Source organism: Psychrobacillus sp. FSL H8-0483, from assembly GCF_038637725.1.
GTDB lineage: Bacteria > Bacillota > Bacilli > Bacillales_A > Planococcaceae > Psychrobacillus.
Genome location: NZ_CP152052.1, coordinates 3,815,235 through 3,872,176, shown reverse-complemented (window position 1 = coordinate 3,872,176; position 56,942 = coordinate 3,815,235). Strand labels below are relative to the sequence as shown.

Below are 56,942 nucleotides of genomic sequence, written 5' to 3'. Positions count from 1 at the left end.
GTCGTATCTTTTACTTCTACTTGATTTGCTTGTACATGTCCTCGTTCATTGTGATTCAAATAGTAGGAACCTTTTTCACCTAATGTAACTACTACTGCTCCTACTCCTTTTTGAAGTAGTAGGGAACACGCTTGAAACAGATCTTCTTCGGTTTTTGTTTTTACTCCAGTTAGTACTTCTAATTCTGTTTCATTTGGTGTTAATATCGATACTTTACTCAATAATGAATCACTTATTTGTTGCGCAGGTGCTGGATTTAAAATAATATGTACATTTTTTTTCGCAGCAATATTGGCAGCAGCCTCGACTGCTGGTATTGGGATTTCTAATTGTAAAAGAAGGACATCACTTGTTTCTATCCTTTCTTTATTTGCTTCAATTTGTTCTTGAGTGACAAGAAAATTCGCACCTGGAAAAAGAACTATGGAGTTTTCACCTGAATCTGCCAATTGGATAATTGCTTGACCTGTCATACCGACTTCTTGTACTGCCGAAATTTTGACTCCTTTTTCTTGCAAATTTCGCTTTATTTTTTCGCCGTAATCATCTTTACCAACATTTCCTATGAAGAAAACATCCGCTCCTAATTGGCCTGCAGTTACAGCTTGATTTGCGCCTTTACCGCCAAAAAACAATTCATGTTTTGTACTGTGCAACGTTTCCCCTGCTTTTACAATATGCGGAACCAGGTATACAAGGTCCATATTTGTGCTTCCTACTACTGTGATGTTCATGAATAGTTCCGCTCCTTTCCTTTCATTGACCACGCTGTGATAAAATAGCTTTTATTAATTGACCTTTTGATAAAATCCCACTGGGGAAATCAAGTAGTTTAGCCATTTGAGCAACGGCTGGAGGTTTTAACATACTTTTTTCTAAAACCTCTGTATTATAAAAGATTTTTTGCGCGTTGTCGTCTGCTACTAATTGTCGGTTTGCCATAACAACAATACGTGTAAAATAATCCGTAACGAACTCCATATCATGGGTAATCGTGATAACAGATTTCTTTTTCTCTTCGAGTACTTGAAGTAAGTTACCTAGTATCTGCAAACCGATTTTATCTTGTCCAGCAGTAGGTTCGTCTAATATGATAATATCAGAATCCATTGCTAATACCGATGCTATCGTAACGAACTTTCTTACAGAGTATGGTAAATTATAAGGGTTTTCATCTGCAAATTCAGATATCCCACATAAATCCATTGCCCAATTGGTCAGCTCATCTACACGTTCCGGTTCAAAACTCATATTTTTGGGTCCGAAACGAACCTCCGACTCTACATCATTATGGAATATTTGATCATCCGGATTTTGGAATACATAGCCTACTTTTCTTGAAACTTGTGCTGTCGTGAAGTCTTTTGTATTCCAGTCTCCAACTAACACAATACCTTCCGTAGGTTTCAGTAAACCATTCATTAACTTTACCGCAGTTGTTTTTCCAGCTCCATTTTGTCCTACAATTGCAACACGCTCTCCCGTAGCAATGGAAAGAGTCAAGTTATCAAGTGCTTTCGTTCCATCTGGATATGAAAAGCTTACATTATTCAAGTGAAGTTCAGTCATGTATAGCAACTCCAGTCCTATTTAATGCTTTAGCTAGTTCTTCATCTCGAATTGGGATGAAACTAAGAGGTGTACCCAATTTTTGTAATTGAAGTGCAATTTCCGTAACATGAGGATATTGAATTTGATACTTTTCAAACTCAGGATCAGCAAATACTTCACGTACAGGACCTTGCATAACTAGCTCGCCCTCATGCATAACAAGTAAATCATCTGCATATTCAGCGATTAAATCCATTTTATGTTCCACTAAAATGATTGTTTTTCCACGTTCCTTCATTAGCCGGATGATATCAAATATTTGTTCCGTACCAATTGGATCTAGTTGAGAAGTCGGTTCATCAATAACTAAAATTTCTGGGTCCATTACAATTATGGATGCGAGGGCTACCCTTTGTCTTTGTCCACCTGAAAGTTCGAAAGGGTTTTTATCACGTAAATGTTCAATTTTGACAAGTTTTAATACTTCTTCTACCCGGATTTTAATTTCTTCTACTGGGACACCAAGGTTTTCTAAACCATATGCTACTTCCTCGAATACATTATCCTTTACCCCTGACACTTGAATAAATGGATTTTGGAATACATAACCTACTTTTTCACCGAGTTGCCCTAGTTGATAATCGGCCATTTTAGTTTGATCTATAATAACTTCTCCATCTAAATCACCTTTGTAAAAGTGCGGAACAAATCCGCGTATTGTATTGCATAATGTTGTTTTTCCTGAACCATTATTACCGATAATTGCAGTAAATTTGCCTTTTTCTATAGAAAAAGAAATATTTTTTAATACGAAGTCATCACTAACTGGATAGCGATAAGAGACATTTTTTAAATCAATCATAATTGTCATAAGAAAAACCTCCATACCAATAGACCTGCGAGAATTACAACATATACTATCGGTAAAATGCGGTCAGCAGAATTTTTAGTTAACTGGTGCAAGCTTGTTTTTTTAACTGGTGCTGAAAATGCTCGAGATTCAAGAGTAATCGCACGTTCTTCTGTACTTGCAATAGAGGAAAGGATAAGAGGGGTTAATGTTGGAATAAAAGCTTTTGCTCTGACAAATAATGAGCCCTCTGTTTCTACACCTCTTGTTTTTTGTGCTTCCATAATTGTATTAGCTTGACGACGCATTTCCGGAATAATTTGTAGAGTAGATAACACAACATAAGCTCCCATCGGAGGTAGCCCTTTATCTTCCAATGATTTAACAAAATCACGGACTTCCGTCATTCGGAAAAATAGTATAAACACTGCTCCAATTGCTAAAATACGAGATGTTAACAATAAGCCGTAATCCAAACCTTCCTGTGTAATGGAGAAAATTCCTGCTTTCCATAACACATCATCGCCAGGGTAAAAGAACATCTGCATAATGAAGACAATAACTAAGACACTAAGCAGTGCTTTCAATACGATACTAAGAAATTCTTTCGTCACACCTGCTAAAATTGCAATCAATACCAAAATAGGGAAAACAGCGAAGGAAAATATATAGCCAGGTATAATGAGGACTGCGACTAAAATAAATAGAGAGAAATAGAATTTTGTCAATGGATGAAGTTGCAGTAAAAAGTTCTGTTTCAATTAAATACTCCCCCTTTAAAAAAAGCCTTCTCGTTCAGTTGTATGACTTAACGAGGTGAACGAGAAGAGCTAAAATCATTTCTTGTTATTTCGTTTCATGTACAAATAGCCGTAATTCATCTTAGACAAATAGCGATCTGACATCTTTTGGACAATAAAGTAAACAATTAATACAGAAACAACTTTATCCGCTATTTCAGTAATAAAAGTGGAAGAGAATACAGCTGACCATAATTGTTGGCCAGAAGCTAAGAATGTTGCGGTAATAAGTGATGATGTATTTCCTGTAGCTCCACCGAATACAAGAACTGTAATTGGTGCAGAGACAATAACCGCTATAAAAGTGATAATAATACCGGAAACAATGGTTTTAGGTATTTTTTTGAAGAAGCCGTATTTAGATAGTAAACCTGCTCCAACACCGATTGCCATAGATGTTAATGCATATGGTAAATATACAGGATTAAAAATAGCATTTATTAAATTCGTTATAAGTCCAGCTAGTAATGCAACCCAAGGGCCAGCAATTACACCAACTAGAATGGTTCCGATTGTATCTAAGAAAATTGGTAAGCGGAGTACATTCGCTAACTGGAAACCTACTAAATTAACCGCTACCGCGATAGGGATAAGTAACATTGCCATCATATTAAAATCATCTTTAAAACTACGTTTCATACATTTCTCCCCTTTGTTTTTTCGCCGATTTAATGGCTCATTATTTTTACGGCATTCAGAAATTGCTCAACAAACTTTTCTCTCTGAACCGTATGTAATACTTTCACATTGTGCGGAAGCCCAGTTCGTTGTTCATAATCTACAACAGTTGTCCCAGCAGTTAGTCTTCCTTCTAATTCAATTGCAACGTAACAGTCATCGCCTTCAAACAATTCAGGTGTCAAAACATAAGAGACTGCACATAAATCATGTAATCGAATACGATTTTCAAAATCAGGGCTGTGGAAAGCTGTTTGCTTTGCTGCATGTACATAAAAACGGAGCATCTTAACAACTTTTTGTGCAAAATCACTACCAATTGCCTCAATTTTATTTAACTCTTCTCGTGTGACATATGCTTTATGAGTGACATCAAGTCCGCTCATTACAATTGGGATGCCTGAACGAAATACAACGTCTGCAGCGTGTGGGTCAACATAAACGTTAAATTCAGTTGTTGGAGTCATGTTCCCCCCGACAGCGGCTCCACCCATATAAGAAATATATTTTATCTTCGATTTAACCTCTGGATGTGCTAATAGAAGAGCACCTATGTTTGTCAGTGGACCTGTCGCAATAAGTATCATTTGTTCGTAACTCGATATGAGTGTTTCTTTCATTGCTTCAATTGCTGTTCGCTTGCTTAATTGAATTGTTGGTTCAGGAAACTGGACATCCCCAAGTCCATTTTCCCCATGCACTTCATCTGCAATTTCGAGTCTACGAAAAAATGGATTATCCAATCCTCTAGCAATCTCTATGTTTTTCTTCATATAACTAGTAAAAGCAAGTGCGTTGTAAATAGTTTTTGCTTGTGTTTGGTTTCCTGGTTCTGTTGTGATTAATTTGATATCCAATTCCGGATGGGCAAAAGCAAGTGTTAATGCCATCACATCATCAATACCTGGATCACAATCAATAATTACTGGTATTGTCATTAATCTACACCCCATTATTTTATGAAATTGTCTAGCTCTTAATCTCTTCTAATTTGTTCTGTGCTTTCTCGAACGATCAAAGTAGGTTCAAAGACTACTTCTTCAGAAGATTTATTTTCTATCTTATTAATAAGTAGCTCTATTGCTTTTCTTCCCATTTCGTATGTACCTTGCCTAATAGTAGTTAGTTTTGGGATTAAAGCAGTTACTAATGGAATATCATCAAATCCAATAATAGATAGTTGTTCCGGTATTTGAATTCCTATTTCATGAGCAGCTCGGTAAATACCACATGCCATTAGATCATTACAAGCAAATATTGCAGTTACATTGTTATTTTGTAGAAAATCTTTTGCCACTCGGTATGCTGTATCCATTTGAAAATCACCATCTAAAATGAATGACTCAGGCAGTTTTACAGAAGTTTCCATTAAAGCTTGTTGAAATCCCAAAAGTCGTTGTTGTGAATTTCGAATATCTTGTGGACCGGTCATACATGCAATTTTGGTATGTCCTAAATCAGTCAAGTGTTTCCCGGCAAGATAACCACCTTTTTCATTATCTAAGAAAACACCTGGATAATTATTTCCTTGTTCTCCTCGGTCAAATAAGACATAAGGAATTTTGCCACTTTCCAATTGATTTTTACTAGTTTTAGATAAACGATCTTTACTGGATAGTAAAATTCCGTCTACTTGTTGTTCTTTTAACAACCGTAAATAGTTTTCTTCCTTTTGGGTCTGATCATCTGAATTACAAATGATGAGACTGTATTGTCTTTTATTTGCTTCATCCTCTGCACCCCTACATAGCTCTGGGAAAAAAGGGTTGGATATATTCGGGACGATTAATCCAAGCATATTGGATCGTTTAGTTACTAAACCACGTGCTAGTTTGTTTGGTTGATAATTCAACTCTTCCATTACTCTTAGAACTTTCTCACGAGTTTCTTGTGACATGCCTTCTTCTTTTTTATTTAACACCCGTGAAACGGTTGTTATTGAAACACCTGCCTCTCTGGCAATATCTTTGATAGTTAACTTTCCCATACATTATCACCTGTTTCTATCGTTAGGAAAACGTTTTACGAAAACGTTTTCTCTAATTAATATTCAGATTATTGTAAACGATTTCATTTGTCAATTGAATTTTTAAAATTTTTTATTCAATACCAATCTTTTTCCGTTAAGCTGTTGTAGGAGCCAACTAGGTAATTGATGTTGTGAAGCTGGTATCTACCACTTTGGAAGATAGTTTAAATAAATTTTGAAATGGTCTCGACTTTGGTGGATTTGGTCTGTAATTTAATTGGAGTGAATTGAATTGGTTCGTTGAGCCATAAAAGCAGTCTTACGTTCGAGATCATGAAACTCGAAGCAAGACTGCTTTCTTAAGTTGTTTTATTTATTCTCTTCTTCGTTTAAATCGACTGATTCCAAGAGTGAGTAGCATTAATAATATGATACTACTGCTGATGTAATAATCATCGATTTCGAATACCCTGAAGACTGAGTACTGATCGTTTCTATTCCACCAAACCCTAGACCATCCTGATTGCCGATCTGACCAGATAATTACACTATCGCCGTAAACGTCTTTTTCGAATTCATCTATTGTATAAAAAGCAGTTGGATCCTTCTCTACATACGGATGAATTAACTTGTAAACTTCATCGGCCATTACAGTGAAACTTTCTTCTGCTAAAAATGAATTTGCAACTTTCTGCTAATCGTTTCTCATCTTCAACAATTAACAGCTTCATTTTATCCACCTCTCATCCTCTGCATCTACCCTATTAATTGACATAATAATACATCATTCACTTAAAAAATCATAACAAAAATACGAGGGAGGTTAGTACAAAAAGAAGTAAATATGTTATGATAAAATTAGTAACTGGTACTAATAATAGGTACGGTATATTCGAATAATAATTGGAGGTTCATATGAAAGATTTAATTAAACTAAAAGATAAAAATATTGTAGTAATGGGAGTTGCGAATGAGCGTAGTCTTGCTTGGGGAGTTGCGAAGTCTCTATTTGAAGTAGGAGCAAATGTAATTTTCACTTATCGAAAAGAACGTTCGTTAGGGAAGATTGAAAAGTTATTAGTAGATAATAATTATGAAGCAAAATTAGTAGTAGAGTGTGATGTAAACAGCGATGATAGTATTAAAGCTTCATTCGAAACGATTGGCAAAGAAGTAGGCGTGATTCACGGAGTTGTCCATTCAGTTGCTTTTGCAAATGCGGAAGATTTAAAGAACGACTTCATTCAAACTACTAGAGATGGTTATGCATTTGCACAAGATACAAGTGCCTATTCACTTATTGCTGCATCTCGTGAAGCAGCACCTTTCATGACAGAAGGCGGCTCTATCGTTACGATGACGTATTTAGGAGCAGAGCGTGTGTTAGAAGGATATAACGTAATGGGTATTGCCAAAGCATCCTTAGAGGCTTCTGTTAAATACTTAGCGTTAGATTTAGGGAAAAATAATGTTCGAGTAAATGCCATTTCAGCTGGCGCTGTTCGAACACTTGCTGCAAAAGGAATTTCTTCATTCAATACAATTCTGCACAAAATTGAAGAAACAGCCCCACTGAAACGAAATGTTACACAAGAAGAAGTAGGGGACATGACAGTTGCATTGCTAAGTAATCTATCCAGAGGCGTAACGGGAGAAATAGTTTACGTAGATTCTGGGTATAATATTATGGGATAATCTCCAAAAGAGGAGATAGTGCAATGACAAATCAAAGCGAATTTCAAAAAATACTTGCGAAACCAGGTCAACGAGCACTTGCGGGAGTAGGTATTGAGAACTTCGAACAATTAGCAAAATTTACGCAAGCTGAGATTATGGAGCTTCATGGTATTGGGAAAAATGGTATGAATCGACTTCAAATTGCCCTTGCAGAAAAAGGGTTGTCTTTCGCTTCTACAAAATAAAGAAAACCGGATGAAGAGGGTGAATCTTCATCCGGTTTTCTTTTATTAGCACATCCTATTCCGGAACGCTCAGTGCTTTATCCATGTTTTTAGTTATAGAGGATTATTATTTAGTTTTAACAGGTCGAGGCCATATAAAATAAGAGATAGTAATAACAAAGTCTATACCAAGAATTATTCCCCAAACTCTAAGTGTATTCCATAACACTTCCGAACGAGAAGAGTCATCGATAAAGAAGATTAATGCGAGAAGAAGGACCCCCCCAATGATAAAGGCAAGGAGATGTTGCATAAATCCTTTCTTTGTATGACGAGCATGTTCCATTCCTGTTTTACGAACTGGTTTGGATCCTTGTTTTTGGACATAATACAGAAATTTTTCATCCGCCCATTGAATCATACTTTTCCCAAAGGCAATGGATACACCCAGATAAACGGCTGCTATTGCATGCGCTAGAGTAGCAATTGCTCCATTATATAAATCGATTGCTGTAATAGCGAGTAAAACTAAATCAATAACTGGTGTAAGGGCAAGAAAGAAAATTCCTAGTTTTTCCCGTTTAAAAATATATCTAGAAATAAGACCAAGCAATATAACGACCCAAAATCCAACTTCACAAGCAATAATCGTCCAAGCAATAAAATTCAATACAGCACCTCTTTATGTGTAGAAGATTTATTACTATAAGTATAATCTATTAGAAAATGGAATGTCTCTCATAAAAGTAAGAATAATGAAATAAAAACGATAGTTTGGAAGCGATGCAGTTGTATTGAGAAAGACAATCGTATTTGTTTGGAAAGATCGGGCTGTTCACGTTACCCGCAAAAAAGAGTTGACTATTCGTAAGCTATTGAATATAATAGAAAAAATATTTATAAAGCATTGAAAGCGAAGAAAAGGACACGATTCATTATTTATTTCTTATCAGAGAACAGGGTGAATGGCTGAGAGCCCTGAAGAAAAAAGAATGATTTACCACCTTGGAGCTATTATGGGGAAAGCGAAACTGTGATTAACCATAATCGGGAGAACCGTTATCTTTTTATGAGAGCAGTACGATTTTTTGTATTGCAAAATTAGGGTGGAACCACGACCACACTCGTCCCTTTACCGGGATAGGTGTGGTCTTTTTGTATTTAAAAATAAATAAAGTAAGTAAGCGAAGAACAGGACATGAATTATCTAATATTTTCTTATCAGAGAACAGGGTGAAATGCTGAGAGCCCTGAAGAGAAATAGATGATTTACCACCTGGGAGCTATTATGGGGAAAGCAAAACTGTGATTATCCATAATCGGGAGAACCCGTTATCTTTTTATGAGAGCAGCACGATTTTTTGTGTTGCAAAATTAGGGTGGAACCACGACCACACTCGTCCCTTTACTGGGATGGGTGTGGTCTTTTTGTATTTAAAAATAAATAAAGTAAATAAGCGAAGAACAGGACATGAATTATCTAATATTTTCTTATCAGAGAACAGGGTGAAATGCTGAGAGCCCTGAAGAAAAAAAGATGATTTACCACCTTGGAGCTATTATGGGGAAAGCAAAACTGTGATTATCCATAATCGGGAAAACCGTTATCTTTTATGAGCGCAATGCATTTTTGTGTTGCAAAATTAGGGTGGAACCACGACCACACTCGTCCCTTTACCGGGATGGGTGTGGTCTTTTTTAATTTCATTCAGCGAGGAAGGCAAGACCCGCTGAATGAAATTGATGCCTCCGGCGGATGCCACAGATTTTTTAGTGGAATTTATCGAGCAAGCTCGATAAAAATCTAGGCACAAATACGCCAAGGCGAATTTGATTTTCAAAAATAGGAGGAATTAAAATGTCAGCAAAAGCAGAAGAAAGAGTAAGTCATCAAAAGTTGGGTCAACAATTAGAGTTATTTATGTCGATGGAGGAAGCACCGGGAATGCCATTTTATTTGCCAAAGGGTATGGTGTTACGAAACGAGCTTGAAAATCTATGGAGAATAAAGCATCAAAGAGCAGGATACCAAGAAATTAAAACTCCAATCATGATGAAGCAAGAGCTTTGGGAGAAGTCAGGACACTGGGATCATTACCATGAAAATATGTATTTCTCCAATGTGGATGAACAAAAATATGCGATTAAACCAATGAATTGCCCAGGTGCAGTACTCATTTTCAACAGTAAAAGAAGAAGTTATAGAGAGTTGCCTGTTCGTTATGCAGAGCTTGGCTTAGTTCACCGTCATGAGTTATCTGGATCGTTAAATGGCCTTTTAAGAGTTCGTGCATTTACACAGGATGATGCGCATCTTTTCGTGAGGGAAGATCAAATCGAAAGTGAAATAGATAAAGTGCTCGATTTAGTAGATGAATTTTATTCAGAATTTGGTTTTAGTTACAAAATAGAGCTTTCCACTCGACCAGCAGATTTCATGGGTTCGGTCGAAGTCTGGGATCTAGCAGAGCAAGCGCTTGAATCAGTATTAAAGAAAAAACAGCTAGATTATCAAGTAAATGAAGGAGACGGGGCATTCTACGGACCGAAAATCGATTTTCATATTTTAGATTCACTTGGACGCAGCTGGCAATGTGGCACAGTGCAACTAGATTTCCAAATGCCTGAAAAGTTTAACTGTCAATATATTGATGAGGACAATCAATTGAAAAAACCAATAATGATTCACCGAGCGATTTATGGATCTATCGAACGTTTCATAGCTATTCTGTTAGAGCATTTCCAAGGGAGTTTCCCTCTTTGGTTAGCGCCTGTTCAACTGAAAATTTTACCAATCGCAGATGCGCATGTTTCGTATGCAGAAGAAGTAAAACGCAAGCTGGAACAAGATGGATATCGAGTAGAAATCGATAATCGAGTGGAGAAAATCGGCTTGAAAATTCGAGAAGGCTCACTCCAAAAGCATCCGTATATGCTGATTGTGGGAGATCAAGAAATGGAAAAGGATGTGGTCTCTGTGAGAAAACATAAAGGAGGTAGTATTGGGGAAATGAACATGAGTGAATTAATTGAGCATTTAAAAGTTGAAAAAAGGGTTTAATCAAATAAAGGATCGCCCTCTAATTTATGATTTTGAAAAGGATTTTTCACCATCCTTAACGAATCAAACTAATGGGGGGGGATTTTGTGAGAAAGTGGTTCCTTTTATTTATAGGGGTTGCTGTGATAGCAGGAAATAGTTGGGCGATATATGACATGTATCAACCGAGAGTGGGACCAATTGGGAATGGAAAAGTTGCTACTCATGTGTGGGTGTCCATCATAATAAATATAGTGATAGGAGTTTTTGCAATTGCTCAATCTATCGTACTATTTGTATATGAAAAGAAGAATGCTACCTTACTAAAAAAATTTCCACACTTAGAAACAGAGCGTTTTCTACTGCGCCGCATAGAAGTAAGCGATGCGAATGAAGTGTTTCAATATTTTTCACATGACGAAGTAACAAAGTATTATGATTTGGATACATTTAAGGATATTAGTGAAGCGACTCGATTAATTGAAAACTGGCAAAAACGCTTTGCTGAACAGGAAGGTATTCGATGGGGAATTGCGACAAAAAGTGATAATAAAATAATCGGCAGCTGTGGTTTTCACAACTGGGAAAAAGAGCATTCTAAAGCAGAAATAGGGTTTGAAGTGACACCTGAATATTGGCAGAAAGGGGTCATGTCGGAAGTATTAAAGGTTGTACTACCATATGGATTTGAAATGATGGGGCTGTATCGAATTGAAGCTTTTTATGACCCTCAAAACACAGCCTCTAAAATGACGCTCGAAAAAGCTGGATTTATATATGAAGGTAATTTGAGGGAATCATCCTTTGAGAAAGGCCGTTACTGTGATGCAGCAGTCTGCTCTATATTAAAAGAAGAGTACGTTTAAACCTGTACTCTTCTTAATAAATATTTGGCTAGTATCTCACCCAGCTTAGGCCAGTTGTACCCTCACCAGCGTGTACCCCTACGCAAGCGCTAAGTGGGATGACTAGAACTTTTAGCTTTGGAAATTCTTGCAATAGCTCATCTCTCCAGCTTTCAGCGTCTTTTGTGTTATTGCAATTAATGACTGCGACCTCTGGAATATCAGCCTTTTTCATGTCGTCGCGAAGTAAATCAGTCACATATTTCTTTGCTTTTTTATCAGCACGGACCTTTTCTTTCATAACTACTTTTCCGTTATCAAAAGAGATAACGACTTTGATGTTTAATAAGTTACTTAAGAATGCTTTCGTACCCGATACGCGACCACTTTTATGCAATTGGTTTAGGCTTGATGGAATGAAGGATAACTCAGAGTTCTCTGTCATTTTATTTATATGCTCAACCACATCTTCTACGTTATGACCCTTTTCGATAAGTTCTTTTCCTACTTCAATCATTTTGACCATCGGGAACGAGCCGATTTTCGAATCAATGGAATAGACTTTGAAATTAGCCATTTGAGAAGCGGTTTGCGAACTATGATATGTACCAGATAAATCGCTAGATACATGGATGGCTACCGCACAATCATAGCCATTTGCTTTTAGGTCTTCGTAAAGCACGACCATCTCTCCTATAGTAGGCTGAGAGGTTTTTGGATGATCTTTTGCAACTCGTAATTTGTCATAAAACTCATCGTGTGTCATATCAACAGTTTCTCTGAAAGCGCCTTCAGCAAACACGATATTTAATGGTAAAACATGTATGTTATGTTTCTGAATAAAAGACTCATCTAATAAGGCAGCGGTATCAGTAATCCAAGCAATTTTCTTATTCATAGTTAAAAAATCTCCTTCATTTGTTTTAACGTAAATAGGTCATCTATAAGCGCTAATGTACACTACCCATTACATAAGCAATAGTGTTAGTTGTCATGTTTAGTCGATGTTTCGAATACTGTGACATAATTTGAACATATCTAGTGGAAGATGAAAATTAGTTAGGAGTTGAGTAATCTGAAAAACTCATTACCGGTTAGTGTTAATCGTTTTATGCAAACGTATTTACAAGCATTAAATGTAAACTTATCTGATAGATTAATAGAAGGTGTTTATATTTACGGGTCCATTGCTTTAGGGGCTTTTAACGAAGAGAAAAGTGATATCGATTTTATTGTTTTACTGAAGAGGCCTGTTAATGATCAAGAATTGGAGATCATGAAGGGGATTCATTCCCAAATGTGTAAATCTAATTATGGGTGTCGAATGGATGGGGTATATGTTCAAGTTGACTCTTTAGGGAAAACCAATGAGGAGCTTTCACCGTATCCATATTGTGCAGAAGGAAATCTAAGTATAGGGCATTGGGATGTTAATCATATTACTTGGTGGGTATTAAAACAGCGTGGAATTACTTTGCAAGGGACACCGATTGGTGAATTGGATATCCCTACTAAATGGGAAGACGTCTTGAAAACGTTGAACTATAATATCAATCGTTATTGGTTCAATCATACAAAAGATGTAAGTAACTTTTTATCCGATGAGATGATCGAATTCACAACTACTACAATTTGTAGAATCATTTGCTCACTTGAACAACAACAGATTTTGTCGAAAGACGGAGCAGTAGTAGAATGCTTAAAAATGCTACCGGAAAGATGGCACCCCTTGTTAAAAGAAGGGAATCGAATCCGAACGGAAATAAGTTCAAAGTCCTTCTATGAGAGCGATGTAAGGAGAGCAGAAGAATGTCGAGATTTTGTTTTATATGCACATCAGGTATGTAATGAAAACTATTTTATGGAGGAGTAAGATATGAAAATAAAATTATTAACTCCGCACGATGCTAGTGCTTATTGGGAATTAAGATTAGAGGCTTTACAGCAAAGTCCAGAAGCATTTGGTACAAGCTACGAGGAAGCAGTTCAAAGAAACAATCCAATTGAACGAGTTGCAAATAATCTTCAAACGGAAGGAAACTATACAATTGGAGCATTTGATCAAGACAAACTAGTTGGGATGGTTACACTGTCACAAGAGAGTAGCTTAAAAATGAAACATCGAGCAAACATTCTAGCGATGTACGTGAGTCCTCAAGTTCGGGGTAAAGGCGTTGGGAAAGCTGTCCTTAAAGAAGCAATTCATCAAGCTAAAAGGCTAGAAGGTATGGAGAAACTTAATTTGTCCGTAGTATCTAGCAATGAAGCAGCAAAGAATCTTTATACACAGTTAGGATTTAAAGTTTTTGGCGTAGAAGAAAAAGCTTTAAAAGTGGCAGATACATACTACGATGAAGACCATATGGTATTGTTTTTGAATTAGGTGTACTTACTTAACTAGGGTTAACGATAAATATGCCATTTATCATTCACCTATTCGTTCACTATTCAATAAATTCTCACGTAATAAAGATGTTTCATTAGTTTAGAAAATCCACTAAAGGTTTATCCCTTAGCGGATTTTCTTTGTTTTATCCATTGTATACATGTCAGTAGCAAAAGTGCTGTTATCGCCCCAGCTGTATCGAGCATAACATCTTGAGCAGTCGCTGTTCGACCACTTGTTAACGATTGGTGGAACTCATCAGCAATGGCAAATAGCATTGTAATGATAGTTGCAGTCAGTACCCTAAATTTGAATTTTGGTAATGCGGCGTAAATAGCAAGTGCAATTAGTCCAAAATAAAAAAAGTGAGTACCCTTTCGAATTAAAAATTCAACAAACCGATAGTAGCCACGTTCTTCAATAGAAACTAAAATGCCCCAGTAAGGAATTTGAAATATGGAAAGGAAAGATTCTAGCGGTTTATTTGGTAAGGCTTTTTCCAATGTTGCTACAAGTGACTGCTGTTCTGATGTTTGTCCGGATGAAATGAATACAATGATCAGTAAAAATAGAAGAGGAATGATTTTTTTCATATAAAAACAGTAGCATAAAAGGAGAAAATTTAAAAAGGTTAACGTAAAAAAACGTATAAACGAGAATTTTTTAATTTTGCACATGTGGATAAGTTGTATGGCCATAATGAAGATTGTATCTTTCTAGCTAGAGCGATGTTTTTTCATGTCCAATATAGAGGGGTTATTTAGATAGTTATGGTAAAATGAGATAAAAAATGGGAGGTGCACGAATGGGAATTGAATATGAATTAATATTGACTCGAGAGTTTAAAGCACCGCGTGATGTTGTGTATAAGATGTAGACAGAAGCTGAGCATTTAGAGAAATGGTGGAGTCCTAAAGGATTTGGAATGGAGGTTCATCAGTTTGAGTTCCAACCAGATGGAATCTTTCATTACAGTCAAACCTCCCCAGATGGACAAAAAATGTGGGGTAAATTCGTGTATGAAGAAATGAAGGAGCCCGAAAAATTGAATTTCCGAAATACTTTTTCGGATGAGGAAGGTCGTACGATTCGTGCTCCATTTAGCTCTACTTGGCCATTAGAAATTCGTAATACATTAATCTTTGAAGATAATGGGAACCATACAATTGTGAAAGCTGTTGGAGTTCCAGTGAACGCATCAGTGGAAGAACTAGAAGCTTTTAAAGCGATGCATGAGAACATGAAACAAGGTTTCGGTGGCACTTTTGATCAATTAGACAATTATTTAGCGGAAAGAAAAAGAGGTGAGTAATATGACTAAAATTACCCCATTTTTAATGTTCGAAGGAAAAGCTGAAGAAGCAATCAATTTCTACACATCAATTTTCAAGGATTCAGAAATAATTCGTCTTGCTCGTTATGGTGCAGGCGAACCTGGAAAAGAAGGAGAAGTTTCACTAGCAACATTTTCGATTAATGGACAAGAATTTATATGCACAGATAGTTTCGTCCAGCATGCATTCACGTTTACCCCATCGATATCTTTATTTGTGGATTGTGATTCGGAAGAAGAACTTGATGACGCCTATGCAAAGCTTTCGGAAGGTGGACAACTATTAATGCCTTTAGACAAATATCCTTTCAGTAAAAAATTCGGTTGGGTACAAGATAAGTTCGGAGTTTCCTGGCAATTAAATCTAGCCAATTAATCGACAATCGGATAATAACTAGTCATAATCGGATAATAAAACAATAGAATCGGATAATAACTGGTCATCATCGGATAATAAAGCAATACTATCGGATAATACCCGAATAAAATCGGATTATAAATACAAAACAACCGAGGAGTAATTTAATTACTCGTCGGTTGTCCATTCTATTTAATCGGAATCCAAATTTCCGAATAATAATCCGGATTAGACGGATTTTCGTTAGAATACACTTCTAATTCTGGTGTTCCTGCATGCTCGTAGGAGTTCGACGGGAACCATTCAGAGAAAATTTGTTTCCATGTGTCTTGCATTGCATGAGGCATCGGACCATGTACTTCGAATACTACCCATTTCGATGCAGGTATTTCCATTGCTAATAAATTTTCTGGTACGTCACCTACATGATTTGCCCCAATCCAATAATCAATCAGGCTGTTCTCTTTATAATCCTCGTCTGCAACGCAAACTCCTAGCACACCTTTAATTTCGCCATTGTTTAGTTGGCATAATAAATCATCTGTACCATCTGTGTTCACTTCATCCCAGAATACAGGGATACCTTGTGTATTTTCCCCATTTTTGCAATTGTACGTTCTTTTCACACCAACAACTTGAAAACTTTCTTTCTCCATAATTTTGTACTTCATCGGTTCTGCTCCTTTCAAGGTTACCTGGATTATCAGGCGGTTGTATGATTTTAATTTGCCAAGATTCTTTCTTGCTTCACTAGGCGTTATGTTGTGTTGCTTACGAAACGCTTTTGTGAAAGCTTCGGGAGTGTCGTAGCCATATTTGTAGGCGAGTTCAATAATTTTGTTATCTGAATTCATTAGTTCTTGCGCTGCTAATGTTAAACGTCTTCGCCGGATATAGTCTGCAATAGAAATATCAGTTAAAATGGCAAACGTTCGTTGGAAATGAAATACCGAGGAATTTGCTTCTTTCGCAATTCGTTCTATCGTCAAATCATCTAGTAAATGCTCTTCGATATAGTTAATTGCTTGCTGAATTGACTCAACCCAACCCATTGCCCTCACTCCTTGAATTTATTATAAGCAATGCCGATTATCTAATCCTGTCATTTTGTGCTCACTTCGGACTGCTTAGTTAGAAAGAAGAATTTCTACAATTTCCTTTGGCCGTACATCGAATGTAGGGAGATCGTCGATATCCATCCAGATTGGTTCATAGCCACCTCTTGTAACCGAGGTTTGGTTATATTCTTCTCCTGTACCGGTTCCAAAATTACCTCCTATAATATCGGCAAGATAGTAATATTGCATTCCACTATAGTTTAAAACTTTCAGCAATCGCTGAATTCTTACATGTACACCTATTTCTTCATAAGTTTCTCGAATAGCAGTCTGTTCAGGTGTTTCACCCACCTCCATACCTCCACCAGGAAATACATAATAAGTCATATGAGGTTTCGTTCTTTTAATTAACGCAACACGACCATTTTCAATAATAACGGTTGCTCCTCGGTTTCTCATGTCAATTCACCATCCTATGTTTTAAATAGTAGACAGAACATTCTAACTCATACTATGATTAGTATATATTAAACTATCAGTCAATGGGTCCAATTAATCTAAATAATAAGGAGTGTTTAATGTGAAAGAAAATCACAAAAATGAAGTAATGTCTTGGGTTAAAACGATTATCTTCGCATTTGTTGTTGTTTTTGTATGTCGACAATTTTTATTTACTCCTATTACCGTTCAGGGAGAGTCCATGTCTCCAACGTTTGAAGATAATCAAAAAGTAGTAATTAGTAAGACAAGTAAAATAGAACGATTTGATATAGTCGTTTTTAAATCGCCTAACATGAAAGATAACTACATTAAAAGAGTTATTGGTTTGTCGGGTGATAAAATTGAAGTAAAAGACGACGTTCTCTTTATAAATGGAAAAGCATATGACGAACCCTATTTAAAAGCGAATAAAGAAAAAATTCTGTTTGGCCAATTAACAGAGGACTTTACCTTGGAACAAAATACAGAAAGTTCGCGAGTACCAGAAGGCTACTATTTTGTGATGGGTGACAATCGTCTGCAAAGCTATGATAGTAGAATGTTTGGCTTTATCGCGAAGGACGAATTGTTAGGTGAGGTTAAATTGCGAGTTTACCCTCTAGGTCTTTCAAGTATTATCAAATAAAAAAACAACAGTCTAATTTAACAAAGTCGAAAAATAAAGAGGTGGATAAATGGAAATTACTAATATTCAACACAGACCAGAATTATTTGATGACGCGTTAAAGGTATTCTGGGGACAATGGGGAAATGAAAATAACTATAAATTTTATGAAGATTGTATGAAGTATTCAGGTAAAACAGGTGATTCTGTTCCTAGTTTTTATATTGCACTAGAAAATGAGCAGATTATCGCAACTTATGCCATACTGCGAAATGATATTAATAGTCGTCAGGATTTGTTTCCATGGTTAGCATGCTTATATGTAGATCCGTCGTATAGAGAGAAATCAATCGGTGAAAAACTTCTTGAACATGGATTGCAAATAACCAAACAGCTTGGCTATGAAAAGCTTTATTTAGCAAGTGATTTGAATGGTTACTATGAGAAGTATGGTTGGACCCACTCAACTATTACATACTACCCATTTGGGGGTTCGATAAAGGTGTATGAAAAAGCAGTAAAGTAAGAAAGGGTGCATCATATGATTAACGTATTATTCGTTTGTCTCGGAAATATTTGCCGTTCTCCTATGGCAGAAGCTGTGTTCAAACATTTAGTGGAGAAAGAGAACTTGAGCAACCATGTTCAAGTCGACTCTGCAGCAACTAGTTCATGGCATATTGGAGATCCACCGCACCGAGGTACTGTCGCGAAGCTGAACGAATACAACATTTCTTCAAATGGATTAACTGGACGTCAGTTACAGAAGGATGATTTTGAGAACTTTGATTATATAATTGGTATGGATGAAAATAATGTTGGTGATATCCGACAAATGTTCGGGCAGCCAGATCACCCAAAAATTATACGTTTTTTAAATTTAACCAATCATCAAAAAGACGTGCCGGATCCTTACTACACGGGAGATTTTCAGGAAACATATGACCTGGTGAGTGAAGGTTGCCAAGCCCTTTTAGAAAAAATAAAAATGGAACAGGTAGAGCTATCGAGTTGATGGCTTTTTTTGTTATATGTAAAGGGAATATAACATTAAAGGAACCTTGAACCTAAGGAGAAATTAGAGGTGGAGAAATGCCGGTTATAAAACATCAAACGTATATAGATGAACCCATAAATAAGTGTTTTGACCTTGCAAGAAATGTAGCAATTCACACTCAAACTACTGTTAAAACAAACGAAAGAGCGGTTGCAGGTGTCACAACTGGACTGCTCAATTTAGGCGATAGCGTTACTTGGGAAGCAACTCATTTTGGGGTAAGACAGAGATTAACAGCTAAAATTACCGAAATGGTTATACCCTTAAAGTTTACAGATGTAATGATTAAAGGTGCCTTTCATTCCTTTACGCATACTCATGAATTTGTCGAATGTAACAGCGGAACGGTAATGAAGGATACGTTTGAGTATAAAGCTCCTTTTGCTATTATTGGAAGATTAGCAGATAAACTATTTTTAGAAAGATACATGAGAGGCTTTATTATTTCTAGAGCAAACGAGTTAAAAAAGATAGCAGAAATGGACAGATGACATTAACTATAGGGGGGAAGAACTTGGAATTTTTATATTATCAAGAAATACCAGAACCTGATGTTCTAGCTGGAGTAATGGAACTGCATAAGCATGTTTTTGAGGGAGCAGAGCTAGGTTTAGAGAAGTTAGTGGAGAAAAAGAATTTAATTACCTTAGTTGCAAGAGAGAATGGGCAAGTAGTAGGTTTTAAGATTGGATATGAATTCAAGGATCACACATTTTATAGCTGGCTAGGCGGCGTCCATTCCGATTATCGTGGAAAGGGAATAGCATCCGAGCTGATGCGACGGCAGCACGAACTAGTAAAGACTTTAGGTTATAAGAAAGTTCGAACTATTTCTCGAAACATAAGAAGAGAGATGCTCCTATTAAATATTAAAGTTGGTTTTGATGTAATCGAAACTTTTACGAGTGAAAAAGGGAAGCATAAGATTATTTTGGAGAAAACAATAAGGAAAGATTAAAATGGATAGCATATAGTTTATTAATTATTATTATATGCTTATAAATATAAGTAAAGATAGAAAAAATACATGAAAATTTCATGTATTTTTTTGTAATTTACAGAGTATTTTCGTCTTTATATTATCCTAATATTAATGGATATAGAATATTTTCACTTTTATATGGTATTTATTACAATTAAAAATTGTTTATATTATCTGAAAGATGTGATTTAATTTTGAAGGGGTAACAGTATTTAAAGCAGTTACAAAAACAAATAGTACATAGTGTTTGTTCCATTTGTATCTTTCTTTAAAGTTATATTAGAAAATTAAATAATGGGAACGGAGAAATGTAGAATGGGATTTTTACGAAATTTAAAGGTTACTCAAAAATTGTTGGTGTTAATAGCAATTGGTGCGTTAGCCTCATTATGTATTGGAATAACAGGATTTAAATATGTGAAAGAAATGGCCGGAAAATCAGAGATGGTATTTAACGAATTGTTGAAACCAACTAAATGGCTTGGTGATGTACAATATGAAAACGGAAGAATTGATAACGCCCTATTGAGTTTAACTTTAACTGATGATGAAACTGAAAATACACAACTGAAAGAAGATATAAATGCTTCTATTGAGATTATTATTAGTCAAATGGATCAGTACAGAGCGCTTGATTTATTTGATCGTGAAAGAGAAGCTTTAGAGGAATACGATCGTAGTGTAGCTGATTTAGCAGCATTAAGGGATCAAATGATTGCATATTCTATGAAAAATGAAAATGCAAAAGCATATGAGATTTATAAAAATGAAGTGAGCCAAAAAAGAGAGCAAATCGATGAGATATTAGTGACTCTTCAACAATATAACCTCGAATATGCGAAAGAAACTAATCAACAAAACGAGAAAGATATTAACACGGCAACAATAATATTAATTGCTATTTTAATCATTGGTATAGCTATTTCGATTTTCATGGGTCTCGTTATTATGAAAATGATTGTGAAACCGACTAATGAAATAAAAGAACTTCTTTCAAAAGCTGAGGAGGGAGATTTTACCGTTCAAGGAAGTTATCAATCGAAAGACGAGCTTGGAGCATTAACAACATCTTTTAACAAAATGATTAGTGGGGTTAGAGAAATTATTCAAACGGTTGCAGAGACGTCACAACAAGTAGCGGCAGCATCTGAGGAGCTTACTGCTAGTGCTGAGCAAACTTCAGCTGCTACGAATCACGTTGCTTCTGCTATTGAAGAAATTGCGACGGGAGCAGAATATTCTACAACTAAATTAGAGAAAAATTCAAGTGAATTACAAGACGTTTTAAAAGGTATTAACGTAATTGCAGATGGTTCGAGTCAAGTTTCTGAGCTAGCTAGAGAAACCTCAAGAGAAGCAGAAGAAGGAAATAAGATCGTCGAAGAAAACCTATTTCAAATGAGCAATATTCAAGCGTCTGTTCAGAAGTCACATGAAGTTATTTCTTCTCTGTCCCATCGTTCTAATGAAGTAGGGCAAATTTTAGATGTAATTAATGATATTGCAGCCCAAACAAATTTACTGGCGCTAAATGCAGCAATTGAAGCTGCACGAGCAGGTGAGCATGGAAAAGGTTTTGCAGTTGTTGCAGACGAAGTAAGAAAGCTTGCAGAACAATCCTTGTCTTCAACAAAATTAATTGCAGAAATTATTACCAGTATTCAATACGATTCAGGCCAGTCAGTACAGTATATGGGTGAAGTAATGAAGAATGCTAAAGAGGGTATGGAAATTACTACAGAAACAGCAAATAAATTTGTGAAAATACTGGAAAAAACGAGAAGTATTACTCCTCAGATTGAGGGAATTACGTCAACAGTTAAAGACATTGCAGGGAATATACAATCTGTATCTGATGTTGCAGAAGAGCTTGCTGCATTTGCTCAGGAAAATGCTTCTAGCTCAGAAGAAGTTGCCGCATCAACAGAACAGCAATTAGCTTCTATGGAAGAGATCAGTAGCTCTTCTAAATCTTTAGCGCAAATGGCCGAAGAATTGAACGAGTTGGTTGGTAAATTTAGAATTTAAATTTTATAAAAATGTTGATCAGGGGCTATCCAATAAGCCCATAAATTGAAGCAGGTGTAGAAAAACGAGTCTTTTTCTACACCTGTTTTTTGTATACTTTTCAGAGATGGTCCCTTTTCCAATGTTTTGATTTCTGTTCCAGACGGACGCTTTCCGCGGGCATGGCTTCAGTCTCCTCGTCGCTTTCGCTCCTGCGGGGCCTTCAGCTCATGCTATTCCCGCTGGAGTCGCCGTCTTTCACTACAATCAATTGCCTACAAAAAATAGTAGGTTAAGTCACTATGACTTTAGGGACAGCCCCTTTTCCTTTAATGAGAATTGTGACAAGTGTATATGGTATTCTAGAAATATAATTGATGGTAAGTGGAAAGGATAATATGGAAATTTGTTCGGGGTATTCTTTAGCAAATAAAGAGCAATCTGTCCATACCATGATTTATTCCAAGTGAAATAGAGGAATTACATTCAATAGCTAGAAGTAGTTTAAAAGAAGCTGTGTAAATAAACAAATTTCTGAAGGGGGTACAAAGAATGGCTAAATATGAGCAAAAGACGAAGGAAACCGATCATGATGTTGTAGAATTTATTGAGAAATTGGAAAGTCCGAAAAAACGAGAGGATGCTTATAAGCTTCTAGAGATTTTTGAGGAGACGTCTGGTTATGAGGCTAAAATGTGGGGACCAAGCATTATAGGTTTTGGGTCGTATCATTATAAGTATGCGTCAGGTCACGAAGGAGATGCGCCGCTAGTTGGTTTCTCTCCAAGAAAAGCGAAAGTTAGTTTGTATTTTGCAACAGGTGATACGTCGCGTGAAGAAAGTCTAAAGCGATTTGGGAAGTATACTTCAGGGAAATCATGTGTCTACATTAATAAAGTAGATGATATTGAAGTAGATGTTTTAAAAGAAATGATTACACAATCTATTTCGTTTCTACAAAATTTATATCCTAATAACTAATAAATATTGGAAGTTAATGTATTAATTTTGCTACTTAATACGAATTTAATGTATAATGTTACAGTAAAATTCAAAGAAGAAACTTAATCGAAAGAGAGTGGGACTTTATGGGTCGTAAGTGGAATAATATCAAGGAAAAGAAAGCTTCCAAAGACGCAAATACTAGCCGTATTTATGCAAAATTTGGACGTGAAATATATGTAGCTGCAAGACAAGGTGAACCAGATCCTACCTCCAACCAAGCATTAAAAGTAGTATTAGAACGTGCGAAAACGTACAGTGTGCCTAAGCATATTATTGATAAAGCGATTGAAAAAGCAAAAGGTGGATCAGAAGAAAGCTATGACGAGCTTCGTTATGAAGGCTTTGGTCCAAGCGGTTCAATGGTAATCGTGGACGCGTTAACAAATAACGTAAACCGTACTGCATCCGATGTACGGGCTGCATTTGGTAAAAACGGTGGTAACATGGGTGTCAGCGGTTCAGTTGCTTATATGTTCGACGCGACTGCTGTTATTGGTTTAGAAGGAAAAACAGCTGACGAAGTGTTAGAGCTTTTGATGGAAGCAGACGTGGATGCTCGTGACATCATAGAAGAAGAGGATTCTGTTATCGTTTATGCAGAACCAGATCAATTCCATGCAGTGCAAGAAGCGTTAAGAGCTGCTGGAGTTACAGAATTTACAGTAGCTGAGCTAACAATGCTTGCTCAAAATGACATCTCATTGGATGCAGATGCTCAAGCACAATTCGAAAAAATGATCGATGCAATTGAAGATTTAGAAGATGTTCAACAAGTTTACCACAACGTAGACTTAGGAGAATAATAGAGATACAGCCTTGGACTTCGGTTCGAGGCTTTTTTTATTGGGATGACGAATTTAGTTATATTAAACCAATATAAGTAAAAGATGGAACTAAAAAAAGTGTAAAACGTCCAATATTTTATAAAGAGGTGGTTTCGTTTTGAAAAAGTACTTATTTTCTTTTGGAATTGTTTCTATTTTAAGTGTTTCGATTTTATTCCCAGCGAAAACGCTAGCATCTTGGGCATATTCCTTTGTTGTTTGGGATGGATATGTGTATGTCATAACGAATGAAACGGTAAATGAGGTAGATGAAGAAATTGGTCATGTGACGAAGTATTCCGATAGGGAGGGGACATACTCAGGCAACTTTTCAAATGTCTTTCCGAAAGGTACTAAGTATTATTCAATCGTTGGGGTAAGTACAGATGAAGCTATATCGGTAGAAGATGGAAATGGAGCGTATATAAAAGCAAACAGAAGTGGAGAATATGCTGGCAATAAAAACGATAGATGGACAGTTAGTTCTACAATTATTATTGTGTGGATTTTAATATTTGTAATCATTGCTATGATGGGGATTTACTATATTAATAAAAGGAGAGGTTAACTTGATAAATGAATATCCAAAGCATATTATTGCAGTTTCTGCTTATGTCACGAATGAAAAAGGGGAAGCTTTATTAGTTCAAACGCATTGGAGATCGGATACTTGGGAACCCCCTGGAGGTCAAGTGGAGATGGGTGAACCTTTAGATCAGGCAGTGTGCAGAGAAGTGCTAGAAGAGACAGGTATTAACGTACGACCTTTAGGCATTACTGGCGTGTATTATAATGCAACAAAACATATTTTATCAGTGGTTTTTAAAGCGGAATATATTAGTGGAACTTTGAAGGTCCAACCGGAAGAAATTAAAGAAGCGCAGTTTATTAAGTTAACAGTGGACAATATAGACCAGTTCATCACACGTCCAAATATGAAGTCTCGAACGTTAGATGCAATGAGATCTGAGAATTTCATTCCTTATGAAACATGGGAAACAACCCCATACAATTTACTTGGAAGATTAGAATAGTGGAAAGAGAGGTTTTCTATGAAGAAACTACTTACATTTATTTCTATACTTTTATTTTTAATGGGTTGTAGTAATAACGAAAATGAGGCTCAGTTGACTAGAGTGGATGTCTTTGAAGTAACTGAAGGTGGAGATTTTGAAGATGAAATGATAATTGCCAATCAGGATTCAATAGAAGTATTATCGCAAGTGTTTGAGCAAATAGAATGGGAACAAAATGTAAAAGCAGAGATGTCGAGAATCGAAGATATAAAAACGATTTTGTTTATGGAAGTTGATGAGAATATGCCGGAGCGGTTAGTGGAATACTATATTTGGTTTGAAGGAAATGGAACTTCGACCTTTATAGATCGTGATACTAACTCGCTTGGAAAACTAAATGAAGAAGGCACGGATATATTAAAAAGTGAATTCGAAAAGAAATAAAATAATAGAAAAAACAGCCTCTCCATTTTTCTGGAAAGGCTGTTTTTCTTAGTGTGTGGCTGAATTTTTTCTTCGATAATTCCACTGTTGGTATTGGAATCGCACAAAACATCCAATGCAAAACCCAAGGATTGCAACAAGTGCAGCTAGACCGACCATAACTGTTGCGATATTAAATAGTACTGACCAATTCAATAAAAAACTTATGCTTGCAACGAATAAGAAGCTGATTGCTAGCCATTGGTTAAATCTTAACTGAGCGTAATCTTCTTGGATATATTCATTTGCGGGTTTAGATAAGAATTGTTTTACTATAACTAAAATTGGGTGAAACCCAATTAATAAGCTGGAAAGGTTTGCGATAAGTGGAATGAATAGTATCCACGCTGATTGTGTAATAAGAGCAATGATAACCGACAATACAATCGTCCATTGATTTGTCATGACTAGAGGTTTTGGAATTGTTTTCATTTTAAAACCTACTTTTCTTATTGGATTTATTTTATTATATATTCCATGCTAAGAAATGTAAATAAAAATGAAACTGAATATGAAAATGGCTACCTAAGGAAGGTAGCCATTTTCATGATCTAATTTGTCATCATGCCGATATGAGCCTTCCTCTACTTAGAGAAGGCTCATATCGAACAATCAATTAGTTAAACAAATTGGAGAAAAATGAAGGGAGTAGATATCCTTAAGATTGTTTTTCAAATTCACAAATATCGATCCATTTCTGTAAAGACAAAATCACGTCCTTGAAGGCTATTCCATTTGCAGTTAGCTCATATTCTACTTTTTTTGTCGAGGAATCTAGTAGTTTTTTATTGACTAATTTGGCGTTGACTAAATCGTTTAGTCTTTCCGTAAGTAATCTGTCAGAAATACCGGGTATATTTGTTAGAATTTCATTATAGCGTTTGGAGCCCGATAATAGTGTGTAAATGATCATCCCCATCCAACGTTTACCTATAAATTCAATTGCTTGATGATAGTTACTGCATATATGTGAATCACTCGGTCTATCCAATAAAAAAACCTCCATTAATTCTTTAGTTTTCTTTTATTGTAGCATACAGGCTTTTTTTATTGACGAATAAACTTACTAATGGTAAGATTCTTTGGGTAAATAAACTTACTAATAGTAAGTTTCAGGAGGGATAATATGTCGACAGAAAAAGATTCAGAACTATATACTGTTATGCATGCTAGAAAATCAGTGAGAGTGTACGATCCTAATTATAAAATTTCACAGAAAGATTTGGAGGAAATTATTCAAGAGGCGACAACTGCACCTTCCTCTAGTAACCTTCAAGCATGGAAATTCATTGTCATTCAAGATGACAAAACAAAAAAAGAACTTCGTACGATAGCGAATAATCAAGAACAAGTTGAAACATCTTCGGCAGTTATTGCAGTATTAGGAAATGCGGAGATGTATAAAAATGTTGAACAAATATATACTCAAAATGTAGAAGAAGGCTATATGGATGAAGCCACAAAGGATCTAATGATTAACAATACAAATCGCACTTATCCTTTTGCTTCTATGGAAACAAGAAAAAATATCGCTACTTTTGATGCAGGTCTAATTTCAATGCAATTGATGTTAGTTGCAAAAGAAAAAGGATTCGACACCGTAACGATGGGTGGATTCGATAAGGTGAAATTTGCAGAAAGATTCGAACTACCTGAGCACATTTTTCCGATAGTACTTATTGCCATTGGAAAAGCGGCTGCGCCAGCATACGGTTCATCACGTTTACCACTAAAGGATATCGTTCAATTTATTTAAATTATTTATCTGGATAGTAGATGTACTTACCTAAAAAAACTCTAAGTGAATCAATTTCATAATTCTAATTTACATGAAAAAACACGAACGATACTAAAGGAATATATATTTTACACGGAATAAAGTATATTTGATTTCCGTGGGGTGAGCGATAAGCCATCACCGCCTGCCGCTTCAATCAACGAAGTGATAAATGTTCGTATTTTAATGACAAAGTACTATTTATGAAATTAACTCAATTTAAAGTTTAAAATTTCAATATATCCGCTATTTCCCGGGAAATTGACAAATCGAGACTAAAATCAACAAAAAAGAAAGCTATCCTTTTGCCTTAGGATAGCTTTCAATTTTACTTTTCCTTGAAACTGTTAATCTGCTTTGTCAGTGAAATAAATTTTTTGTCCAACTCACTGTATTTAAGATCATTTTTTTTCAAGTAGCTAAGTTCACCTAACACGGCTTGTAGCTCAGTTTCTAATTTCAATAATTCTTTTTCGAGGGATGATTCTTTGTATTTATTCATCCATTCTTTGTAGTTCATTTCAACTTTTCGAATGGTTTTATTTTCAAAAATGAGCATTTTATTTGTAAGCTTTTCTAAAAAGTATCGATCATGCGTCACTAATAATATAGTGCCAGGATATGTGGAGAGGGTTTTCTCCAATTGCTCACGAGAAGGTAGATCTAAATGGTTTGTTGGTTCATCTAAAAGTAAAACGTCCTTTTGACTTAACATAAACTCCATTAGTTTTAACTTTACACGTTCTCCCATACTCATTGTTTGAATAGGACGAGACCAGTGATCTTTAGAAAACCCTAAATTCATCATAAGTGTCTGAAGTTGACCCCTTTTGTCAAAATCAGTTGGTCCAAAAAATTCAAAAGGTGTTTTTTCCTCTGGTAAGTCAAATACGGTTTGTCGTAAATAACCAATATTCATCGCTTCCGATTTCCAAAGCTCTCCTTGTACGCTTTCTTCTCCGAGCAACATACGGAAAAATGTCGATTTGCCACTTCCATTAGGACCTAGAAGTCCAATACGTTCTTGAGACTGAACTGTGAAGGATGCATTTTGGAATAGTAGCTGATCTTCGAAGCTTTTACACATATTTTGGGCTTCTATTACGCGTTTTCCTTTTTTCTTATTTCCCTCAATAGAAAAATTGACTTCTCTTTCTTGTTCGGGTTTATCTATTGTATTTTTGGAGAGCTCGAGTTCTAGTCGTTTCTTTTTAGAACGAATTTGAACATCCATTTTCTTCGCCTTAACTCGATAATATTCTTTATTGAACTCATGTTTTGTCGAATCGGCATGTGCTTTAGACGACCAGTTTCGAAGCTCTGTTATTTGCTTCTCCACTTGAAGCATTTTAGATTGTTGTGCATCATAAAGTCTTTGTTGCGTAAGCTTTGCTTCTTCTTTTTTTTGTCGAAATTCAGAATAATTCCCTGCATATACAGCTAATTTTTTATTTTCAACTTCCCATATCCAATCAGTTACTTCATCCAAGAAATAACGATCATGAGATACTAAAATAATCGTTCCAGGATAGGAGTTAATTTGTTTTTTAAGGAAAGATAAACTTTCTTGATCTAGGTGATTAGTTGGTTCATCTAATAAAAGAAGCTGAGACTTCTCTGCAAACACTCGAGACAATCTTCTCTTCATTTTTTCTCCACCACTTAAGTTGATGAACTCGCGCCCATGGGGGACGGACCATTTGCTAAAGTACGTCCATTCATCCTCCATATAATCGGATTTACTAAATTGTTCATCTTCTTGTTTAAAGTAACCGATGGAAGGTGTATTACCGAACCATTCTATTTTCCCACTAGAGGGCAGTGTCTCATTTGCTAGGATAGAAAGAAGTGAGGACTTTCCTTCACCATTTCCTCCTACAATGCCTATTACTGTACCTGTGACTATGTCTGCTTTTATATTTCCTAAAATAACTTTATCTCCAAATGTGATACATATATCTACTAACTTACCGTGTAATGTCATACAATCCTCTCCCTTTGGAGGAATAAAAAAATCCCTCCGAATTGAATCGGAAGAATCGCTGACCATTAAATGAATACGAAAAAACCACTACAAATTCAGAGCATTGTAGAGAATTATCCGTATTAAATTGAAAAATGGGCAGACTAATCCTATTTCCGATTTCGTAAAGTTTTTAATTTGTTACTGCGAAAATGGATCGCAGAAAAACTTCTACTGAGAAATAAGATTATAAGTCCATTGTCCACCCATCGTCCCTTCAAATATGTTATCTGAATTATACCACATATCTTTCTGATTGTTACAAAAATATTACGGGTGCCTGGCACCAGTAACAATGTTGTTTAAAGACATAGGATTTATTTGCTAATAGTGTGAAAATATATAATTTTTAAATACAAATTAATGAAATGCATTATAATTCGTGATTTTTTATAATAATTCGTATACAATAAGGACATATTTTGAGGAGGTATGGAGAATGAAACAACTTGATGCGTATGAAATTATTTCGTATATTCAACATGCAAAAAAATCAACACAAGTGAAGGTATACATAAAAGGAAATGGCATTGATCAGCTTTCCTTTGGTGAACATACTAAGGTATTTGGTGAAGGAAGTTCTCTTGTATTATTCGGAGAGTGGTCTGAAATAGAACCATTACTAAATGAACATAAAAATAAAATTGAAGACGTAGTTGTGGAGAATGAAAGCAGAAATTCTGCTATTCCACTTTTAGATTTGAAGGGTATCAATGCTCGTATCGAACCTGGTTCAATTATTCGTGATCAAGTGAGTATTGGGGATAACGCTATAATTATGCTTGGTGCAGTTATCAATATCGGTGCAGTTATTGGTGAAGGTACGATGATCGATATGGGAGCAATTCTGGGTGGTCGTGCGACTGTCGGGAAAAACTGTCATATCGGTGCAGGAGCAGTGCTTGCTGGTGTGATTGAGCCACCATCTGCAACTCCAGTAATCGTAGAAGATGACGTTTTAATTGGTGCAAATGCAGTAGTGCTAGAGGGTTGTCGAGTTGGTAAAGGATCCGTTGTTGCAGCTGGAGCAGTTGTGACCAAGGATGTTCCTCCGTACACAGTAGTTGCTGGAACACCTGCTAAAGTAATCAAAGAAATTGATGATAAAACAAGATCTAAAACAGAAATCATGCAAGAACTACGTCAACTATAAGAGGTGGCAGATGAAATCTTTACTCGATATTCGCCGTGATCTCCATCGTATACCTGAACTTGGTTTTCAAGAAGTAAAAACACATGCTTATCTATTAGAACAAATTAATGCCCTACCACAGGAAAGACTAACCATATTGACGTGGAGGACAGGAATTGTTGTGAAAGTAGAAGGTATTCAAGCAACAAAGACAATTGGTTGGCGTACAGATATAGATGGATTACCAATAAAGGAAGCAACAGATCTTCCTTTTACATCGGAGCATGCAGAAAAGATGCATGCTTGTGGACATGATGTGCATATGACAGTGGCGTTAGGTCTCTTAAGAACTTTCACGATGAATCCAATAAATGATCATGTCGTATTTCTTTTTCAGCCAGCGGAAGAAGGACCAGGCGGAGCTTTTCCAATGAAAGAATGGTTGAAAAAAGAGCATCCCAAACTTATGCCTGATCAAATATTCGCATTCCATATTGCACCTGAGTATCCCGTAGGAACTGTTGCAACTCGACCAGGTTTGTTATTTGCCAATACATCTGAGCTTTATATTGATTTGATTGGAAAAGAAGGCCATGCAGCATACCCACATCAATCGAGAGATATGTCGATTGCTGCTGCAACACTTCTATTGCAATTACAAACGATTGTAAGTAGAATGTTGAATCCAATGGAGCCAGCGGTTGTAACTATTGGGAAAATGACTTCAGGTACGGTTCAAAATATTATTTCAGGGAAAGCACGGTTAGAAGGTACATTGAGAACGATGGATGCAGAGACAATGACGATTATTAAGCAAAAGATTGAGTCATTATGTCGGGCTACTGAAATCGCATTCGATTGTGAAGTTCAACTTGATTTTGGTTTTGGCTATTATCAAGTGAAAAATGATGCAACATTGGCAAATGAGTTTTTAGCATTTGCAGAGGAAGATGCATCGACTATAGCTATTTTATGTGACGCAGCGATGACAGGAGAAGATTTCGGTTTCTTCCTGCAAGAAATTCCAGGAGTATTATTTTGGGCAGGAGTAGATTCTCCTTATGGCTTACACCATGCCAAGCTAAATCCGGATGAAGCAGTCATTGATTATCTTGTCCCATTCGTAGAATCCTATTTTCGTATGCTTTCAAATAAATAAAAAGAAGAGCAGCCTTGAGGCGGCTCTTCTTTTTTTGTGGAATAATCCTGAAAGTAACAAACTTACTCGCGAAAACGACAAACTAGACCATGAACACGATAAATAAACCTACCAAAGCGACAAACCAAAATCTATATCAATTAATCCACAAGCTGTACTTGGTAATCCTTAAACCAAATATGCATCTGCGCCAAATATGCTAATAGTTGTGGTCCTGACATCAATTGACCAAACCATGGAACTTTAAAAGCATCTCCATTCGTTTCAATTAAATTAGAAAGGCGCTTCGCATCAAATAGTTCATGAAGAATGGAATTTTTATCTAGCAATTGTTCCTTAAGCATACTTTGGACTTTCTCTGAGTAAACAGGATTATGCGTTTTAGGATAAGGGCTTTTTTTACGATATAGTACGTCTACTGGAAGAATCCCAGTAAGAGCTTTTCGTAAGATTCCTTTTTCTTGATTGCCAACCATTTTATAATCCCACGGAATATTCCATGCGTATTCTACTAAGCGATGATCTGCAAATGGTACTCGTACCTCTAAGCTGGCACCCATACTCATGCGATCTTTCCGATCCAATAAAGTTGTCATAAACCAAGTCATATTCATATAAAAAAGTTCACGCCGTTTAGCGTCCAGTGCAGATTCACCGAATAATTGAGGAGTCTCTGCAATAGTAGTTGCATATGCATGTTGAACGTAGTCATCTATGTGCAGCTTCTTTTGCCAGCTATCATTAAGTAGAGAATTTCGTTCATTTTTGGAACGTATCCAAGGGAATCCGTTTTCGAAATGACCTACTTGATGAAACCAGGGGTAACCACCAAAAATTTCATCTGCACATTCGCCAGATAATCCAACGGTGAAATCCTGTTTTATTTCTTTACAGAACCAAAGTAAGGAGGAATCAATGTCCGCCATTCCTGGAAGATCCCGAACGTGTACAGCTTCAGTTAAGTAGTCGACTAGTTGGTTTTGACTAATGATGGAATAGTGGTGAGTGGTATTTAAATTACTAGATGCTTTTTGAATCCAAGGGCGGTCGTCACTTGGCTGAAAAGCGTTCCCCTGAAAGTGCTGTTGATTGTTTTCATAATCAATGGAATAAGTATGGAGAGGTCCTTTAGCATCTTTGGCATATGCACTTGCTGCGATAGCTGTGATGAGGCTAGAGTCTAGACCTCCTGAAAGGAATGTGCAAAGGGGTACGTCTGATACGAGTTGACGCTCCACAGCATCTGTTACGAGGTAACGTACTTTTTCAGCAGTTTCATCTAAGGAGTCTGTATGCTCCTTACTTTCTACATTCCAATAACGCCAGATGCGAAGACCATTACGAGAAAAAGTGAGAGCATGAGCTGGTCGTAATTCCTGGATTCCTTCATAAACACCCAGTCCAGGGGTGCGTGATGGGCCTAAGCCGATTATTTCCGATAATCCTTCTCTGGTAATGTTCGTTGGAACATCTGGGTGAGCAAGAAGTGCTTTTAATTCAGAGCCAAAAAGAAACCCCCCATTTCTTTCTGTGTAAAAGAGTGGTTTGACACCCAAACGATCGCGCGCAATAAAAACCTTTTGTTCTTGTTCATCCCAAATGGCAAAAGCAAAAATCCCATTGAAATAATCTACACATTTTTCTTTCCATTCAATATAAGAGGTCAATAAAACTTCTGTGTCCGAATGTCCTGAAAAAGTATGACCCCGTTTTAATAATTCCTTCCGAAGGTCTTCGGTGTTGTACAATTCCCCATTATACGAAAGGGTATATTGGATCGACTGAAAAATTTTTACCATAGGTTGCTTCCCGCCAATGGGATCGACGACTGTTAATCGTCGGTGACCAAGTAATGTATGTGCACTGCTCCATATATTGTTGTCATCTGGCCCACGTTTCTTTAATGTTTCCGTCATTTTTTCAACAGTTGACGTTTCGTTTCTTAAATCCTTATTAAAATGAATCCATCCAGTAATTCCACACATTTATTCGCATCCTTTCTTTCATGGATTTATTTTATGCAAGAAGTTCCAGGTTGAATCAAAAAAAACAATCGTGAAAGGGTATCCCTGCACGATTGTTTGACGTAGTCATGTTAGATTTTAAATTTATTAATTTCTTCTTGAATCATCATTGCACCTTGGCTAAGTGATTTAGCAACTTCACTAATTTCATGGATGCCTGTAGTCTTTTATTAAGTTGTTACCTTTAAAACAGTTTTGATTTTTTGTATAATGCCTCCCGAACTATACGTTAGAACGCTGCGTTTGTAGAAGGATAGACTGATCAAGAACAATACTATTACGGTACCAACTAAAATGAGCATGGATAACATTGGTTCAAACGACGAGATATCGGTTGCTCCGATACGAAGGGGCATTACCATTCCAGATGTAAAGGGAATGTATGAGAATACTTTGATAAGCATCGTATCAGGACTAGACATTCCTGCAATTAACACGTAGAACCCTAGAATCCCTACTAACATAGCGGGCATCATTGCTTGGCTAGATTCCTCTACTTTGGAAACAAGAGAACCTAGTAGTGCACCTAAAATTAAATAAAGGAGAATGGTTATCAGTAAAAACGAAACAGCATAACCAATGTATACAAAGGATAGCTCTTGACTAATTTCTATCACAATATCCCATTTGGAACCGCCGTCAATGAACAAAAATAATAATCCTTGAATCAGAAGTAACGCCCCAATTTGTGTAATGGCAAGCAAGAAGGTCCCAGTTAATTTGGCCATGAAATGCGTAGCTGGTTTTACACTTGCAAGTAATACTTCTAATACTCGCGACCCTTTTTCAGACGCTACATCTGTTGTAATCATGGATAAAAATGTCATGACAAATGAGTAAATTAAAAATCCAACTAAGAAAGAAGCGCCCATTCCAGCTGCTTTTTCATTTTCACTTTTTCCAGTTGTAGATTGCTCGTTTAGGTTTTTCATTGAAATAACTGTTTCGGATTGAAGAATTTTATCAGCTTGCTCTGCAGTAAGATTCAGTTGCTGTACTTCATACAATTTACCCGCATATTGAAGTGTAGAAGACAAGCTCTGTTGATTGTTAAATGTCAGTGGTTCGAAGGTAGCGATTTCTGCAGCTAGAGAGTTGTCTTGGTCTTTGATGAAAATAGCTGCGGCGTAATCACCTTCCACTACTTGTTGCTCTACTTCTGCTATTTCTGCAGATGGAAATGTAAACTCTAGGTCATTGTTCGATTCAAACAATGCTTCAATATCAGCATCTGTTTCGTTAATCAAGGCAATTTGAAGTGCTTCATCTTCAAAAAATGCTGCTTTTATATCTGACCAAAACATAACTCCGCTAATTACAGCGATATACAGGAAGATGGAAAGGATAAATGATTTTGCTTTTACTTTTTGAATATATAGCTGTTTGACTAGAAGCCAGAATTTAGACATGTGTACCACCGACCTTATCTTTGAATATTTCATCTAATGTCAAATAATCTAAGCTGAACTTCTCGATATATTTCCCGTTAGAAACAAAGTCAAAAATAGACTGTGCGTTTGATTCATTCGTTAAAGTAAGGGTATATTGATCTTTCCCAATGTGTATATTCTGCACACCATCTAATTTTTCAAGAACTTCCATTGGGACATCTGTTCGAATGGTCAATTTCGTTTTCCCATATTGTTTTTTCAAATCTAATAAACTACCGGAAAATAAAGAGACTCCTCGCTTCAATAAACAAAGATGGTCACAAAGCTCCTCAACATTATCCATTTGATGACTTGAAAATAAAATGGTCGTACCTTTTTCCTTTAACTCTAAAATCGCAGTTTTTAATAAATCCTTATTGACAGGATCCAGTCCACTAAATGGCTCATCTAATATGAGAAACTCCGGTTGGTGGATAAAGCTCGCGATAAGCTGTACTTTTTGTTGATTTCCTTTTGACAATGTTTCTGCTTTTGCTTTTCGCTTATCTTCTAATTCAAAACGTTCAATCCAGTAATTTACTTCTTTTCGTAAATCCTTACGTAGTTTCCCTCTTAGTTCACCGAAGAAATACAATTGATCTTCCACTGTCATGGAAGGAAATATGCCTCGTTCCTCTGGTAAATATCCGAGAACATCTCGGTTAATGGAATTAATATGTTTCCCATTCCACATAATTGTACCCTCAGTCGTTTCCTGAAGATCTAAAATCATACGAAACGTAGTTGTTTTGCCGGCACCGTTTTGTCCGATCAATCCAAAGATTTCACCTTTTTCAATGGTGAAAGATAGATTATCGACGGCCACAAAGTCTTGATATCTTTTAGTTACTTGATTGATAGATAACGTCATATGTAGGCTCCATTCTATGATTTTTTGCTCACCCTCATGTATACGTTTTAATTGGGGGAATGTTTCAAATTTTTATGTAACGTTTTTTTTAGAGGAACGTCTAAATTAAAGATATGCCAAAAAGAGGGAGCGAGACGATGAAGAAAATAAGTATATTAGTAATGGTATTATTAGTAGCATTGATGGGTGATTACTCATCAGTAAGCGCACAAAGTGGGGATGAAAAAATGGATAGTACGAATTATGTCCAATTTTCAGGAGTCATCACTGATGTGAAAACAAATGACGACAAAGTTATTTTAACAGTGGAAACGAAGGAAAAGGAACCAGTCATCACCCTATTTACCTTAACAAACGATACACTTTTGTTTAATAGTGGTACGGCAAAAACTGTGAAAAAAGAAACGTTCCAAAAAGGGCAAGAAATTGATGCGTATTTCGATAAACTTAAACCGATGATTCTCATTTATCCAGCACAAATTACCCCGGAATTAGTAATTGTTCACGATCAACAACAACTAGGTTTTGTAAAAGTAGGAAAGTTCGATAAAAACTTTGTTAGTTTAGATAATGAATTGAAGCTAAATATTGCAAAAGAAACTGCTTTAGTAAATGAAAAAGGCGAAAAAATTGGACAAGAAGACTTAAGTGGCAAGGAACTCGTTGTATTTTATACAATTACAACAAGGAGTATTCCACCCCAAACAACACCGAGTAAAATTGTAGCGCTCAACTATCTTTCAAACGAAATGAAAGAAGTTCAAACGATAATTGAAAATGATCATTTTATGCAAAATGGAGTGAAAATGATTCCACTGCGTAAAGTAGCAGAAGAACTTGGCTATAAAGTACAATCTAATTCAAAACATAATGGAGCATTAGTAACGATAGGGAATAGCTCTTTTTCTATTACACGTGGTGAAAAAACGTATAGTTACAATAAGAGCTTGCGACAATTCGTAGAAAAACCGGTATTAAAGAACAATAAAACATATGTATCTGAAGACTTTTTAGACTTATTGATTCAACCATAAAAAAATCCCGTCCAACTCGAAGTGAGGAGGACGGGAATTTTTTAGTTTTTGGTCAAATGATCCTGAGCGAGATCTTTAATACAAAAACCTCCACAAATAGAAAGTCGCGTACGCTTCCCAGCCATTCCATGGTTGAGCGAGTTGCAATATTTCTTCTTTCAAAGGCTTTTGCTCAGATCCGGTCACATGCTTAATCGCATTATGTAGGCCGACATCATCTATCGGAAATGCGGAAGGATATCTTAAGCAACGCATTAGCACATAGTTAGCCGTCCAAGGACCAATACCACGAATCTTCGTGAGCATTTTCTCTGCTTCTTTTACATCATTTGTTTCTAGGAGCATTTCTTTTGTAAGGAAACCCAGTTGTATTAATTTCGCAACATCTATTAAGTACTCACATTTTTTCACGGTCATCTTTAAATCTGCAAGATCTTCTACAGTGAGTTTCGCAATGTCATTAGGAGTTGGGAATAACCAATATTGATGTCCTTCCAATTCAATGGATCGCCCAAATGTTTCGACCAAACGTCTCTTTAAGGTGTAAGCATATGTGAGATTGATTTGTTGGCCCAGTACACCCCAAGCTATCGCTTCGAATAAATCCGGAATCCCCATAATCCGTAGCCCGTTAAAATTTTTTACAGCTTGTTGAAGCACCGAATCCTTTTTAGCTAGTTCATAAAATGGCTTTAGGTCAGTTTTTAGATCAAACCAATCCATCACGTAAGTAACCACTTGTTCACGAGCAGATTTATATGCAGGTCTTGTATTGCCTAAAAACTCTACAATTAATACAAGGTTATCTCTTTCGCTAATTTCAACAAGTGTCGTAAATTCACCCACCGGTATCGCTTTTCTTACTTTATTTTCGTAGATATGGAATAAGCATTCATTTGTAGACCGAGACAAATATTCAAGGTTGTGTTTAAAACTAAAATTGGATGGTGTTTTTATCATAATTTGTTTTCCTTGTTCTTCCCATAACATGTTGCGATCACCCCTTTATTTATCCATTATATATATAGAGAATTTCGTTATCTTGCTATTATGCTCACAAAATAAGCAATGATTGTAGAAATAAAAGTATAATAAGGTGGAGGTGATTCCATGAACAACGAGAAAATATCAGATGAGCAGTGGCAAGCAATTATTGATAATAACTCAGCTTACGACGATGTGTTTTATTATGCTGTCAAATCGACGGGCATATTTTGTCGACCTTCTTGTAAATCACGACCACCAAAGAAAGAAAATGTCCGAATTTATCAAGAAGCAAAAGGGGCAATAGAAGATGGCTTTCGTTCGTGCAAACGTTGTAAACCAAGTGGATTATGCTTGCCAGACGAGGAGTGGGTCACACAAATTACGGAGTACATGGATAGGCATTATGATGAGCAATTAACGCTAGAACATCTGGCGGATATATGTCATGGAAGCCCGTACCATTTGCAGAAAACGTTTAAAAGAGTGTTGGGAATTTCACCTGTAGAATATTTGCAACAAATTAGAATAGCGAAAGCAAAAGAATTGCTCACAACTACAAACAAACCACTTGTGGAAATAGGTTCTACAATTGGAATGCACAATATCCCATATTTCATTACACTATTTAAAAAGATAACAGGGAATACCCCAAACCAATATAGAAAAAAGGAGAATCCAACAAATGAATAAAATATACTGGACGCTTTTCATTCATCATGAATGGCAATTATATATGGCAACAACGGAAAATGGGCTATGTTATGTTGGTTCGCAAGGTAAACCATATGAAGAAATGGAAGCTTGGTTAGCAAAGCATTTTCCAAAATATGAGTTAGTGGAAGAGGAAAAAGCTTTATCTCCATACAAAAATGAAATAAAAGAATATCTAAACGGAACACTTCGAGAATTCACAGTGCCAGTGGAGTTGAAAGGAACAGCATTCCAATTAGCCATTTGGGATACACTGTCCAAAATTCCTTATGGAGAGAAGAAATCATACTCGGAAATTGCAAATATAATTCAAAATCCCGCTGCCGTTAGAGCGGTAGGAGCAGCAATTGGGGCAAACCCAGTATTAATAACCATTCCCTGTCACCGAGTAGTCGCGAAAAATGGCGCATTAACAGGCTACCGTGGCGGATTAGAAATGAAAGAAAGGCTATTAACATTAGAAAATGGAGATTTGTAAATGAAAACGAAAAGAATAAAGGAAGCATATCCGATGGATCTATTATTACTCGCGGATCCTTCCCGCAAGCTTATCGAGCAATATATACAAAGAGGAGAATGCTACATAGCCGAAAAAAATAGTGAAACAATCGGAGTATATGTATTGCTCCCGACTAGACCTAAAACAGTAGAACTTGTGAATATTGCAGTAGCAGAACAGTACCAAGGGAAGGGAATTGGCAAAGCGCTTGTACTGGATGCAATAGAGAAGGCAAAACAACAAGGCTATAAACTGATCGAAGTAGGAACAGGCAATTCAAGTATCGGACAGTTGGCTCTCTATCAAAAATGCGGTTTTCGTATTACCGGTGTGGATAAAGACTTTTTCACGATTCATTATGAGGAAGAGATTGTGGAGAATGGAATCATCTGTGTTGATATGATTCGACTAGCTCGGCAACTATAAATACCGGAAGAAGGTATTTATAGTTACTTTGGAAGCATGCCGAATAGTTTTGGAAGAATACTGAATACTTTTGGATGAATATCCTTGAGAATTGGTAGATTAACGATACCTAATTAAGAGAGTTGGACAATCTCGTTATTAGTTTGTCTGTAATGTTTCTAATATTCTTCTGAGCTCTGCAGCTGGTATTTGTCCAGGAGCAGAAGCTTCGATTCCCGCGCCAAATGTTGCGGCAGAACCAAAAGTCTCTCCAGCTAGCCGACTGATAACACCAGTGGATGCCATCGACATTGTAATAATCGGTCGGTCTGCATGCAGGGAATACATAGTGTAAGTAGCATCAAGTAATGTGAGTACATCCATGGGATTTTTAGGCATCACAGCGATTTTCGGTATATGTGCACCAAGCTCCTGCATTCTTTGCAGTCTCCGGATAATTTCTTCTTTCATGGGTGTTTTTTCAAAATCATGATTAGACATGATGACAAATACATCTTTGGCTTTTGCAATCTCTACAATTTCGCTTACATGCGGTGAAAATAACTCCACGTCAATTAAGTCAATTTCCTTTGTAAGTATGACTTCCTCTAAAAGCTGCTTATAATAAGCATCTTTGATTTCTTTATTTCCACCTTCACGATGACTTCTAAATGTGAATAAAAGAGGCGTAGGAAAAAGTGCTTTTCGAATAGCGGAAAGTGTTTCTTTAACTGCCTCTATATTTTCAATATCTACTAGCACATCTGCGCGCCACTCGACAATATCAGGACTTACCTGTTGAATTGTTTTAATTTCCGTAAGTAGTTGATCCTTATTTTTCCCCATAAGCGGAACTATAATTTTCGGTACACCTTCTCCTATGTGAAAATCACGAATAGAAACAATTTTCATAAAACTATTCCCCTCCAACTATGTTTTACGTTATATTAACATACAAAGATACAGAGAGGGATGTTCACATGATATTTCAACGATATGAAAATGCAGATGAATTTGAGAAAAAAGCAATGCCTTTTTTAGTTCAACATGAGGACAAGTTCAGTTTGTTCTTAGGAGTACTTCAAGGGATAAAAGAGGGGAAATATGAAAATCCATTTATGGCGACAATCGAAGAAAATGGTGAGTTACTTGCACTTTTTCAAATGACGCCACCACATCCTCTCAATATCATTTTTGTAAATGAAAATCAAAAAGATGCATGTATTCATTTGGGCATCGACGAGTTTATCAATCAATCTCTACTTATAGAATCTATTATTAGTGTAAAAGAATGGGCGTATCAATTTGCTGAAAAATGGAAGGAGAAAACAGGTCAAAGCTTCTCTATTTCGATGGACCAAGGATTATACCGACTAGACCAAGTGGACGAGTCGCTAGAAATGAGCCCTGGTACATGGCGATACGCAACTGTGGAAGACGCACTACTTATTGAAGAATGGTATAGCCTATTTGAAAAAGATACTGGGCTTCCTAAAACAGATCCATTGGAAATAAAGAAGAGAGTGAAAATAATGCTAGATGCAAAGGAAGCCTTCTTATGGGAGAACGAAGGCAAAATCGTATCTATGATGAAGAAAGCAAGGCCTTCAGCGCATGGAGTTACCGTTTCACTTGTATTCACTCCAAAAGAGGAACGGAAAAAAGGATACGCGCGCACAATGGTAGCAGCTGGAAGTAAAGAGCTCTTAAAAGAATTTCAATTTTGTGTACTTTACACAGATATGCTCAATCCAACATCCAATAAAATCTATCAGGAAATTGGCTATAAAAAAGTGGTAGATTCAGTTCATTTAAAATTTGATTAAAGTGAGGGAAACTGATGAAATTTGAAATTATGCGTCATCGACTATTAGATGCATTAAACGATGTAATGAAAGCCGTAAGTTCCAAAGCAACTATACCTATTTTGACTGGGATAAAACTAGAAGTGACGGAAGCTGGATTACGCATAACAGGTAGTGATTCAGATATAACTATTCAAACGTTTATCAAAGCAGTAGAAGATGGCGACCAAGTGATTCGTGTTATGGAAGAAGGGGCGATTGTTTTACAAGCTCGTATGTTTAATGAAATAGTTCGGAAGCTTCCTACCAGTGATGTGGAAATTGAAGTGACGGAAAAATATCATACACATATTCGTTCTGGTAAATCAGAGTTTCATTTAATAGGATTAGAGCCTTCTGAATATCCTTTGCTTCCAGACATTCAGGATGACCGCCATTTTGAAATTCCAGCGGAATTATTAAAATCTATTATTCGTGAAACCGTATTCGCCGTTTCACCTTCTGAAAATCGTCCTGTACTAACTGGTGTTCACTGGCAAGCAAAAAATGGGGAGCTTGTTTGTGTAGCCACAGATAGTCACCGTCTTGCTCGTCGCAAAGTGACTTTAAAACAATTACCGGAAAAAGAGTATAGTGTAGTTATTCCTGGAAAGAGTTTAAACGAGTTAAGTAAAATTATTGGGGACTCATCAGAACCTGTTCAAATTGTGATGACGGACCAACAGGTGTTATTTAAAACAGAAGATGTATTGTTCTATTCTCGATTATTGGAAGGAAATTATCCAGATACATCTCGCCTAATTCCTACTGAATATAAAACATTTGTCACGATGAACGGAAAAGCATTATTTCAAGCAATAGATCGAGCATCTTTATTAGCACGTGAAGAACGTAATAATATCGTTCGCTTCTCTTCATTAGAAGAAAATATTGTAGAAATATCATCGAGCTCTCCTGAAATTGGGGAAGTAGAAGAAGAAATTCAAACAACCTCTATCGAGGGAGAGCAGCTAAAGATTTCCTTTAGTGCGAAATATATGATGGATGCCCTAAAGGCGTTTGATGGACAAGATGTTACCATACAATTTACTGGAGCCATGCGTCCGTTCATTTTGAATTCTGTAAAAGATGATGAAGTTTTACAATTAATTGTACCGGTTCGAACGTACTAGTTAGGGATTAAAAGCATGATTTCACCCTTCTTTGTAATTTACGAATATTAAATTACAAAGAAAGGGGGATATGTATGTCCTTGAATAACAGCTGTTTTTTATGAAAGAAAATCCTACGCAACATAAATGGAAGAGGAGAAAACAAAAAAGCCACGTATGATTTATACGTAGCTATCCTTAGTATCATTTCAAGTTCATCTTCTGCTGCAGAAGCTTTGGTTCTCCTGTACGATCCCAGTTTTCAACTGTTTCATACAAGGAAGAATCGTGTCTCGGTTTTACAAGTTTGAGAAAGTACTGCTCCAACGATTAAAGAACCTCAGGAGCACTTTTCTTCGCTACCGTTATTTTTCCGTTATCGGAAGAGAGGTGTACAGTGTTTGAACCACTTCCAAATACTGTACGGGAATTTTTTTCACCAAATACACTAATCCTACCGTGATCAACCTTGGCATGAATGGATACATCTGTCGGTTCATTTTCTGTTTCCACCAGAATACTTCCGTTATCCGTATCTAATCGAATAGTGCGATCCAGACTGGCTGTTAGAAGTGAAATTCTACCGTTATCGGTTTTCCCAATGATATCCCCGTTCACGTATTCCATCATGATTTGTCCGTTATCTGTTTCGGTACGAATTTGCTCAGCATCTATATGTCGAAGATTGATTCGTCCATTATCCGTTTCAGCGGAAAGTTTATCAACTTGAACTTTATCAATTTCAATACGCCCGTTATCGGTCTCTACCTCTAAAATAGTAGTGGCAAATTCTTTTAAGCCAATGCTCCCGTTATCAGATGTTACTTTGATGTTCTTACCAAGTATTTTTTCTGCACGAATGCGTCCATTATCTGTTTTCATAATAATTGTTGTATACAGTTTTTTAGGAAGTGCTACATTTACTTTCATTTCTTTAAACAAGAATAAGAAGCTAAATAACTTGAATTTATTCGTTTTTAATTGGATGGATAATGTATCATTCATGACTTCAGCAGTTAGCTCTAATTTTTCATTTTCTCCTATTAACTCAATAATTGTGTCATCTGTCTCAGAAGGGAAAACGTTCAGAGAACCGTAATCGATATTCATTAACACGTTAGAAAAGTTAGGGTTAGGAATATTAATTACTTTATTATTTGTTTGGATTTTCTCCGGAACATAATTTTCTAGTAGTTCTTGCGCAATTTCCTTTGGAGAACCAAGAGAAGCAGCTATGTCACCATCCGATTTACCATCTTCACGACCAATAGAAAAATATTCTCGTATATCTTGAAGGATATCGTTTCTCTCGTCAGCTGTCATTCGGGTTAACGCAGTTTCTAATTCACTTATAAATTGTTGTTCAGTCATGTTTTACACCCTCTTCGATTAGATTATTCACGCCATTGGTGAAGCTTTTCCATTCATTTAACTGTTCATGTAAATAAGTTCTGCCTAGTTCCGTCAGCTTGTAATATTTCCGAGGTGGACCTTCCGTTGACTCCTGTAAATAGGTCGTAAAGTATCCTTCCTTCGTTAAGCGACGTAATAATGGATAGACAGACCCTTCCGAAATCGAGATTTGGTTTGATATTTTTTGTACAAGCTCATAGCCATATCGATCTTGCTTATCCAATAAAACCAACACGCAAAGATTCAACACACCTTTTTTAAATTGGATATTCATTTCCCTTTCACTCCTTTCACTACTATTCAATAAACAGTACCTTTGATAGCAATATATCATACACTATTATCTTATGCAAGGTACTGAATAAAATATACTTAATCAGTTATAATCGAAGTAATGAAAGGATGAAGCGTGATGAACCCTTTTACGGAAAGAGTTATTCAAATTATAAAAGCGATACCGCAAGGAAAAGTCATGACATATGGGCAAATTGCAAAAGAAGCCGGAAGTCCACGTGGGGCAAGACAGGTCGTACGTATACTTCACACAATGAGTGCAAAACACAAATTACCGTGGCATCGAGTGATCAATATCAAAGGAGAAATAGCTATTCCGGATGAAGAAACTGCCTATTCTCAAAGAGCAATGCTAGAAGCTGAAGGCGTTTGTTTTCGTTCCAATGGTCTCGTGGATCTAAAAAAATCAAGATACGTACCCGAAATTAATGATGTAGATTTAATTTAACTTTATTCATCCTACGTTTGGACGCAGGATGAATAAAGTTAAAGCCTCCGGCGGATGTCACAGATTTTGAAATGGTGTAAAGGATGTTAGCCTAAATACGTCGCATCCATGCAACAACGGCTAACTGACCTGCATCACGCAGGCCCAAGCACGATTCAAAATCTGGACGTAAATACGCCAAGGCGAATTTGATTAAATGAAGTGGGGAATAAAAATGTTCAAATGGCAAGGCGCAGCAGGTATTTGTATAAATGAAAATAAGGAAATATTAATGGTCCTTCAAGCAGCTCCAGGAGAAGAAGAGAAATGGACCGTTCCATCAGGTACATTAGAAGAAGGAGAAACATTCGAAGAATGTTGTGTAAGAGAATTTTGGGAAGAAACTGGCTTTACAGTTCGTACTATTGAAAAAGTACATGGTAAAAGTGGCACTATTAGTGAACATGGAATTTCTTATAATGTGGAATACTTTTTAGTAGAAATAGTAAGTGGGGAAATAACTATTCAAGACCCAGATGAATTTATTCATGAAATATCTTGGAAGTCGTTAGAAGAAATTGAAGAGCTTCCTTTGGCTTATCCAGAAGATACCCACATACTCGAACAAACGTTAAAAAATTAGAAGGTATGAACCTTCTAGTTTCAGCTTGACGACAAAAGTTTTAATTAAACGGTTATGAATAATAAATATTCCTAAAGAGGTTGCTTTATATAATTAAAAGTAAAGATATTGGATATCTATAAGGAATTGGCAAGGACCACCACGAAGACTCCAGTGGGAACAGCTTGAGCAGAAGACCCCGCAGGAACGCTTTAGGAAGGAAGGCTAAGAACGCCGCGTCCTGCGGCAACGCCTTCATGACCAACATCGTGTTGGCCCGAGGCTGAAGCCAAGCCCACGGAAAGCGAAGTGGCGGTCCTTGCCGAATTTGAACCTTCTAGTTTTTTGTATAAATAAGAATAGCATCTCTTAAAAATTCTGCAGCACCTGGTTGAATTTTGTCGTAATAAGCAGTAAAACGTTCATCTGCTACATACATTTCGGCCAGTCCAGCATGGGCTTCTTTGGAGTACTGATCCCAGTGAAAACTTAGCCATTGGCGGTGTAGGCCCGCTGTTTTCTGAGCAATATCTCCAGAAGGATCTCCCGTTTTCATAGCTGCTTTCAAGTTGTCTAGTACTTGTTGCTCTAAGTTTGTCACTTCCTCGTACTGCGCTTCGGACATTCCTCTAACTTTTGCATTCGATTTATTTACAGCATCCTCTCCATATTTTTCTCGAATTTCTTTTCCGTACTTATCCTCATTGTTATCCACAAGTTTTTGTTTAAACCCTTCAAACTTCTCTTTATCTGACATTGTAATGCTCCTTTCTGTTAGTTGAATGGACTTATCCACATTTTCAATCAATAAATCCAATTGTGCTCTTTTCTCGAGCAATTTTTCCCGATGTTCCTTTAATGCAGTTGCTCCGTTGAATGTCTCCGAAGTCATGATTTCTTTAATACTATCCAAATTAACGCCGAGTTCCCGATAGAATAGAATTTGCTGTAGCCGGTCTACTTCAACAGAACCATAAATACGATAGCCAGATGAATTGATTCGTGCTGGTTTCAGCAACCCAATTTCATCATAATAGCGAAGTGTTCGCGTACTTATTCCCGCCAGTTGACCAAGTTTTTGCACGGTATATTCCATAAAATCACCTCCTAGTAACTACAGTCTAAACCTTTACGCAACGTTAAGGTCAATAGGGAATTAAGAAATTGTTCATTTTGTTTTATTTCATTATAATGGATGAATATGGAGGGATTTTTTCTCATGTCGATGGAAGATAATTATCCAACCTATACAGAAAATGTTATACATAATAAGAAAATGTAAGGGGGAAAATAACATGACAACTATTGGTTTTGTAAGACATGGTGTGACAGCTTGGAATAAAGAAGGAAGAGCACAGGGGACAACGGATGTGCCGTTGGATGATGAAGGAATTGAAATGGCGGAGCATGTTGCCGATAGAATTCAGTATGAAGAATGGGATGTCATTTATACGAGTCCTTTAATTCGTGCGAAAAAAACTGCAGAGATCATTGCGGAAAAACAACCGGAGATCGATTTTTTTGTAGATAAGCGTTTAGGGGAAATCGGTGGAGGTATTATTGAAGGAACAACGGAAGTAGAACGGGTAGCAAAATGGGGGACTGATTGGAGAAAGCAAGATATGGGATTTGAACCAGAGGATGTTATTATTTCTCGTGGCATGTCCTTTTTAGAAGATGTGAAGCAAGCGCATCCTGGTAAACGCGTGCTAGTAGTTAGTCACGGAGGTTTCATTAGTAGACTAATAAATGTACTCGTACCAAAAGGTGAATTTTCTAGTGATATAGGAAATACTTCTATTACAGTTATTGAAATGCAAGATAATGAAAATTTATGTCACTTATTTAACTGTATGAAGCATTTAGAAGTGAGGGAAGTATAATGCAGAAGGATGCAAATTATTACATACGACATCTTGGGTTAGAGCCTCACCCAGAAGGTGGATATTTTAAAGGTACATATGCTTCTAAGCAATCAATGGATGCTTTTGGCACGACTCGAAAGCTGTACACGAGTATTTATTTTCTACTAGGAGAAGGGGATGTATCCCACTTTCACCGCTTAAAATCCGACGAACTATGGTATTTTCACGGAGGAAGCCCTCTATCAGTGCATGTTATTGACGAAGAAGGAAATTATTTTGAACATAAGCTAGGTCTAGATATAGAAAATGGGGAAATCCCACAAGTGCTTGTACCAAAAAACTCTATTTTCGGCTCATCCGTTATCGAAAATGGGTCATTTTCTCTTGTTGGCTGTATGGTTGCTCCTGGCTTTGATTTTGAAGACTTCGAACTCTTCACACAAAAAGAGCTACTAGAAAAGCATTCACAGCATGAACAAATTATCCGGAAATTGGCTTATGAGAAGTTGCCGGAATAAAGGTGAAAAACGCCCTCAAGCATCCAGTACCTGAGAGCGTTTTTGTATTATTTATTCATTTTAATATATTTCTCTCCAAGAACTTCTTCTACAACATAACTGTCTGCAGCTAATTCTTTTTCAACGAATGAAGCAACATCCTTTTGTTCCAAACCGTATAATTCTTCAATCTCACGAGAGAATAATAACTCCTCTTTTTGCAACATATATTGTAATGTTGGTATTGCTTTTGGTTGAATGTTTTCTTTTGGAAGCATTTGTTTCAGTGCTTGCACATAGTAGTCATACGGGCGAGATCCGACCACTTTTTCGCTTTTTTGTTCTTCGTTTAAGAAAATAATTGTTGGAAATCCACGAACACCCAAGCGGCTTGCCATCATGAAGTCTTCTTGCAAGCTGTTTTGAGCTGCTGGAAGATGTGATTCTTTTACAATTTCTTCTCCATTTAATCCAATACTGTTTACGATATCTATTAATATTTGGTCACTACTGATGTTCTTATTGAAAGGAAATACCGCTTCTCTTGATTTACGTAAAAAAACGGGCGCTAACTCAGCTTTTTGTTGTTGGATTACTTTAAATACACGTGATGGAATGTATGAAGAAGAAACTGGATCTTCTAACCAAAACGATCCGTCGATTGGCATACGAGTATGATCCCCTACTTCTCTCCAGTGTCCTGCAACATCTCCAGGACCAGAAATTCCGTTAGAAACATCCGCAAAACCATCCCATTTTTCAAGTAGACCACCCATTAATGTATGCATATTAAAATAGTTACCGTATTCTTCGACGAACTTACGTAATGTCGGCTCTAAAGCCCAGCAATGCGAACAAATTGGATCCGTTACATAGTATAAGTCGATTTTTTTGATAGGTGTGGATAAATCGATGAATCCCATTGCAGTGTTTTCTTCTCCAGCTGGTCCACAAATTCCAGTTTCTAAATCACACATCATTGCATTTTTGTTTGTCATATCCTTTATCCTCTTTTCTTTAATTTTCTAAAGTAATATGTTGTTTTGCCCAAGCGTGTACAGGCTTAAGTGCTTCTGCAAGTTCCTGTCCTGCACCGGTTAAGTGATAGGAGATGTTGACAGAAGCTTCTACTGTCATTTTTTTCTCCACTAGACCGTGCTCGGCAAGTTCAGTCAACTTTAGGGATAAAGCACGAGGTGTAATATCGGTTAAATCCTTTTTCATGGCCGAAAAATTTGCTGTATAATCTGGGCAGTTCGATAGGTAATGAACGATTAACCCGTTCCAACGTCTTCCAAGTATTTGAAATGATGATTCTAAATATGGACAAATCTTCATCGTATTTATCCCCCGTTTCTAATTATAGAATAACTTAATATAAAAAATATATCAAGTATAATTTGTATACCTTAATTTAAAATAAAGGAATAACGGTCATACTTATGGAAATAGAAAATAAGTATTATCAATAGTCCGGAGGCTCTTATATGATAAAAAAAGTAGGGGTATTTCTCTTTATCTTTTTAGTTCTAGGAATAGTGGAAGTGTATTTAGAGATGCAAAATGAAGTGGGAGAAAGAGTGGAAACATCCATAGAAGTAAAACAGCCTGCAGAAGTGGAATCTCTAGTGCAACTCATTTTTGAGGATGCAAAAAAAGGGAAAGTATTGGATATCCCGTTTATTGTGGGAGAAACAGATATGGAACAAATTCACGAATTATGGGGCAACCCCGATAGAAAAAGCGAGAATTCCAAGAACTTTTACGATACTTATTTTTCTAAAAACGCGTCAATTGGTCATCGTTCCGGAGCGGTTTTTGATATTCGTTCCAATTCCATGCCTATCCAGCAGATTCGGTTGGAGGATATTAAAGAAATTGGTGGAGAACCTGATGAAATGCGTGTTTATCAAGACGAGGAGGTCAATCAAACAATCCTCTTGTATGAGGTTACACCTATTTATCAACTAAAGTGGATCTTACCAAAACCAACAGAGAATGAACCAAACCCAGCGGTCGATCATGTATCCATTTACACCAAACTTGAGGTAGCTAGAAAAGAAGAAAATCAGATTATTACTGAGATGAGCTTGGAAGAAAAGATTGGCCAAATGATTTTTGCAGGAATCACAGGAACTAGCTTATCAAAGGAAACTAAGAAACTAGTGTCAAGTGATAAAGTAGGGGGGCTAATCTTTTTTAAAGATAATTTACAAGATGTGAACCAAGCCGTTACATTAATAAACTCGATAAAAGCAGAAAGTAGTGACAATAAAATTCCGTTGCTATTAGGTGTAGATCAAGAAGGGGGCAGAGTTTCCAGATTACCCAAATTAACTAGTCTACCAACAAATCGAGAAATAGGAGAACAAAACAACGAGGCTTTATCCTATAGAATAGGAAATCTATTGGGACAAGAATTAAATGCCTTTGGTCTTAATATTAATTTTGCACCTGTACTTGATGTGAATAGCAATTCAAACAATCCGGTTATTGGAGATCGGTCTTTCGGAAACAATGCAGGAATTGTAAGTAAACTTGGTATTCAGACGATGCAAGGAATACAGAGTCAAAATGTTATTTCAGTTGTGAAACATTTTCCTGGGCATGGTGATACCGGAGTAGATTCCCATCTAGAACTTCCAGTTATTCAAAAAAGTATAGAAGATTTAAATGCATTGGAATTAATTCCGTTTAAAAATGCAATTGCAGATAGTGCAGATGTCGTTATGATTGCTCATATTCTATTGCCGAAGATTGATCCTAACTTTCCATCTTCTCTGTCTCATGAAATTATTTCAGGCATCTTGAGAGAACAGCTACAGTTCGATGGAGTTGTCATGACAGATGATATGACGATGAATGCAATAATAGAAAACTATGAAATTGGTCAAGCAACGGTTGAAGCGGTAAAGGCTGGGAATGATATTGTGTTAATAGCACATGAGTACACAAATGTGAAGCGAGCTATCGAATCAATTCTCCAAGCGGTAAAGTCTGGTGAAATAACAGAGGAAAGAATAAATACAAGTGTAGAAAGAATTCTGTCATTAAAAGAAAAATATAAGGTGAGTAATGATCAAGTGAAAGAGGTAGACATAGAGCAGATAAATCAATCTATAGAGCAAACAGTAGGGAGCTGATGGGTTCATTTAGATAGATAAATGAAATAAAAAAAGGGGCTGATCTTAAAGTCATATAGTGACTGAGAGATGGTCCCTTTTCCAATGTATTGATTACCTTTCCAGACGGACGCTTTCCGCGGGCATGGCTTCAGTCTCCTCGTCGCTTTCGCTCCTGCGGGGCCTTCAGCTCATGCACCTGCCGCTTCGCTTTCGGTGCAGAAAACAACTGCTATTCCCGCTGGAGTCGCCGTCTTCCACTACAATCAATTGCCTACAAAAAATAGTAGTTTTATAAAAAGTATACAAAAAACAGGTGTAGAAAAAGACTCGTTTTTCTACACCTGCTTCAATTTATGGGCTTATTGGACAGCCCCTTTTATTCGATTTCTTTTCTTAAGTTAATATACAGGGAGCCATTTGTTTGCAGCTGAGCGTAAAATACATCTTCAACGGAATCAATCCCCTGTTTCCGTAACTTTTTCATTACCCATTCTTCATCTAAATCAAGTTCTAGTAAGTTCTTCTGAACAATTTTCCCGTCAGAAATGATTTCAGAAGGCATATAAACTGGCAGAGAAACATCGGCTTTTACGTCCTGCTTTGTGGCTTCTTGTTGATTAGTCTTTTTAAAGACGCTTAACTCGCCATTTGTTTCAAGGACTGCATAATAGACATCTTGAATGGAGAAAATAGATTGTTCTCTCAGCATCATCAGTAAATCATCCATATGCATGCGAGTTGATTTTAAAGATTTTATAGATAGTTTGCCATCTTTAATAAGAATTGTCGGTTCATCGTCTAAGAAGACTCGTGCTCTAGAAGATTTCAAAGAAATCCAGCTCATAAGAATTGTTAGAATGGTCCACCAAATAAGTGAGATGAGGCCGTCGATAAAAGGAGTTTCCTTTTGGGAGGCAATTTCAGAAGCTATGGATCCGATTGTTATGCCCGTAATGTAATGGAAGAATGTAAGTTGACTTAGCTGTTTTTTGCCCAACAGACGAGCCAAAAATAGTAATACGGCAAATGAAATAGTTGTTCTTAAAATCATTTCCCAAAAATTCACTTCGAAACCCATATTACGATCAATACTCCTTTTATAAAACATCTTCATCCTATTGTCTCCTAGAAGACTGTAACTATTCTTTTTTATTGGTGATTTTCTTTTTAAAAAATATGTCGAACTTTGCGTTATACTAAGATTATAATATTTATTTTAATATTTAAATAAATGACTCATTTAAATTAGGCTGTTGTTTTTTTGAAGAATATTTTGTGTGACGTGAATCCGCGAGACTCCTGCGGAAAAACGGGCTGCCAAGAGACCGCAACGAGTTAATAGGAACAAATCCTAAAATCGCCATATCCGTGTGGCAACGGATTCGTGACCAACATCCTGTTGCTCAGAGGAGGCATGGCAGTTCGTTCGCGGAAAGCGAGCGGATTTTCGGCAGGTGACAACATGATCGTTTTACACCAAATAAAAAGAAAGAATGTGAAGATATGTCTACAGTCAATACCTCACATAAGTTGGGGAATCCGGTATATCCAATAATGTTCGCAATTGGAATTTGCCATTTGTTTAATGATTCCTTACAAGCAGTGATTCCGGCAATGTTTCCGATATTGGCAGATGAAATTGGTTTAAATTTTACACAACTAGGGTTAATTTCGTTTACATTAAATATGGTTGCCTCACTTTTACAGCCGGTTATAGGGTTTATTAGTGATAAAAAGCCGATGCCCTATGCACTTCCTCTAGGGATGAGTAGTTCTTTTATTGGAATGGCAGGCTTAGCATTTGCACCAGAATATTGGATGATTCTTGTGTCTGTGATTTTTTTAGGGCTCGGTTCAGCAGTTTTTCATCCAGAAGGATCACGTGTTTCTTTTATGGCAGCTGGATCAAAAAGAGGGCTTTCACAATCAATTTATCAGGTGGGAGGGAATTCTGGGCAAGCACTTGCACCCCTTATTGGTGCATTTATTCTTGCACCCCTTGGTCAAAAAGGAGCTGCACTCTTCTTATTGGTCGCAGCAGTAGGAATTTTTATGTTATCAAAAATTTCTGCTTGGTATAAGAAACAGTTAGAAGAAAGTGTATCGAAAAAGAAAAAAGCACTTCTATCTTCGTTACCGTCTTTATCGAAAAAACAAATAGGCATTGCATTGATCCTGTTAATGATCATTATTTTTGTTAGATCCTTTTATGTAACGAACATGACTAATTTTTATGTTTTTCATTTGATTGAGAATTATGATTTTACGATAAGAAAAGGGCAATTATTTATATTTATCTTTCTTGCATTAGGAGCAGTGGGAACACTTTTTGGAGGCCCGATGGCAGATCGACTAGGCAGAAGAAATGTCATTTTACTTTCTACAGCTGTACCAATACCTTTATGTTTAGTCTTACCGTATGTTCCAGTTTGGGCAGTCATATTACTGCTAATTTTCATTGGATTTTTCATTATGCTAAGCTTTTCGGTGACAGTAGTTTACGCACAGGAACTGGTCCCAAGTAAAATTGGGACAATGGCTGGACTAACAGTTGGACTAGCATTTGGTATGGGGGCAATAGGCGCAGTGTTGATCGGAATTTTCATGGATCACTTAGGTGTTTACACAACAATGATTATCGTTTCCACATTACCGATTTTAGGGCTAGTGGCAATTGCTTTGCCGAAGGATAGAAGAAATACGGTTCAAGGTTAATGAAGCGAGTAACTTGCATGGAAAGAGAAGAAAGTATTATTAATAAATAGGGTGTGATGGAAGCGGCAGGTGGCGACTCCAGAGGAGGCCAACAGGATGTTGGTCACGAAGGCGTTGCCACACGATGTGGCGCTCTTAGCCTTTGTTCTTCTGTGAGACAGATAAGACATCACAAACGACGCATGAGCTGTGGTGATGGCTTATCGCTCACCCCGCGGAAAGCGTCCACCTATAACGGAAATCAATTAAACTTTATTCCGTAGAAAATATATATTTCTTTAGTTACCTTTTAAATAAAAAAAGGAGACTCTACTCTAAGAGTTTCCTTTTAAGTATGTTATCGAATTTTTAAGCTACAGTCATCTGGAACTTGTGAGGGATCCGTTACTAAATTATCTTGGATATGGACTTGTTGCATTTTGTTGTTATGCATAAATTTAAAGATTCCATTGTCGAAATCTGTTCCAATTTCTTTAAAGAAAATGCCTTCTTGGCACATATTTTTGGCACAAGTAAAAGAAACTTTATAAGAGTCTTCATCTGGTACTAGGTAAGCGCGGACCCCTTTTTCAAAAATGCCATCTTCTTCAGCCTTGACGGATCTTTCAACAGAAACAACATGGAAGTCCACAAATGGGATTTCTTTTAATAAAACATTCATAAAAGAACCTTTTGTAATTTCTTCCCATCTACTTTGGGCGGTTTGTCCAATAATGATTTGCGTAATATTTAATTGGTGCGCAACTTCCTTAATTACCTTTGGAGAAGGACGTTTTTCGTTATCACGAATGATAAACTCTTCTACTTCCAATTCCTCCGATAATGTTTTCCATTGTTCAATATAACCAGATTTTTCGGCATTGAATGCATCAAATGGAAGTGGATCAACTGTTAAAATGTAAAGTGGACAATCCAACATACTTGCCATTTTATGTCCTCTTTTTATCAGTCGCTCTCCATTAGGTCCATAGTATACGCAGACAAGTATACTTTCATCCATTCTACCTTTAGCGTGTTTCACGGTTGTCTACACCTCTTTTTATTAGTTTCATCTATTCTATAAACGTGTTGAAATCATTGCGAATAGTTAGTTATAAATCACTAAAAGTGCAGTATATCGTTATTTAGTGTATAATTTACTACGAATATACGTGCATTTATACATTACAAATGAGAAGCATAAAAGCACTTCCTTGTAATTAAACAATGTAAAAGACCCCTAAATCTTCTGAACTACATCAGGACCCCATATGGAATCCTATTATGCTACTAGTTATTGGGATAGTCAAGTGTCCCGTTCAAATGAAATAATTCTTTCAAAACTGAAATTTCATAGAATACGTTTTGGAAATAGGAGGTTACAATTTGTTTTCAGTTACTTTCGCTATTATTATCCCATTTATAATAGCTGCACTCGTACCACTCATCTATAGGCGATTCAAATTCTTCCATATTGGTTGGTTTGTTATGCTAGTACCCATTACGTTGTTTATCATACTTGCTAGGCTAATTCCCTCGATAGCAAGTGGTAAAACATTTGTCCATACATATAAATGGATTCCCGCATTAGATATTAACTTCACTACTTATTTAGACGGTTTAAGTATGATATTAGGATTACTCATTACTGGTGTAGGTAGTTTAGTAATTTTATATTCCATTTTTTACCTTTCCACTAAAGAATCTCTACAACACTTTTACTGCTATTTATTATTATTTATGGGTGCGATGTTAGGTGTCGTTTTTTCGGATAATCTAATGGTCTTATATGTTTTTTGGGAATTAACAAGCGTTTCTTCTTTCTTATTAATTGCCTTCTGGCATCACCGTAAAGGTTCTAGACAAGGTGCTCAAAAAGCTATGCTAATTACGGTAAGTGGTGGAATTGCCATGCTTGTTGGTTTTATTATGCTCCATATGATAACTGGTTCCTTTAGTATTCGGGAAATTGTAGCTACTATCGGGAATTTTACAGAGCATTCCTTATTTATCCCAGCAATGATTTTAGTATTACTAGGGGCATTTACAAAATCTGCACAGTTTCCTTTCCATATTTGGCTGCCAGATGCAATGGAAGCACCGACTCCAGTAAGTGCATACTTGCATTCTGCAACGATGGTGAAAGCTGGTATATATTTGGTTGCTCGCTTTACACCTGTTTTTGGTGGAGATCAAATCTGGTTCTGGACAGTAAGTGGAGTAGGAATGATTACATTATTCTGGGGATCTTTTAATGCAGTTCGGCAAACAGACCTGAAGGCATTATTAGCTTACTCTACTGTCAGTCAGTTGGGTCTTATTATGAGTTTACTTGGGTTAGGTTCGATTGCGTTGCAGTTTGGATACTCAAACAATTCTATTTTGTATACGCAAGCTACTTTTGCAGCATTGTTCCATTTAATTAATCATTCCACATTTAAAGGTGCTTTATTTATGGTCGTAGGGATTGTCGATCATGAGCTAGGTACACGTGATATTAGAAGATTAGGCGGTTTAATGGCTTTCATGCCATTTACGTTTACTGTAGCGGTTATTGGAAGTTTATCAATGGCAGGATTGCCACCGTTTAATGGTTTTTTAAGTAAGGAAATGTTTTTTACAGCCACTGTTCAAATAATGAAGGCAGATGTATTTTCAGTGCAATCAATCGGTATCATTTTTCCTGTCGTTGCATGGGTAGCGAGTGTGTTTACGTTCGTTTACTGTATGATTATTATCTTCAAAACATTTCTGGGACCTGCCCAGCCTGAAAAATTGGACAAACCTATTCATGAAGCACCGATTGGTATGTTGATTGCTCCCATGATTTTAGCTGCGTTTGTGGTAGGTATTTTCTTCTTCCCAAACCTTTTGGGAGCGTATATACTTCAACCGGCAATGGCAAGTATTTATCCTACCTTTGGAAATCCAGCAAACCTCACACCTTCCATCTCTGCGTGGCATGGCCTTAATATAGAGTTGCTTATGACAGTTGGAGTTATTTTAATTGGATTTATTTTGTTTAATTTGCTCAAGAAGTGGAAGCCGATTTATGGTTTACTATCTTCCAAATACACGTTTAATGCCTATTATAATAATTTATTATCTTTTGCTGAAAAGCAATCTACAATTGTAACAAACGGCTATATGACAGGTCTCTTAAGAGACTACTTAGTATATATTTATGCTTTCTTTATTTTAACTGTTGGGGGCTTCTTTTTTTACTCGGGGGCATTTTCTTTTGACCCATCTACGAATGCATCCATTCGAGTATATGAAGTCATTTTAGTTGGTGTTATGGCGATTGCAGGGGTAGCCATGCTCTTTGCCAAATCACGCATGACCGCAACATTGTTAAATGGAGTTTTAGGATATTCTATCGCAGTCTTCTTCGTTATCTTCCGAGCACCTGATTTGGCACTGACACAATTAGTTGTAGAATCGGTGACTACCGCTTTATTTCTTTTAGCCTTTTCACATCTGCCTGATTGGAAGAAAGAGAAAGTCTCTACTAAAACAAAAATGACCAATGCAGTTGTTTCAGTAGGGGTTGGATTGGTTGTTGTGTTAGTTGCACTATCGGTATTAAACTACGATCAATTCGATTCTATTTCCGTGTATTTTGAAGATGCGTATAAATTAGCTGGCGGTGCGAATATCGTCAATGCGATCTTAGGAGATTTCCGTGGATTTGATACGATGCTTGAAGTGGTCGTTCTTTTTATAGCGGGATTGGGTGTATATACTAT

61 protein-coding genes, 1 pseudogene and 3 other annotated features (2 of these 65 cut by a window edge) are annotated in these 56,942 nt (G+C 36.6%); of the genes and pseudogenes, 35 read left to right on the top strand and 27 right to left on the bottom strand.

All coding sequences use genetic code 11. From position 1 onward, the window contains the following. From rbsK to MHB48_RS18925, 7 genes are all read right to left on the bottom strand, one after another. Positions 1–734, bottom strand: partial view of a ribokinase gene (rbsK, locus tag MHB48_RS18955; protein ID WP_342599403.1) — the 5' portion only. It extends 160 nt beyond the left edge of the window; 734 of the gene's 894 nt are visible here — the first part of the coding sequence; it begins with the start codon at positions 732–734; the stop codon falls past the left edge of the window. A 22-nt stretch (positions 735–756) separates the two neighbouring features. After that, positions 757–1,569, bottom strand: coding sequence for an ABC transporter ATP-binding protein (locus MHB48_RS18950; RefSeq protein ID WP_342599402.1), 813 nt, complete (start codon positions 1,567–1,569; stop codon positions 757–759). Next, a complete protein-coding gene (locus MHB48_RS18945) occupies positions 1,562–2,422 on the bottom strand; it encodes an ATP-binding cassette domain-containing protein (protein WP_342599401.1) in 861 nt (286 codons plus the stop codon). The genes MHB48_RS18950 and MHB48_RS18945 overlap by 8 nt, the downstream gene beginning before the upstream one ends. Then, entirely contained in the window at positions 2,419–3,162 is a 744-nt protein-coding gene (locus MHB48_RS18940) for an energy-coupling factor transporter transmembrane component T (protein ID WP_342599400.1), read from the bottom strand. The genes MHB48_RS18945 and MHB48_RS18940 overlap by 4 nt, the downstream gene beginning before the upstream one ends. A gap of 75 nt (positions 3,163–3,237) precedes the next feature. Further along, positions 3,238–3,840: an ECF transporter S component gene (locus MHB48_RS18935; RefSeq protein WP_342599399.1), complete on the bottom strand. Its 603-nt coding sequence runs from the start codon at positions 3,838–3,840 to the stop codon at positions 3,238–3,240. A gap of 29 nt (positions 3,841–3,869) precedes the next feature. After that, positions 3,870–4,817 (bottom strand): nucleoside hydrolase, encoded by a 948-nt coding sequence (locus MHB48_RS18930; RefSeq protein WP_342599398.1) that lies wholly within the window; start codon positions 4,815–4,817, stop codon positions 3,870–3,872. A 38-nt stretch (positions 4,818–4,855) separates the two neighbouring features. Beyond that, positions 4,856–5,866 carry a LacI family DNA-binding transcriptional regulator gene (locus MHB48_RS18925; RefSeq protein ID WP_342599397.1) on the bottom strand — a complete coding sequence of 337 codons (1,011 nt, stop codon included), beginning with the start codon at positions 5,864–5,866 and terminating at the stop codon, positions 4,856–4,858. Positions 5,867–6,763: 897 nt separating this feature from the next. Here MHB48_RS18925 and fabI point away from each other — a divergent pair. Together fabI and MHB48_RS18915 are read left to right on the top strand one after the other, a co-directional pair. Further along, positions 6,764–7,543 carry an enoyl-ACP reductase FabI gene (fabI, locus tag MHB48_RS18920; protein WP_342599396.1) on the top strand — a complete coding sequence of 260 codons (780 nt, stop codon included), beginning with the start codon at positions 6,764–6,766 and terminating at the stop codon, positions 7,541–7,543. A gap of 23 nt (positions 7,544–7,566) precedes the next feature. Next, positions 7,567–7,770, top strand: a complete 204-nt coding sequence (locus MHB48_RS18915) for a DNA-binding protein (protein ID WP_342599395.1) — start codon at positions 7,567–7,569, stop codon at positions 7,768–7,770. Positions 7,771–7,876: 106 nt separating this feature from the next. Here MHB48_RS18915 and MHB48_RS18910 read toward each other — a convergent pair whose 3' ends face one another. Next, the gene (locus tag MHB48_RS18910) at positions 7,877–8,419 is read right to left on the bottom strand and encodes a 2TM domain-containing protein (RefSeq protein WP_342599394.1); all 543 of its coding nucleotides are present in this window, start codon (positions 8,417–8,419) and stop codon (positions 7,877–7,879) included. Between the two features lie 237 nt (positions 8,420–8,656). After that, positions 8,657–8,884 (top strand) — a binding site (T-box leader). 43 nt (positions 8,885–8,927) lie between these two features. Further along, positions 8,928–9,157, top strand: a binding site (T-box leader). Between the two features lie 43 nt (positions 9,158–9,200). Beyond that, positions 9,201–9,426: a binding site (T-box leader), on the top strand. Between the two features lie 181 nt (positions 9,427–9,607). On the opposite strand from MHB48_RS18910, the gene thrS reads away from it, so the two are divergent. Together thrS and MHB48_RS18900 are read left to right on the top strand one after the other, a co-directional pair. Then, positions 9,608–10,810: a threonine--tRNA ligase gene (gene thrS, locus MHB48_RS18905; protein ID WP_342599393.1), complete on the top strand. Its 1,203-nt coding sequence runs from the start codon at positions 9,608–9,610 to the stop codon at positions 10,808–10,810. Positions 10,811–10,896: 86 nt separating this feature from the next. After that, positions 10,897–11,655, top strand: a complete 759-nt coding sequence (locus MHB48_RS18900; protein WP_342599392.1) for a GNAT family protein — start codon at positions 10,897–10,899, stop codon at positions 11,653–11,655. Positions 11,656–11,683: 28 nt separating this feature from the next. On the opposite strand, the gene MHB48_RS18895 is transcribed toward MHB48_RS18900, so the two are convergent. After that, positions 11,684–12,532, bottom strand: coding sequence for a DegV family protein (locus tag MHB48_RS18895; protein WP_342599391.1), 849 nt, complete (start codon positions 12,530–12,532; stop codon positions 11,684–11,686). 168 nt (positions 12,533–12,700) lie between these two features. Between MHB48_RS18895 and MHB48_RS18890 the strand changes: the two genes are divergently transcribed. Beyond that, the gene (locus MHB48_RS18890; RefSeq protein WP_342599390.1) at positions 12,701–13,507 is read left to right on the top strand and encodes an aminoglycoside adenylyltransferase domain-containing protein; all 807 of its coding nucleotides are present in this window, start codon (positions 12,701–12,703) and stop codon (positions 13,505–13,507) included. Positions 13,508–13,510: 3 nt separating this feature from the next. Further along, the gene (locus tag MHB48_RS18885) at positions 13,511–14,017 is read left to right on the top strand and encodes a GNAT family N-acetyltransferase (RefSeq protein ID WP_342599389.1); all 507 of its coding nucleotides are present in this window, start codon (positions 13,511–13,513) and stop codon (positions 14,015–14,017) included. Between the two features lie 122 nt (positions 14,018–14,139). On the opposite strand, the gene MHB48_RS18880 is transcribed toward MHB48_RS18885, so the two are convergent. Continuing rightward, positions 14,140–14,613 (bottom strand): VanZ family protein, encoded by a 474-nt coding sequence (locus MHB48_RS18880; RefSeq protein WP_342599388.1) that lies wholly within the window; start codon positions 14,611–14,613, stop codon positions 14,140–14,142. Between the two features lie 296 nt (positions 14,614–14,909). On the opposite strand from MHB48_RS18880, the pseudogene MHB48_RS18875 reads away from it, so the two are divergent. Together MHB48_RS18875 and MHB48_RS18870 are read left to right on the top strand one after the other, a co-directional pair. Continuing rightward, positions 14,910–15,332: pseudogene (locus MHB48_RS18875) on the top strand (SRPBCC domain-containing protein); the annotation flags it as partial. Then, entirely contained in the window at positions 15,325–15,729 is a 405-nt protein-coding gene (locus MHB48_RS18870; protein WP_340924365.1) for a VOC family protein, read from the top strand. The pseudogene MHB48_RS18875 and the gene MHB48_RS18870, both read left to right, overlap by 8 nt. 170 nt (positions 15,730–15,899) lie before the next feature. On the opposite strand, the gene MHB48_RS18865 is transcribed toward MHB48_RS18870, so the two are convergent. Both MHB48_RS18865 and MHB48_RS18860 read right to left on the bottom strand, forming a co-directional pair. After that, positions 15,900–16,763, bottom strand: coding sequence for an AraC family transcriptional regulator (locus MHB48_RS18865; RefSeq protein WP_342599387.1), 864 nt, complete (start codon positions 16,761–16,763; stop codon positions 15,900–15,902). Between the two features lie 75 nt (positions 16,764–16,838). Next, positions 16,839–17,228 carry an NUDIX domain-containing protein gene (locus tag MHB48_RS18860; RefSeq protein ID WP_342599386.1) on the bottom strand — a complete coding sequence of 130 codons (390 nt, stop codon included), beginning with the start codon at positions 17,226–17,228 and terminating at the stop codon, positions 16,839–16,841. 121 nt (positions 17,229–17,349) lie between these two features. Here MHB48_RS18860 and lepB point away from each other — a divergent pair, with 121 nt between their 5' ends. From lepB to MHB48_RS18805, 11 genes are all read left to right on the top strand, one after another. After that, positions 17,350–17,895, top strand: a complete 546-nt coding sequence (gene lepB, locus MHB48_RS18855) for a signal peptidase I (protein WP_342599385.1) — start codon at positions 17,350–17,352, stop codon at positions 17,893–17,895. A gap of 49 nt (positions 17,896–17,944) precedes the next feature. Then, a complete protein-coding gene (locus MHB48_RS18850; protein WP_342599384.1) occupies positions 17,945–18,400 on the top strand; it encodes a GNAT family N-acetyltransferase in 456 nt (151 codons plus the stop codon). A 15-nt stretch (positions 18,401–18,415) separates the two neighbouring features. After that, positions 18,416–18,889 carry a low molecular weight protein-tyrosine-phosphatase gene (locus tag MHB48_RS18845; protein ID WP_342599383.1) on the top strand — a complete coding sequence of 158 codons (474 nt, stop codon included), beginning with the start codon at positions 18,416–18,418 and terminating at the stop codon, positions 18,887–18,889. Positions 18,890–18,966: 77 nt separating this feature from the next. Continuing rightward, a complete protein-coding gene (locus MHB48_RS18840) occupies positions 18,967–19,422 on the top strand; it encodes an SRPBCC family protein (protein WP_342599382.1) in 456 nt (151 codons plus the stop codon). A 23-nt stretch (positions 19,423–19,445) separates the two neighbouring features. Beyond that, positions 19,446–19,889, top strand: a complete 444-nt coding sequence (locus MHB48_RS18835) for a GNAT family N-acetyltransferase (protein ID WP_342599381.1) — start codon at positions 19,446–19,448, stop codon at positions 19,887–19,889. 339 nt (positions 19,890–20,228) lie between these two features. Continuing rightward, the gene (locus MHB48_RS18830; protein WP_342599380.1) at positions 20,229–21,941 is read left to right on the top strand and encodes a methyl-accepting chemotaxis protein; all 1,713 of its coding nucleotides are present in this window, start codon (positions 20,229–20,231) and stop codon (positions 21,939–21,941) included. A 531-nt stretch (positions 21,942–22,472) separates the two neighbouring features. Continuing rightward, positions 22,473–22,901, top strand: coding sequence for a DUF1801 domain-containing protein (locus MHB48_RS18825; RefSeq protein WP_342599379.1), 429 nt, complete (start codon positions 22,473–22,475; stop codon positions 22,899–22,901). 107 nt (positions 22,902–23,008) lie between these two features. Continuing rightward, positions 23,009–23,728 (top strand): YebC/PmpR family DNA-binding transcriptional regulator, encoded by a 720-nt coding sequence (locus tag MHB48_RS18820; protein WP_342599378.1) that lies wholly within the window; start codon positions 23,009–23,011, stop codon positions 23,726–23,728. A gap of 139 nt (positions 23,729–23,867) precedes the next feature. Then, positions 23,868–24,317, top strand: coding sequence for a hypothetical protein (locus MHB48_RS18815; RefSeq protein WP_342599377.1), 450 nt, complete (start codon positions 23,868–23,870; stop codon positions 24,315–24,317). Between the two features lies 1 nt (position 24,318). Then, positions 24,319–24,783, top strand: a complete 465-nt coding sequence (locus MHB48_RS18810) for an NUDIX hydrolase (RefSeq protein WP_342599376.1) — start codon at positions 24,319–24,321, stop codon at positions 24,781–24,783. Between the two features lie 18 nt (positions 24,784–24,801). Beyond that, entirely contained in the window at positions 24,802–25,209 is a 408-nt protein-coding gene (locus MHB48_RS18805) for a hypothetical protein (RefSeq protein ID WP_342599375.1), read from the top strand. A 48-nt stretch (positions 25,210–25,257) separates the two neighbouring features. Here MHB48_RS18805 and MHB48_RS18800 read toward each other — a convergent pair whose 3' ends face one another. Both MHB48_RS18800 and MHB48_RS18795 read right to left on the bottom strand, forming a co-directional pair. Further along, positions 25,258–25,680 (bottom strand): DUF4395 domain-containing protein, encoded by a 423-nt coding sequence (locus MHB48_RS18800; protein WP_342599374.1) that lies wholly within the window; start codon positions 25,678–25,680, stop codon positions 25,258–25,260. A gap of 226 nt (positions 25,681–25,906) precedes the next feature. Next, positions 25,907–26,239, bottom strand: a complete 333-nt coding sequence (locus MHB48_RS18795; protein WP_340924329.1) for a helix-turn-helix domain-containing protein — start codon at positions 26,237–26,239, stop codon at positions 25,907–25,909. Positions 26,240–26,374: 135 nt separating this feature from the next. On the opposite strand from MHB48_RS18795, the gene MHB48_RS18790 reads away from it, so the two are divergent. Next, complete coding sequence (locus MHB48_RS18790) at positions 26,375–27,004, top strand: nitroreductase family protein (RefSeq protein WP_342599373.1); 630 nt, start codon at positions 26,375–26,377, stop codon at positions 27,002–27,004. A gap of 349 nt (positions 27,005–27,353) precedes the next feature. On the opposite strand, the gene abc-f is transcribed toward MHB48_RS18790, so the two are convergent. Next, positions 27,354–29,009 (bottom strand): ABC-F type ribosomal protection protein, encoded by a 1,656-nt coding sequence (gene abc-f, locus MHB48_RS18785; protein WP_342599372.1) that lies wholly within the window; start codon positions 29,007–29,009, stop codon positions 27,354–27,356. A gap of 478 nt (positions 29,010–29,487) precedes the next feature. On the opposite strand from abc-f, the gene dapD reads away from it, so the two are divergent. After that, positions 29,488–30,201, top strand: coding sequence for a 2,3,4,5-tetrahydropyridine-2,6-dicarboxylate N-acetyltransferase (dapD, locus tag MHB48_RS18780; protein WP_342599371.1), 714 nt, complete (start codon positions 29,488–29,490; stop codon positions 30,199–30,201). Positions 30,202–30,211: 10 nt separating this feature from the next. Continuing rightward, positions 30,212–31,339, top strand: coding sequence for an N-acetyldiaminopimelate deacetylase (locus MHB48_RS18775; protein WP_342599370.1), 1,128 nt, complete (start codon positions 30,212–30,214; stop codon positions 31,337–31,339). 140 nt (positions 31,340–31,479) lie between these two features. On the opposite strand, the gene asnB is transcribed toward MHB48_RS18775, so the two are convergent. The 3 genes from asnB to MHB48_RS18760 form a co-directional block, all read right to left on the bottom strand. After that, a complete protein-coding gene (gene asnB, locus MHB48_RS18770; protein ID WP_342599369.1) occupies positions 31,480–33,324 on the bottom strand; it encodes an asparagine synthase (glutamine-hydrolyzing) in 1,845 nt (614 codons plus the stop codon). A gap of 209 nt (positions 33,325–33,533) precedes the next feature. Next, positions 33,534–34,772, bottom strand: a complete 1,239-nt coding sequence (locus MHB48_RS18765; RefSeq protein ID WP_342599368.1) for an ABC transporter permease — start codon at positions 34,770–34,772, stop codon at positions 33,534–33,536. After that, a complete protein-coding gene (locus MHB48_RS18760) occupies positions 34,765–35,664 on the bottom strand; it encodes an ABC transporter ATP-binding protein (RefSeq protein WP_342599367.1) in 900 nt (299 codons plus the stop codon). Before MHB48_RS18760 ends, MHB48_RS18765 begins: the two co-directional genes overlap by 8 nt. Before the next feature lie 137 nt (positions 35,665–35,801). Between MHB48_RS18760 and MHB48_RS18755 the strand changes: the two genes are divergently transcribed. Further along, the gene (locus tag MHB48_RS18755; RefSeq protein ID WP_342599366.1) at positions 35,802–36,698 is read left to right on the top strand and encodes a stalk domain-containing protein; all 897 of its coding nucleotides are present in this window, start codon (positions 35,802–35,804) and stop codon (positions 36,696–36,698) included. Positions 36,699–36,773: 75 nt separating this feature from the next. Here the strand turns inward: MHB48_RS18755 and MHB48_RS18750 are convergent, their stop codons facing one another. Next, positions 36,774–37,688, bottom strand: coding sequence for a DNA-3-methyladenine glycosylase (locus MHB48_RS18750; protein ID WP_342599365.1), 915 nt, complete (start codon positions 37,686–37,688; stop codon positions 36,774–36,776). A gap of 120 nt (positions 37,689–37,808) precedes the next feature. On the opposite strand from MHB48_RS18750, the gene MHB48_RS18745 reads away from it, so the two are divergent. Genes MHB48_RS18745 through MHB48_RS18735 form a run of 3 tightly spaced genes read left to right on the top strand, consistent with a single transcriptional unit; the run spans position 37,809 to position 39,321 of the window. After that, positions 37,809–38,375 carry a bifunctional transcriptional activator/DNA repair enzyme AdaA gene (locus MHB48_RS18745; protein WP_342599364.1) on the top strand — a complete coding sequence of 189 codons (567 nt, stop codon included), beginning with the start codon at positions 37,809–37,811 and terminating at the stop codon, positions 38,373–38,375. Beyond that, positions 38,368–38,874 (top strand): methylated-DNA--[protein]-cysteine S-methyltransferase, encoded by a 507-nt coding sequence (locus tag MHB48_RS18740; protein WP_342599363.1) that lies wholly within the window; start codon positions 38,368–38,370, stop codon positions 38,872–38,874. Before MHB48_RS18745 ends, MHB48_RS18740 begins: the two co-directional genes overlap by 8 nt. Continuing rightward, entirely contained in the window at positions 38,875–39,321 is a 447-nt protein-coding gene (locus tag MHB48_RS18735) for a GNAT family N-acetyltransferase (protein ID WP_342599362.1), read from the top strand. A gap of 138 nt (positions 39,322–39,459) precedes the next feature. Here MHB48_RS18735 and aroD read toward each other — a convergent pair whose 3' ends face one another. Next, on the bottom strand, positions 39,460–40,212 hold the full coding sequence (gene aroD, locus MHB48_RS18730; protein WP_342599361.1) for a type I 3-dehydroquinate dehydratase: 753 nt from the start codon (positions 40,210–40,212) through the stop codon (positions 39,460–39,462). 68 nt (positions 40,213–40,280) lie between these two features. Here aroD and MHB48_RS18725 point away from each other — a divergent pair, with 68 nt between their 5' ends. Continuing rightward, complete coding sequence (locus tag MHB48_RS18725) at positions 40,281–41,126, top strand: GNAT family N-acetyltransferase (protein ID WP_342599360.1); 846 nt, start codon at positions 40,281–40,283, stop codon at positions 41,124–41,126. 14 nt (positions 41,127–41,140) lie between these two features. Next, positions 41,141–42,277: a DNA polymerase III subunit beta gene (gene dnaN / locus MHB48_RS18720; protein WP_342599359.1), complete on the top strand. Its 1,137-nt coding sequence runs from the start codon at positions 41,141–41,143 to the stop codon at positions 42,275–42,277. Between the two features lie 309 nt (positions 42,278–42,586). On the opposite strand, the gene MHB48_RS18715 is transcribed toward dnaN, so the two are convergent. Continuing rightward, positions 42,587–43,627 (bottom strand): DUF4097 family beta strand repeat-containing protein, encoded by a 1,041-nt coding sequence (locus tag MHB48_RS18715; protein WP_342599358.1) that lies wholly within the window; start codon positions 43,625–43,627, stop codon positions 42,587–42,589. Next, a complete protein-coding gene (locus MHB48_RS18710) occupies positions 43,620–43,943 on the bottom strand; it encodes a PadR family transcriptional regulator (protein WP_340924282.1) in 324 nt (107 codons plus the stop codon). Before MHB48_RS18710 ends, MHB48_RS18715 begins: the two co-directional genes overlap by 8 nt. A 138-nt stretch (positions 43,944–44,081) precedes the next feature. Between MHB48_RS18710 and MHB48_RS18705 the strand changes: the two genes are divergently transcribed. Together MHB48_RS18705 and MHB48_RS18700 are read left to right on the top strand one after the other, a co-directional pair. Beyond that, positions 44,082–44,411: an MGMT family protein gene (locus MHB48_RS18705; RefSeq protein ID WP_342599357.1), complete on the top strand. Its 330-nt coding sequence runs from the start codon at positions 44,082–44,084 to the stop codon at positions 44,409–44,411. A 214-nt stretch (positions 44,412–44,625) separates the two neighbouring features. Next, positions 44,626–45,033 (top strand): NUDIX hydrolase, encoded by a 408-nt coding sequence (locus MHB48_RS18700; RefSeq protein ID WP_342599356.1) that lies wholly within the window; start codon positions 44,626–44,628, stop codon positions 45,031–45,033. Positions 45,034–45,349: 316 nt separating this feature from the next. On the opposite strand, the gene MHB48_RS18695 is transcribed toward MHB48_RS18700, so the two are convergent. Further along, a complete protein-coding gene (locus tag MHB48_RS18695; protein WP_342599355.1) occupies positions 45,350–46,108 on the bottom strand; it encodes a MerR family transcriptional regulator in 759 nt (252 codons plus the stop codon). A gap of 199 nt (positions 46,109–46,307) precedes the next feature. Between MHB48_RS18695 and MHB48_RS18690 the strand changes: the two genes are divergently transcribed. Both MHB48_RS18690 and MHB48_RS18685 read left to right on the top strand, forming a co-directional pair. Next, on the top strand, positions 46,308–46,895 hold the full coding sequence (locus tag MHB48_RS18690; RefSeq protein ID WP_342599354.1) for a histidine phosphatase family protein: 588 nt from the start codon (positions 46,308–46,310) through the stop codon (positions 46,893–46,895). After that, positions 46,895–47,395: a cupin domain-containing protein gene (locus tag MHB48_RS18685; RefSeq protein ID WP_342599353.1), complete on the top strand. Its 501-nt coding sequence runs from the start codon at positions 46,895–46,897 to the stop codon at positions 47,393–47,395. Before MHB48_RS18690 ends, MHB48_RS18685 begins: the two co-directional genes overlap by 1 nt. Before the next feature lie 47 nt (positions 47,396–47,442). On the opposite strand, the gene MHB48_RS18680 is transcribed toward MHB48_RS18685, so the two are convergent. Then, positions 47,443–48,372, bottom strand: a complete 930-nt coding sequence (locus tag MHB48_RS18680; RefSeq protein WP_342599352.1) for a DsbA family protein — start codon at positions 48,370–48,372, stop codon at positions 47,443–47,445. Positions 48,373–48,391: 19 nt separating this feature from the next. Further along, positions 48,392–48,712 (bottom strand): helix-turn-helix domain-containing protein, encoded by a 321-nt coding sequence (locus MHB48_RS18675; RefSeq protein WP_342599351.1) that lies wholly within the window; start codon positions 48,710–48,712, stop codon positions 48,392–48,394. Between the two features lie 149 nt (positions 48,713–48,861). Between MHB48_RS18675 and nagZ the strand changes: the two genes are divergently transcribed. Continuing rightward, entirely contained in the window at positions 48,862–50,517 is a 1,656-nt protein-coding gene (nagZ, locus tag MHB48_RS18670) for a beta-N-acetylhexosaminidase (RefSeq protein WP_342599350.1), read from the top strand. A 358-nt stretch (positions 50,518–50,875) separates the two neighbouring features. On the opposite strand, the gene MHB48_RS18665 is transcribed toward nagZ, so the two are convergent. Further along, positions 50,876–51,613: a DUF421 domain-containing protein gene (locus MHB48_RS18665; RefSeq protein ID WP_342599349.1), complete on the bottom strand. Its 738-nt coding sequence runs from the start codon at positions 51,611–51,613 to the stop codon at positions 50,876–50,878. Positions 51,614–52,002: 389 nt separating this feature from the next. Between MHB48_RS18665 and MHB48_RS18660 the strand changes: the two genes are divergently transcribed. Then, entirely contained in the window at positions 52,003–53,214 is a 1,212-nt protein-coding gene (locus MHB48_RS18660; protein WP_342599348.1) for an MFS transporter, read from the top strand. Positions 53,215–53,551: 337 nt separating this feature from the next. Here the strand turns inward: MHB48_RS18660 and MHB48_RS18655 are convergent, their stop codons facing one another. Continuing rightward, positions 53,552–54,235: a histidine kinase gene (locus MHB48_RS18655; protein WP_342599347.1), complete on the bottom strand. Its 684-nt coding sequence runs from the start codon at positions 54,233–54,235 to the stop codon at positions 53,552–53,554. A 344-nt stretch (positions 54,236–54,579) separates the two neighbouring features. Between MHB48_RS18655 and MHB48_RS18650 the strand changes: the two genes are divergently transcribed. Further along, positions 54,580–56,942, top strand: the 5' portion of a protein-coding gene (locus MHB48_RS18650) for a Na+/H+ antiporter subunit A (protein ID WP_342599346.1). It continues 46 nt past the right edge of the window; only the first 2,363 of its 2,409 coding nucleotides appear in the window; it begins with the start codon at positions 54,580–54,582; its stop codon lies beyond the right edge, outside the window.

What these genes read in the sequence shown, in the direction of transcription:
- MHB48_RS18950 (WP_342599402.1), bottom strand. Translation starts at nt 1,569, where the DNA reads ATGACTGAACTTCACTTGAATAATGTAAGCTTTTCATATCCAGATGGA.
- MHB48_RS18945 (WP_342599401.1), bottom strand. Translation starts at nt 2,422, where the DNA reads ATGACAATTATGATTGATTTAAAAAATGTCTCTTATCGCTATCCAGTT.
- MHB48_RS18935 (WP_342599399.1), bottom strand. Translation starts at nt 3,840, where the DNA reads ATGAAACGTAGTTTTAAAGATGATTTTAATATGATGGCAATGTTACTT.
- MHB48_RS18930 (WP_342599398.1), bottom strand. Translation starts at nt 4,817, where the DNA reads ATGACAATACCAGTAATTATTGATTGTGATCCAGGTATTGATGATGTG.
- MHB48_RS18925 (WP_342599397.1), bottom strand. Translation starts at nt 5,866, where the DNA reads ATGGGAAAGTTAACTATCAAAGATATTGCCAGAGAGGCAGGTGTTTCA.
- fabI (WP_342599396.1), top strand. Translation starts at nt 6,764, where the DNA reads ATGAAAGATTTAATTAAACTAAAAGATAAAAATATTGTAGTAATGGGA.
- MHB48_RS18915 (WP_342599395.1), top strand. Translation starts at nt 7,567, where the DNA reads ATGACAAATCAAAGCGAATTTCAAAAAATACTTGCGAAACCAGGTCAA.
- thrS (WP_342599393.1), top strand. Translation starts at nt 9,608, where the DNA reads ATGTCAGCAAAAGCAGAAGAAAGAGTAAGTCATCAAAAGTTGGGTCAA.
- MHB48_RS18895 (WP_342599391.1), bottom strand. Translation starts at nt 12,532, where the DNA reads ATGAATAAGAAAATTGCTTGGATTACTGATACCGCTGCCTTATTAGAT.
- MHB48_RS18885 (WP_342599389.1), top strand. Translation starts at nt 13,511, where the DNA reads ATGAAAATAAAATTATTAACTCCGCACGATGCTAGTGCTTATTGGGAA.
- MHB48_RS18880 (WP_342599388.1), bottom strand. Translation starts at nt 14,613, where the DNA reads ATGAAAAAAATCATTCCTCTTCTATTTTTACTGATCATTGTATTCATT.
- MHB48_RS18865 (WP_342599387.1), bottom strand. Translation starts at nt 16,763, where the DNA reads ATGGGTTGGGTTGAGTCAATTCAGCAAGCAATTAACTATATCGAAGAG.
- MHB48_RS18860 (WP_342599386.1), bottom strand. Translation starts at nt 17,228, where the DNA reads ATGAGAAACCGAGGAGCAACCGTTATTATTGAAAATGGTCGTGTTGCG.
- MHB48_RS18850 (WP_342599384.1), top strand. Translation starts at nt 17,945, where the DNA reads ATGGAAATTACTAATATTCAACACAGACCAGAATTATTTGATGACGCG.
- MHB48_RS18845 (WP_342599383.1), top strand. Translation starts at nt 18,416, where the DNA reads ATGATTAACGTATTATTCGTTTGTCTCGGAAATATTTGCCGTTCTCCT.
- MHB48_RS18840 (WP_342599382.1), top strand. Translation starts at nt 18,967, where the DNA reads ATGCCGGTTATAAAACATCAAACGTATATAGATGAACCCATAAATAAG.
- MHB48_RS18830 (WP_342599380.1), top strand. Translation starts at nt 20,229, where the DNA reads ATGGGATTTTTACGAAATTTAAAGGTTACTCAAAAATTGTTGGTGTTA.
- MHB48_RS18825 (WP_342599379.1), top strand. Translation starts at nt 22,473, where the DNA reads ATGGCTAAATATGAGCAAAAGACGAAGGAAACCGATCATGATGTTGTA.
- MHB48_RS18820 (WP_342599378.1), top strand. Translation starts at nt 23,009, where the DNA reads ATGGGTCGTAAGTGGAATAATATCAAGGAAAAGAAAGCTTCCAAAGAC.
- MHB48_RS18805 (WP_342599375.1), top strand. Translation starts at nt 24,802, where the DNA reads ATGAAGAAACTACTTACATTTATTTCTATACTTTTATTTTTAATGGGT.
- MHB48_RS18800 (WP_342599374.1), bottom strand. Translation starts at nt 25,680, where the DNA reads ATGAAAACAATTCCAAAACCTCTAGTCATGACAAATCAATGGACGATT.
- MHB48_RS18790 (WP_342599373.1), top strand. Translation starts at nt 26,375, where the DNA reads ATGTCGACAGAAAAAGATTCAGAACTATATACTGTTATGCATGCTAGA.
- abc-f (WP_342599372.1), bottom strand. Translation starts at nt 29,009, where the DNA reads ATGACATTACACGGTAAGTTAGTAGATATATGTATCACATTTGGAGAT.
- dapD (WP_342599371.1), top strand. Translation starts at nt 29,488, where the DNA reads ATGAAACAACTTGATGCGTATGAAATTATTTCGTATATTCAACATGCA.
- MHB48_RS18775 (WP_342599370.1), top strand. Translation starts at nt 30,212, where the DNA reads ATGAAATCTTTACTCGATATTCGCCGTGATCTCCATCGTATACCTGAA.
- asnB (WP_342599369.1), bottom strand. Translation starts at nt 33,324, where the DNA reads ATGTGTGGAATTACTGGATGGATTCATTTTAATAAGGATTTAAGAAAC.
- MHB48_RS18765 (WP_342599368.1), bottom strand. Translation starts at nt 34,772, where the DNA reads ATGTCTAAATTCTGGCTTCTAGTCAAACAGCTATATATTCAAAAAGTA.
- MHB48_RS18760 (WP_342599367.1), bottom strand. Translation starts at nt 35,664, where the DNA reads ATGACGTTATCTATCAATCAAGTAACTAAAAGATATCAAGACTTTGTG.
- MHB48_RS18755 (WP_342599366.1), top strand. Translation starts at nt 35,802, where the DNA reads ATGAAGAAAATAAGTATATTAGTAATGGTATTATTAGTAGCATTGATG.
- MHB48_RS18750 (WP_342599365.1), bottom strand. Translation starts at nt 37,688, where the DNA reads ATGTTATGGGAAGAACAAGGAAAACAAATTATGATAAAAACACCATCC.
- MHB48_RS18745 (WP_342599364.1), top strand. Translation starts at nt 37,809, where the DNA reads ATGAACAACGAGAAAATATCAGATGAGCAGTGGCAAGCAATTATTGAT.
- MHB48_RS18740 (WP_342599363.1), top strand. Translation starts at nt 38,368, where the DNA reads ATGAATAAAATATACTGGACGCTTTTCATTCATCATGAATGGCAATTA.
- MHB48_RS18735 (WP_342599362.1), top strand. Translation starts at nt 38,875, where the DNA reads ATGAAAACGAAAAGAATAAAGGAAGCATATCCGATGGATCTATTATTA.
- aroD (WP_342599361.1), bottom strand. Translation starts at nt 40,212, where the DNA reads ATGAAAATTGTTTCTATTCGTGATTTTCACATAGGAGAAGGTGTACCG.
- MHB48_RS18725 (WP_342599360.1), top strand. Translation starts at nt 40,281, where the DNA reads ATGATATTTCAACGATATGAAAATGCAGATGAATTTGAGAAAAAAGCA.
- dnaN (WP_342599359.1), top strand. Translation starts at nt 41,141, where the DNA reads ATGAAATTTGAAATTATGCGTCATCGACTATTAGATGCATTAAACGAT.
- MHB48_RS18715 (WP_342599358.1), bottom strand. Translation starts at nt 43,627, where the DNA reads ATGACTGAACAACAATTTATAAGTGAATTAGAAACTGCGTTAACCCGA.
- MHB48_RS18710 (WP_340924282.1), bottom strand. Translation starts at nt 43,943, where the DNA reads ATGAATATCCAATTTAAAAAAGGTGTGTTGAATCTTTGCGTGTTGGTT.
- MHB48_RS18705 (WP_342599357.1), top strand. Translation starts at nt 44,082, where the DNA reads ATGAACCCTTTTACGGAAAGAGTTATTCAAATTATAAAAGCGATACCG.
- MHB48_RS18700 (WP_342599356.1), top strand. Translation starts at nt 44,626, where the DNA reads ATGTTCAAATGGCAAGGCGCAGCAGGTATTTGTATAAATGAAAATAAG.
- MHB48_RS18695 (WP_342599355.1), bottom strand. Translation starts at nt 46,108, where the DNA reads ATGGAATATACCGTGCAAAAACTTGGTCAACTGGCGGGAATAAGTACG.
- MHB48_RS18690 (WP_342599354.1), top strand. Translation starts at nt 46,308, where the DNA reads ATGACAACTATTGGTTTTGTAAGACATGGTGTGACAGCTTGGAATAAA.
- MHB48_RS18685 (WP_342599353.1), top strand. Translation starts at nt 46,895, where the DNA reads ATGCAGAAGGATGCAAATTATTACATACGACATCTTGGGTTAGAGCCT.
- MHB48_RS18680 (WP_342599352.1), bottom strand. Translation starts at nt 48,372, where the DNA reads ATGACAAACAAAAATGCAATGATGTGTGATTTAGAAACTGGAATTTGT.
- MHB48_RS18675 (WP_342599351.1), bottom strand. Translation starts at nt 48,712, where the DNA reads ATGAAGATTTGTCCATATTTAGAATCATCATTTCAAATACTTGGAAGA.
- nagZ (WP_342599350.1), top strand. Translation starts at nt 48,862, where the DNA reads ATGATAAAAAAAGTAGGGGTATTTCTCTTTATCTTTTTAGTTCTAGGA.
- MHB48_RS18665 (WP_342599349.1), bottom strand. Translation starts at nt 51,613, where the DNA reads ATGAAGATGTTTTATAAAAGGAGTATTGATCGTAATATGGGTTTCGAA.
- MHB48_RS18660 (WP_342599348.1), top strand. Translation starts at nt 52,003, where the DNA reads ATGTCTACAGTCAATACCTCACATAAGTTGGGGAATCCGGTATATCCA.